54 protein-coding genes, 3 tRNA genes and 3 pseudogenes (1 of these 60 only partly in view) are annotated in these 56,277 nt (G+C 70.3%); 35 read left to right on the forward strand and 25 right to left on the reverse strand.

The features are described 5' to 3' along the window. Positions 1–212 precede the first annotated feature (212 nt). A tRNA-Ser gene (locus tag GFH49_RS34590) sits at positions 213–303 on the forward strand. Between the two features lie 170 nt (positions 304–473). Next, positions 474–546, forward strand: a tRNA-Arg gene (locus GFH49_RS34595). A gap of 151 nt (positions 547–697) precedes the next feature. On the opposite strand, the pseudogene GFH49_RS41315 reads toward GFH49_RS34595, so the two are convergent. After that, positions 698–835 (reverse strand): annotated as a pseudogene (locus GFH49_RS41315) (NUDIX hydrolase); the annotation flags it as partial. A 133-nt stretch (positions 836–968) separates the two neighbouring features. Here GFH49_RS41315 and GFH49_RS34605 point away from each other — a divergent pair. After that, positions 969–1,475, forward strand: coding sequence for an NUDIX hydrolase (locus GFH49_RS34605; protein ID WP_155060021.1), 507 nt, complete (start codon positions 969–971; stop codon positions 1,473–1,475). A gap of 166 nt (positions 1,476–1,641) precedes the next feature. Here GFH49_RS34605 and GFH49_RS41320 read toward each other — a convergent pair whose 3' ends face one another. Then, entirely contained in the window at positions 1,642–1,896 is a 255-nt protein-coding gene (locus GFH49_RS41320; protein ID WP_155060022.1) for a hypothetical protein, read from the reverse strand. A gap of 30 nt (positions 1,897–1,926) precedes the next feature. On the opposite strand from GFH49_RS41320, the gene GFH49_RS34615 reads away from it, so the two are divergent. From GFH49_RS34615 to GFH49_RS34645, 7 genes are all read left to right on the forward strand, one after another. Next, positions 1,927–2,808, forward strand: a complete 882-nt coding sequence (locus tag GFH49_RS34615) for a DUF2797 domain-containing protein (RefSeq protein ID WP_155060023.1) — start codon at positions 1,927–1,929, stop codon at positions 2,806–2,808. Between the two features lie 218 nt (positions 2,809–3,026). Further along, positions 3,027–3,767, forward strand: a complete 741-nt coding sequence (locus GFH49_RS34620) for a response regulator transcription factor (RefSeq protein WP_196218225.1) — start codon at positions 3,027–3,029, stop codon at positions 3,765–3,767. After that, positions 3,764–5,626: a sensor histidine kinase gene (locus tag GFH49_RS34625; protein WP_155060025.1), complete on the forward strand. Its 1,863-nt coding sequence runs from the start codon at positions 3,764–3,766 to the stop codon at positions 5,624–5,626. Before GFH49_RS34620 ends, GFH49_RS34625 begins: the two co-directional genes overlap by 4 nt. A 14-nt stretch (positions 5,627–5,640) precedes the next feature. After that, positions 5,641–7,167, forward strand: a complete 1,527-nt coding sequence (locus GFH49_RS34630) for a bifunctional glycosyltransferase family 2/GtrA family protein (RefSeq protein WP_155060026.1) — start codon at positions 5,641–5,643, stop codon at positions 7,165–7,167. Next, the gene (locus GFH49_RS34635; RefSeq protein WP_155060027.1) at positions 7,164–9,377 is read left to right on the forward strand and encodes an ArnT family glycosyltransferase; all 2,214 of its coding nucleotides are present in this window, start codon (positions 7,164–7,166) and stop codon (positions 9,375–9,377) included. The genes GFH49_RS34630 and GFH49_RS34635 overlap by 4 nt, the downstream gene beginning before the upstream one ends. Before the next feature lie 118 nt (positions 9,378–9,495). After that, positions 9,496–11,010, forward strand: a complete 1,515-nt coding sequence (locus GFH49_RS34640; protein ID WP_155060028.1) for an MFS transporter — start codon at positions 9,496–9,498, stop codon at positions 11,008–11,010. A gap of 96 nt (positions 11,011–11,106) precedes the next feature. Beyond that, positions 11,107–11,883, forward strand: coding sequence for a TetR/AcrR family transcriptional regulator (locus GFH49_RS34645; RefSeq protein WP_155060029.1), 777 nt, complete (start codon positions 11,107–11,109; stop codon positions 11,881–11,883). Between the two features lie 179 nt (positions 11,884–12,062). On the opposite strand, the gene GFH49_RS34650 is transcribed toward GFH49_RS34645, so the two are convergent. The 5 genes from GFH49_RS34650 to GFH49_RS34670 all read right to left on the reverse strand — a co-directional run bounded on the left by GFH49_RS34650 (position 12,063) and on the right by GFH49_RS34670 (position 17,254). After that, the gene (locus GFH49_RS34650; protein ID WP_155060030.1) at positions 12,063–12,533 is read right to left on the reverse strand and encodes a PPOX class F420-dependent oxidoreductase; all 471 of its coding nucleotides are present in this window, start codon (positions 12,531–12,533) and stop codon (positions 12,063–12,065) included. A 332-nt stretch (positions 12,534–12,865) separates the two neighbouring features. Continuing rightward, positions 12,866–13,144, reverse strand: coding sequence for a Scr1 family TA system antitoxin-like transcriptional regulator (locus GFH49_RS39585; protein WP_196218226.1), 279 nt, complete (start codon positions 13,142–13,144; stop codon positions 12,866–12,868). 28 nt (positions 13,145–13,172) lie between these two features. Beyond that, on the reverse strand, positions 13,173–13,994 hold the full coding sequence (locus GFH49_RS34660) for a YceI family protein (protein ID WP_155060031.1): 822 nt from the start codon (positions 13,992–13,994) through the stop codon (positions 13,173–13,175). A 107-nt stretch (positions 13,995–14,101) separates the two neighbouring features. Beyond that, the gene (locus tag GFH49_RS34665; protein ID WP_521970960.1) at positions 14,102–16,588 is read right to left on the reverse strand and encodes an MFS transporter; all 2,487 of its coding nucleotides are present in this window, start codon (positions 16,586–16,588) and stop codon (positions 14,102–14,104) included. A 108-nt stretch (positions 16,589–16,696) separates the two neighbouring features. Further along, a complete protein-coding gene (locus tag GFH49_RS34670) occupies positions 16,697–17,254 on the reverse strand; it encodes a MarR family winged helix-turn-helix transcriptional regulator (RefSeq protein WP_155060033.1) in 558 nt (185 codons plus the stop codon). 196 nt (positions 17,255–17,450) lie between these two features. On the opposite strand from GFH49_RS34670, the gene GFH49_RS34675 reads away from it, so the two are divergent. Continuing rightward, on the forward strand, positions 17,451–17,648 hold the full coding sequence (locus tag GFH49_RS34675) for a hypothetical protein (RefSeq protein ID WP_155060034.1): 198 nt from the start codon (positions 17,451–17,453) through the stop codon (positions 17,646–17,648). Positions 17,649–17,677: 29 nt separating this feature from the next. Here GFH49_RS34675 and GFH49_RS34680 read toward each other — a convergent pair whose 3' ends face one another. From GFH49_RS34680 to GFH49_RS34720, 9 genes are all read right to left on the reverse strand, one after another. Beyond that, positions 17,678–18,514: a hypothetical protein gene (locus tag GFH49_RS34680; RefSeq protein WP_155060035.1), complete on the reverse strand. Its 837-nt coding sequence runs from the start codon at positions 18,512–18,514 to the stop codon at positions 17,678–17,680. Between the two features lie 125 nt (positions 18,515–18,639). Continuing rightward, positions 18,640–19,545, reverse strand: coding sequence for an RNA polymerase sigma factor SigF (locus GFH49_RS34685; protein WP_155060036.1), 906 nt, complete (start codon positions 19,543–19,545; stop codon positions 18,640–18,642). 278 nt (positions 19,546–19,823) lie between these two features. Continuing rightward, complete coding sequence (locus GFH49_RS34690; protein WP_155060072.1) at positions 19,824–20,696, reverse strand: RNA polymerase sigma factor SigF; 873 nt, start codon at positions 20,694–20,696, stop codon at positions 19,824–19,826. A 206-nt stretch (positions 20,697–20,902) separates the two neighbouring features. Continuing rightward, on the reverse strand, positions 20,903–21,196 hold the full coding sequence (locus GFH49_RS34695; protein WP_155060037.1) for a Dabb family protein: 294 nt from the start codon (positions 21,194–21,196) through the stop codon (positions 20,903–20,905). Then, positions 21,193–21,372 (reverse strand): hypothetical protein, encoded by a 180-nt coding sequence (locus GFH49_RS34700; RefSeq protein ID WP_155060038.1) that lies wholly within the window; start codon positions 21,370–21,372, stop codon positions 21,193–21,195. Before GFH49_RS34700 ends, GFH49_RS34695 begins: the two co-directional genes overlap by 4 nt. 175 nt (positions 21,373–21,547) lie before the next feature. Further along, positions 21,548–21,632 (reverse strand) — tRNA-Ser (locus GFH49_RS34705). 72 nt (positions 21,633–21,704) lie between these two features. Beyond that, positions 21,705–22,217, reverse strand: a complete 513-nt coding sequence (locus GFH49_RS34710) for a nucleoside deaminase (protein ID WP_155060039.1) — start codon at positions 22,215–22,217, stop codon at positions 21,705–21,707. Positions 22,218–22,282: 65 nt separating this feature from the next. Then, on the reverse strand, positions 22,283–22,819 hold the full coding sequence (locus GFH49_RS34715; RefSeq protein ID WP_155060040.1) for a tRNA adenosine deaminase-associated protein: 537 nt from the start codon (positions 22,817–22,819) through the stop codon (positions 22,283–22,285). A gap of 239 nt (positions 22,820–23,058) precedes the next feature. Beyond that, a complete protein-coding gene (locus tag GFH49_RS34720) occupies positions 23,059–23,244 on the reverse strand; it encodes a hypothetical protein (protein ID WP_155060041.1) in 186 nt (61 codons plus the stop codon). A gap of 91 nt (positions 23,245–23,335) precedes the next feature. On the opposite strand from GFH49_RS34720, the gene upp reads away from it, so the two are divergent. Continuing rightward, complete coding sequence (gene upp, locus GFH49_RS34725; protein ID WP_155060042.1) at positions 23,336–23,971, forward strand: uracil phosphoribosyltransferase; 636 nt, start codon at positions 23,336–23,338, stop codon at positions 23,969–23,971. 123 nt (positions 23,972–24,094) lie between these two features. Here the strand turns inward: upp and GFH49_RS34730 are convergent, their stop codons facing one another. From GFH49_RS34730 to GFH49_RS34760, 7 genes and pseudogenes are all read right to left on the reverse strand, one after another. Then, positions 24,095–24,733 carry a LytR C-terminal domain-containing protein gene (locus GFH49_RS34730; protein ID WP_230396664.1) on the reverse strand — a complete coding sequence of 213 codons (639 nt, stop codon included), beginning with the start codon at positions 24,731–24,733 and terminating at the stop codon, positions 24,095–24,097. Between the two features lie 138 nt (positions 24,734–24,871). After that, positions 24,872–25,168, reverse strand: coding sequence for a type II toxin-antitoxin system VapB family antitoxin (locus GFH49_RS34735; protein ID WP_003999914.1), 297 nt, complete (start codon positions 25,166–25,168; stop codon positions 24,872–24,874). 316 nt (positions 25,169–25,484) lie between these two features. Next, positions 25,485–25,625, reverse strand: coding sequence for a hypothetical protein (locus GFH49_RS34740; RefSeq protein WP_155060043.1), 141 nt, complete (start codon positions 25,623–25,625; stop codon positions 25,485–25,487). Between the two features lie 56 nt (positions 25,626–25,681). Beyond that, positions 25,682–25,981, reverse strand: a complete 300-nt coding sequence (locus tag GFH49_RS34745) for a hypothetical protein (RefSeq protein ID WP_155060044.1) — start codon at positions 25,979–25,981, stop codon at positions 25,682–25,684. Beyond that, positions 25,978–26,643 carry an HdeD family acid-resistance protein gene (locus tag GFH49_RS34750; protein ID WP_155060045.1) on the reverse strand — a complete coding sequence of 222 codons (666 nt, stop codon included), beginning with the start codon at positions 26,641–26,643 and terminating at the stop codon, positions 25,978–25,980. The genes GFH49_RS34745 and GFH49_RS34750 overlap by 4 nt, the downstream gene beginning before the upstream one ends. A 69-nt stretch (positions 26,644–26,712) precedes the next feature. Continuing rightward, the gene (locus tag GFH49_RS34755) at positions 26,713–27,297 is read right to left on the reverse strand and encodes an HhH-GPD-type base excision DNA repair protein (RefSeq protein ID WP_155060046.1); all 585 of its coding nucleotides are present in this window, start codon (positions 27,295–27,297) and stop codon (positions 26,713–26,715) included. Positions 27,298–27,321: 24 nt separating this feature from the next. Beyond that, positions 27,322–28,054: pseudogene (locus GFH49_RS34760) on the reverse strand (siderophore-interacting protein). A 79-nt stretch (positions 28,055–28,133) separates the two neighbouring features. Between GFH49_RS34760 and GFH49_RS34765 the strand changes: the two are divergent. The 8 genes from GFH49_RS34765 to GFH49_RS34800 all read left to right on the forward strand — a co-directional run bounded on the left by GFH49_RS34765 (position 28,134) and on the right by GFH49_RS34800 (position 39,486). Beyond that, positions 28,134–30,236, forward strand: a complete 2,103-nt coding sequence (locus GFH49_RS34765) for a penicillin acylase family protein (protein WP_155060047.1) — start codon at positions 28,134–28,136, stop codon at positions 30,234–30,236. Beyond that, the gene (locus tag GFH49_RS34770) at positions 30,229–30,843 is read left to right on the forward strand and encodes a GNAT family N-acetyltransferase (RefSeq protein ID WP_155060048.1); all 615 of its coding nucleotides are present in this window, start codon (positions 30,229–30,231) and stop codon (positions 30,841–30,843) included. The genes GFH49_RS34765 and GFH49_RS34770 overlap by 8 nt, the downstream gene beginning before the upstream one ends. A 200-nt stretch (positions 30,844–31,043) precedes the next feature. After that, entirely contained in the window at positions 31,044–32,786 is a 1,743-nt protein-coding gene (locus GFH49_RS34775; protein WP_155060049.1) for a copper resistance CopC/CopD family protein, read from the forward strand. A 140-nt stretch (positions 32,787–32,926) separates the two neighbouring features. Then, the gene (locus GFH49_RS34780) at positions 32,927–34,024 is read left to right on the forward strand and encodes a magnesium and cobalt transport protein CorA (RefSeq protein WP_155060050.1); all 1,098 of its coding nucleotides are present in this window, start codon (positions 32,927–32,929) and stop codon (positions 34,022–34,024) included. Positions 34,025–34,285: 261 nt separating this feature from the next. After that, a complete protein-coding gene (locus GFH49_RS34785; protein ID WP_155060051.1) occupies positions 34,286–35,392 on the forward strand; it encodes an AraC family transcriptional regulator in 1,107 nt (368 codons plus the stop codon). A gap of 35 nt (positions 35,393–35,427) precedes the next feature. After that, positions 35,428–37,887, forward strand: coding sequence for a hypothetical protein (locus GFH49_RS34790; RefSeq protein ID WP_155060052.1), 2,460 nt, complete (start codon positions 35,428–35,430; stop codon positions 37,885–37,887). After that, positions 37,884–39,149, forward strand: a complete 1,266-nt coding sequence (locus GFH49_RS34795) for a CHAT domain-containing protein (RefSeq protein WP_155060053.1) — start codon at positions 37,884–37,886, stop codon at positions 39,147–39,149. Before GFH49_RS34790 ends, GFH49_RS34795 begins: the two co-directional genes overlap by 4 nt. Further along, positions 39,124–39,486, forward strand: a complete 363-nt coding sequence (locus GFH49_RS34800) for a Pepco domain-containing protein (RefSeq protein ID WP_155060054.1) — start codon at positions 39,124–39,126, stop codon at positions 39,484–39,486. Before GFH49_RS34795 ends, GFH49_RS34800 begins: the two co-directional genes overlap by 26 nt. Before the next feature lie 341 nt (positions 39,487–39,827). Here the strand turns inward: GFH49_RS34800 and GFH49_RS34805 are convergent, their stop codons facing one another. Next, complete coding sequence (locus GFH49_RS34805; RefSeq protein WP_155060055.1) at positions 39,828–40,049, reverse strand: CarD family transcriptional regulator; 222 nt, start codon at positions 40,047–40,049, stop codon at positions 39,828–39,830. Positions 40,050–40,115: 66 nt separating this feature from the next. Here GFH49_RS34805 and GFH49_RS34810 point away from each other — a divergent pair, with 66 nt between their 5' ends. The 6 genes and pseudogenes from GFH49_RS34810 to GFH49_RS34835 all read left to right on the forward strand — a co-directional run bounded on the left by GFH49_RS34810 (position 40,116) and on the right by GFH49_RS34835 (position 43,688). Continuing rightward, entirely contained in the window at positions 40,116–40,823 is a 708-nt protein-coding gene (locus GFH49_RS34810) for a hypothetical protein (RefSeq protein WP_155060056.1), read from the forward strand. A gap of 228 nt (positions 40,824–41,051) precedes the next feature. Next, positions 41,052–41,306 carry a hypothetical protein gene (locus GFH49_RS34815; RefSeq protein WP_155060057.1) on the forward strand — a complete coding sequence of 85 codons (255 nt, stop codon included), beginning with the start codon at positions 41,052–41,054 and terminating at the stop codon, positions 41,304–41,306. A gap of 62 nt (positions 41,307–41,368) precedes the next feature. After that, the gene (locus tag GFH49_RS34820) at positions 41,369–42,430 is read left to right on the forward strand and encodes a YihY/virulence factor BrkB family protein (protein ID WP_155060058.1); all 1,062 of its coding nucleotides are present in this window, start codon (positions 41,369–41,371) and stop codon (positions 42,428–42,430) included. A 176-nt stretch (positions 42,431–42,606) separates the two neighbouring features. Beyond that, a pseudogene (locus GFH49_RS34825) lies at positions 42,607–42,922 on the forward strand (phage holin family protein). Next, positions 42,919–43,425 (forward strand): DUF3618 domain-containing protein, encoded by a 507-nt coding sequence (locus tag GFH49_RS34830; RefSeq protein WP_155060059.1) that lies wholly within the window; start codon positions 42,919–42,921, stop codon positions 43,423–43,425. Before GFH49_RS34825 ends, GFH49_RS34830 begins: the two are co-directional and overlap by 4 nt. After that, entirely contained in the window at positions 43,422–43,688 is a 267-nt protein-coding gene (locus GFH49_RS34835; RefSeq protein ID WP_155060060.1) for a DUF4235 domain-containing protein, read from the forward strand. Before GFH49_RS34830 ends, GFH49_RS34835 begins: the two co-directional genes overlap by 4 nt. Positions 43,689–44,169: 481 nt before the next feature. Here the strand turns inward: GFH49_RS34835 and GFH49_RS34845 are convergent, their stop codons facing one another. Next, positions 44,170–44,871, reverse strand: a complete 702-nt coding sequence (locus GFH49_RS34845; RefSeq protein WP_155060062.1) for a siderophore-interacting protein — start codon at positions 44,869–44,871, stop codon at positions 44,170–44,172. Positions 44,872–45,081: 210 nt separating this feature from the next. On the opposite strand from GFH49_RS34845, the gene GFH49_RS34850 reads away from it, so the two are divergent. The 9 genes from GFH49_RS34850 to GFH49_RS34890 form a co-directional block, all read left to right on the forward strand. Next, positions 45,082–45,663: a TetR/AcrR family transcriptional regulator gene (locus GFH49_RS34850; protein WP_155060063.1), complete on the forward strand. Its 582-nt coding sequence runs from the start codon at positions 45,082–45,084 to the stop codon at positions 45,661–45,663. A gap of 136 nt (positions 45,664–45,799) precedes the next feature. Next, entirely contained in the window at positions 45,800–46,726 is a 927-nt protein-coding gene (locus tag GFH49_RS34855) for an SDR family NAD(P)-dependent oxidoreductase (RefSeq protein ID WP_196218227.1), read from the forward strand. A gap of 274 nt (positions 46,727–47,000) precedes the next feature. Then, positions 47,001–48,545, forward strand: a complete 1,545-nt coding sequence (locus tag GFH49_RS34860) for a fused MFS/spermidine synthase (protein WP_408055985.1) — start codon at positions 47,001–47,003, stop codon at positions 48,543–48,545. Positions 48,546–48,612: 67 nt separating this feature from the next. Next, complete coding sequence (locus tag GFH49_RS41690; RefSeq protein WP_230396666.1) at positions 48,613–48,828, forward strand: hypothetical protein; 216 nt, start codon at positions 48,613–48,615, stop codon at positions 48,826–48,828. A 575-nt stretch (positions 48,829–49,403) separates the two neighbouring features. Further along, positions 49,404–50,063, forward strand: a complete 660-nt coding sequence (locus tag GFH49_RS34870; protein WP_155060065.1) for a hypothetical protein — start codon at positions 49,404–49,406, stop codon at positions 50,061–50,063. Continuing rightward, positions 50,063–52,201 (forward strand): bifunctional serine/threonine-protein kinase/ABC transporter substrate-binding protein, encoded by a 2,139-nt coding sequence (locus GFH49_RS34875; protein WP_155060066.1) that lies wholly within the window; start codon positions 50,063–50,065, stop codon positions 52,199–52,201. The genes GFH49_RS34870 and GFH49_RS34875 overlap by 1 nt, the downstream gene beginning before the upstream one ends. A gap of 33 nt (positions 52,202–52,234) precedes the next feature. Then, a complete protein-coding gene (locus tag GFH49_RS34880; RefSeq protein ID WP_155060067.1) occupies positions 52,235–54,436 on the forward strand; it encodes a bifunctional serine/threonine-protein kinase/ABC transporter substrate-binding protein in 2,202 nt (733 codons plus the stop codon). A gap of 1,045 nt (positions 54,437–55,481) precedes the next feature. After that, positions 55,482–56,093: a Crp/Fnr family transcriptional regulator gene (locus GFH49_RS34885; protein ID WP_230396667.1), complete on the forward strand. Its 612-nt coding sequence runs from the start codon at positions 55,482–55,484 to the stop codon at positions 56,091–56,093. Between the two features lie 134 nt (positions 56,094–56,227). Continuing rightward, positions 56,228–56,277, forward strand: the start of a protein-coding gene (locus GFH49_RS34890; protein ID WP_155060068.1) for a hypothetical protein. The gene runs 892 nt beyond the window's last position; only the first 50 of its 942 coding nucleotides appear in the window; the start codon lies at positions 56,228–56,230; its stop codon lies off the right edge, out of view.

Raw genomic sequence — 56,277 nt, forward strand, 5'->3', positions numbered from 1 at the left:
CGGCGGTAAGGAGAATCCGGGTGACCCGGGTGACCTGCAACATGACCTGACTAACGCCGTACGGCCCCCGCGGTTGCGCCCCGCCCCGCCGCACCTCAACCCCTTTGCCCTGCGGCCTGCCTGCCTAGTACCGTGGGGGGCGATTGGTGACACCCCGCTCGACTGTGTCATCATCTGCACGCACCACTCGCGCTCACGCGAGCGGCTGTGCGGGAGGCGTCGCCTAGTCCGGTCTATGGCGCCGCACTGCTAATGCGGTTTGGGCCTTAAAGCCCATCGAGGGTTCAAATCCCTCCGCCTCCGCGCAAGATCACCGAAGCCCCGGTCCACTGACCGGGGCTTCGGTCGTTTTCGCAGGTCACAAGGGGTGCGGCAAACGGATTTCACATGGCGACGGCAGTCATGTAATGTTCTTCCTGTCGCCGCGAGCAGCCCAGAAGGGCCAGAACGGCGACAAAAACAAAAACACACAAGCACTCGTAGCTTAACGGATAGAGCATCTGACTACGGATCAGAAGGTTGCAGGTTCGAATCCTGCCGAGTGCACATAGGCCAGGGGCCCCGGAGTAATCCGGGGCCCCTGACGTTTTGGGCGCGCGCTCAATGGCCGCCCGCAGCCTTCACGTCGGCAAGCTGCTGGGCGAGCTGGGCACGCAGCGCCGTCACGTACTCGGACGGCCATCTGCGGGAGTCCTACGAGGAGTTGCCGGGCACAGGCAGGAGTCGTCCTCTTCTGGGTCTCGCCCTCTTCGACCAGGCCCATGGGCGACTCCATCAGGACCTCTTGGCGATCACGGATCACGGCGGCCACGGCCAGGTGCCCGAGACGCACGATCGCTTCGTGTCCGTCTGACGGGACGGTCTTACGGTGACGCCCTTCGAAAAGGCGCGAAGCCCCGGTGACGTAGAGCGAACGAAGATCAGGGCTCGGTGCGCTGTGCTGTCGTGCCCCTGCGATCGTGGGCGCCGTGAGCGAACTGGTGGAGCGGGTGGACGAGCAGGATCAGGTACTCGGCGTCGTGGAACGGGACGAAGCGATCGAGAACCATTGGCTGCACCGTGTCGCGACGACAGTCTGTCGTGATCCGGAGGGCCGCATCCTGGTGCATCGAAGACAGGAGGACGTGTCCCGATTCCCGGGGCAGTACAACTGGCTGATCGGCGGGGCCGCAGAGGTCGGGGAGACGTACGAGGAGGCGGCGGCCCGCGAGCTCACCGAGGAACTGGGCGTCCAGGCGCCGGTGCGGTTCGTCTTCAAGTTCTTGTGTGGAGGGGTGATCAGTCCCTATTGGCTCGGCGTGCATGAAGCCGTAGTGACGGAGATGATCGCCCCTGACTCGGCGGAGATCGCCTGGTACGGCTGGGTCACTGAGAGCGAGCTGCAGGAGGCGCTTCGACAGTGGACCTTTGTACCCGACGGGGTTGACGCCCTGAGGCGTTACCTGGCTCGGCCGAGCACATGGCCGGGCGGTTGATCGGCCGGCCGGAGGGACGGGACTGACGGCAACGAGACGATTCCGGTGGAGGGTGAGTATCGCGGTGGACGTCACCGCGTAGGGGCCGGGATCAGGGCGTTCGGCAGCGCCCAGGGCATGGGTGTTGCGATCAGCGGTACCGCCGCGGAAGTCGTGCTCGTGGGCGTCAGGGTGATTGCGTGTCGTGCAGGGCGTGGAGTTCCTCGATGGACGTCCGTGCCAGACCGGTCGTGGGGGTGAACCAGTCGTTCAGTACGGCGATTTCGGCGGTGGAGTAGTCGGCGAAGAGCGAAGAGGTTGTGGAGGCGGGCGGCGTACGGCCGAGGTCGCCACGCCTGTTGCGGTGGCCGGGGAGCCCGGGGCCGCCGCTGCTGCTGCCGAGTCCTTGGGCTGAGCGCGGGCGATCTTGGTGGAGCGGCATTGTCAGTGGCTGCCTCTACAGTCGTAGGCGATGGCACAAGCATGGAAGTGCTCGGGGCTGCGGTGGTCGGCGGCTGGTCCCGTGCTCGTGTGGGACGGTGGTCGGCGCAGTGCGCTGACCAGGGGGAAAAGGGTGGCCTTCGGGGTCACGGACGGGGGTGTTCGGGAGTGTGTGGGGGCACGGGGGAATGCGTGTCCGGTACGGGCGGGTGTGCCGGGGCGGAGTACGGGGGCGCGGTGCGAGACGTGCGCGCGGCTGGACCGGGCGCACTCCGTGGCCGCCGACACGATGGCCGACGATCCGCGGCCGTATCACGTATATCTGGCGTGGTTCGGGCCAGGGATGGTGAAGGTCGGCATCACCGCCGAAGAGCGGGGATCCGCGCGGCTGCTGGAGCAGGGAGCCGTGTGCTTCAGCTGGCTGGGGCTCGGCCCGCTGATGGCCGCGCGGCGCACCGAGGAACTGCTGCGGGCGGCACTCCGGGTGCCGGACCGGATTCCGTACGGCGACAAGCGGGCCGTGCGGTCCGGCCTGGCGGGGACGGCCGAGGAGCGGGCGGCCGAGCTCGGCGAGCTGCATGCGCGGGCCGTGGCCCTGGGCGGGTGGCCGGAGTCCCTGGCCCGTGAGCCGTATCGCCCCGTCGATCACGTCGAGGTGTTCGGGCTCGCCGGCCTTCCCAACCCTGTCGGTGAGGTGAGCGAGCTGGTCCCGGGCGGGGCCGTGAGCGGGCGGCTCGTGGCGGCCGCGGGGCCCGATCTGCATCTGGAGAACGGGGGCAGGGGCGTCGTGCTGGATACGCGGGTGATGACCGGGTGGCAGCTGGTGCCGGTGGCGAGTGATGAACTCACCGTGCCGGTTCGGGAGTTCAAGACGGTGACGGTGGAGGTGACGGTCCAGGACGGGTTGTTCTAGAGAGAGGGGCGGAGCGTGTGCCGGGCGGAGCGTGTGCGGGGCGGGGCGGGGCGTGTGCCGCGTGGGCGGGGGCAGAGTGGCTGCCCGTGGTGAAGCTCAGTCGTTGCCGGGGTTTCGTAGCGATTCCCAGGTGCTCCCTGAGAGGTACCTGTGCTTTCTCAGGAAAATCACAGGTTCCGGAAATGGTGTTCTCAGAGGGCCCCGACAAGGTGTCCGCTATGACCACGACCTCGCCCCAGGGGCGCACCGAACTGCTGAGGCCGGACGGGAGCCCCGTCCGAGTGCTTGTGGTGGACGACGAGTTGTCGATCACCGAGCTGTTGTCCATGGCTCTTCGCTATGAAGGCTGGCAGATCCGCAGCGCGGGGGACGGCCAGGGCGCCGTTCAGACCGCGCGGGAGTTCCGTCCGGACGCCGTCGTTCTCGACATGATGCTGCCCGACATGGACGGGCTCGCCGTGCTCGGGCGGCTGCGGCGGGAGCTGCCGGACGTTCCCGTTCTGTTCCTCACCGCCAAGGACGCGGTCGAGGACCGGATCGCCGGGCTCACCGCGGGCGGTGACGACTATGTCACCAAGCCGTTCAGCTTGGAGGAAGTCGTCGCCCGGCTGCGCGGTCTCATCCGCCGCTCCGGTGCCGCCGACCGTCGCTCCGACTCCGTGCTCGTCGTCGGTGACCTCACCCTCGACGAGGACAGCCACGAGGTGAGCCGGGCCGGCGACAGCATCCACCTCACGGCCACCGAGTTCGAGCTGCTCCGGTTCCTCATGCGGAATCCCCGGCGGGTGCTCAGCAAGGCGCAGATACTCGACCGTGTGTGGTCGTACGACTTCGGCGGGCAGGCCAACGTCGTCGAGCTGTACATCTCGTATCTGCGGCGGAAGATCGACGCGGGGCGGGAGCCGATGATCCACACCCGGCGCGGTGCCGGTTACCTGATCAAGCCCGCGTCCTCGTGAGCGGACGACGACGGCCGCGTCCGCAGAAGCGACGTGGGGGTCCCCCCGCTCAAGCGAAGTCGAGAGTGGGGGAGGGACGACCTCGCACCCTGCGGACGAGGCTTGTCGTCGCGTCGGTGGTGTTGATCGCCGTGGTGTGTGCGGTGATCGGGACCGTGACGACGCTGGCTCTGCGTTCGCATCTGTACCAGGAGCTGGACGGACAGGTCGACGACGCGGGGAAGCGGATTTCGGCGCCCGCGAGGCCCGGCGGGGAGCCGGGCGCGGACGATCAGGGGACGAACACTTCCTCGAACACTGCCTCGACGACGGACCGGCTTGAGGAATTCGTCACCATGGGGCCGACGCAGGCGAAGACCGTGGCCGCCCAGGTCGGCACCAACGGCAAGGTCACCCGAGCGGTCGTCGCCGAGCAGGACTCCGGCGACGACGGCGACTACCTCAGGGACATGTCGGCCGTCGACCTGAGCGACGCCCAGATGACCGTGCTCAACGGGGTTTCCCAGGACGGCAAGCCGCACACCGTGTCCCTTCCCGGCCTCGGTGACTACCGCGTGCAGTACGTCAAGAGTGTCGACAGCGCCGCCGCCTACTACGTCGCCCTGCCGACCGACACGGTCACCAGCACCGTCAACACGCTCATCCTCGTCGAGGTGAGCGTCACCGGTGCCGGCCTGATAGCCGCCGGTATCGCGAGTTCGGTTCTCGTCGGTGTGGCCACCCGCCCGCTCCGCAAGGTCGCCGCCACCGCCACCCGTGTCTCCGAACTCCCCCTGCACACCGGCGAGGTCAACCTCAGCGAGCGTGTCCCCGAGTCGGAGACCGATCCGCATACCGAGGTCGGTCAGGTCGGTGCGGCGCTCAACAGAATGCTGGACCACGTGCACGGGGCGCTGCACTCACGGCAGCAGAGTGAGACGCGGGTGCGGCAGTTCGTCGCGGACGCCAGTCATGAGCTGCGTACGCCACTCGCCTCGATCCGCGGGTATGCCGAGCTGACCAGACGCGGCAGAGAGCAGGTCGGGCCCGACACCCGGCACGCGCTCGGCCGGATCGAGTCCGAGGCGGGCCGGATGACGCTGCTCGTGGAAGACCTGTTGCTGCTGGCTCGGCTCGACGCCGGACGGCCCTTGCAGTTCGAGCAGACCGACGTCATTCCGCTGGTCGTCGACACCATCAGCGACGCCCGCGCGGCGGGCATGGATCACAACTGGCGCCTCGACCTGCCCGACGAACCCGCCCTGGTCTCGGGGGACGCGGCCCGGCTCCAGCAGGTGCTCATCAACCTGCTCGGCAACGCGCGCAAGCACACTCCGCCGGGTACGACCGTCACCGCGCGGATTCAGCGGCGCGGGCCCTGGATGTGTGTGGACGTCGAGGACGACGGCGAGGGCATCCCGCCCGATCTGCTGCCGCATGTCTTCGAACGGTTTGCGCGCGGTGACTCCTCACGGTCCCGTGCCTCCGGCTCGACCGGCCTCGGGCTCGCCATCGTGCAGGCCGTCGCGACCGCGCACGGCGGTGCGGTGACCGTGGACAGTGTCCCGGGACGCACGGTCTTCACCGTGCATCTGCCTGCTCTCGACCCGCAGACGCCCGGCCCGCACACGCCCGACCCCTGGACGTCCGACCCGCGGACGCTCGACCCGCGGACGTCCGACCCCTGCACGTCCGACCCGCGGACGCCCGACCCCTGCGCGTCCGACCCGCGGACGCCCGACCCCTGCGCGTCCGACCCGCGGACGCTCGACCCGCGGACGTCCGACCTGCAGACGCTCGGCCCGGCGCCCGAAACATATCGGCAACCGCACTCACAGGCACAGCACAGTTCCACCACACCGGTGCAACAGGCGACTTGAGAAGAGTCGGTTCCATGCGAACCGACTCTTCTCCCGGCTCCCTGCCGGCGCGGGAGCACCTCCCGGCCGGGGACGCCGGTACGCCTGTCCTGGACGTAGTGATCCCCGTCTACAACGAGGAGAAGGACCTCCAGCCGTGTGTGCTGAGACTCCATCAGCACCTCAAGCGCACCTTCCCGTACGCCTTCCGCATCACGATCGCGGACAACGCGTCGACCGACACCACCCCGCAGGTGGCGTCCCGGCTGGCGGCGGAGCTGGCGGAGGTGCGGTCGGTCCGGCTGGAGCAGAAGGGCCGCGGCCGGGCCCTGCGCACCGTGTGGTCCGCCTCGGACGCGCCGGTCCTCGCCTACATGGACGTCGACCTGTCCACCGACCTCAACGCGCTGCTTCCGCTGGTGGCGCCGCTGATCTCGGGTCACTCGGACCTCGCGATCGGCTCCCGGCTCAGCCGGAGTTCCCGCGTGGTACGGGGTGCCAAGCGTGAGTTCATCAGCCGGACGTACAACCTGATCCTGCGCGGCTCGCTCCAGGCCCGTTTCTCCGACGCCCAGTGCGGCTTCAAGGCGATCCGCCGGGATGTGGCCCAGGTTCTGCTGCCCCTCGTCGAGGACACCGGCTGGTTCTTCGACACCGAGATGCTGGTGCTCGCCGAGCGCGCGGGCCTCCGTATCCACGAAGTGCCCGTCGACTGGGTCGACGACCCCGACTCCACCGTCCACATCGTGAAGACGGCGACCGACGACCTCAAGGGTGTCTGGCGGGTGGGCAAGGCCCTGGCCACCGGTTCGCTGTCGCTGGACCGGCTCGTCCGGCCGTTCGGCGACGACCCGCGGGACCGCGAGATCCAGGACGTACCCAAGGGGCTGGCCCGCCAGCTGGTCGGATTCTGTGTCGTGGGCGGCCTGTCCACCCTCTTCTACCTCCTCCTCTACACCGCGTTCCGGCAGTTCTCCGGCTCGCAGATCGCCAACGCGCTCGCCCTGCTGGTCTCCGCGATCGCCAACACGGCGGCCAACCGGCGGCTGACGTTCGGGGTGCGCGGCCGTGGCGGTGCCATCAAGCACCAGGCGCAGGGCCTGGTCGTCTTCGGCATCGGCCTGATTCTGACCAGCGGTTCGCTCGCCGCGCTGAACGCGGCGTCCAGCGACCCCGGGCACACCACCGAGCTGGCGGTCCTCGTCGCCGCCAACCTCGCGGCGACGGTGCTGCGCTTCCTGCTGTTCCGCGCGTGGGTGTTCCCGGACCAGCGGGACGAGGACCGGCCGTCGACCGTGGTCGCCTTGCCCACGACGCCCCTGCCCGCGACGCCCGCGCCCACTCCGCCCGTGCCCACCCCGCCCACTCCCCACCGCACGGCCCCGCTGCCCCAGCGCCCGAGGCCGCCGCACCAGAACTCCCCGTACGGCACCCCGTACGGCACCCCGTACGACTCCACCCCGGTCCGCGCCGGTGAAGCCGCGGACCGCTCCTGGAAGGACGCGACGTTGCGGCTGCAGCCCGTGCGTCCCGCCGACACTGATCCGAGGGACCGACGATGACCACGTACTACACAGCCGGTACGGCCGTCACGGAGCCCATCGCTCCGCCGGCGCCGGCGGCCGGAGAGCCGAAGCAGCCGTTCGTACGGAGACTGTGGCGCGGCCGGCCCGAGGACCCCCGCTGGGTGCGCCCGGCGTTCTGGGGCCTGCTGCTCGCCACCGCGGCGCTCTACTTCTACAACCTGAGCGCATCCGGCTACGCCAACTCCTTCTACTCCGCCGCCGTCCAGGCCGGCAGCCAGTCCTGGAAGGCCTTCTTCTTCGGCTCGCTCGACGCGGCCAACGCCATCACCGTCGACAAGCCCCCGGCCGCACTGTGGCCGATGGCCCTGTCGGTGCGCCTCTTCGGCCTCAGCTCCATGGCGATCCTGGCCCCTGAGGTCCTGATGGGCGTCGGCACGGTCGCCGTCGTCTACGCCTCCGTACGCCGCCGGTTCAGCCCCGCGGCCGGTCTGATCGCGGGCGTCGTGCTCGCGCTCACCCCCGTCGCGGCGCTGATGTTCCGGTTCAACAACCCGGACGCGATGCTGGCGCTGCTGATGGCGGTCGCCTGCTACTTCGTCGTGCGGGCGCTGGAGGACGGCCGTACGAAGTGGCTGGTGTGGGCCGGAGTCGCGATCGGCTTCGCCTTCCTGGCCAAGACGTTGCAGGCCTTCCTGATCCTGCCGCCGCTGGCGATCGTGTACGCGGTGTGCGCGCCGGTGACGGTGCGGAAGCGGTTTGTGCAGCTGGCGCTGGCGACGGTCGCGATCGTCGTCTCCGGCGGCTGGTGGGTCGCGATCGTCGAACTGTGGCCCGCGTCCTCGCGCCCCTACATCGGCGGCTCCCAGAACAACAGCTTCCTGGAGCTGACCTTCGGCTACAACGGCCTCGGCCGGCTGAACGGCGAGGAGACCGGCAGCGTCGGCGGAGGCGGTGGCGGCGGGAACACCGGCCAGTGGGGGGAGACCGGCTGGGACCGGATGTTCAACTCCGAGATCGGCGGCCAGATCTCCTGGCTGCTTCCGGCGGCCCTGATCCTGCTGATCGCGGGCCTGGTGGCCACGCGCAAGCTCAAGCGGACGTCCGTGACCCGTGGTTCGTTCCTGGTGTGGGGCGGCTCGCTGCTGATCACCATGGTCGTCTTCAGCTATATGGCCGGCATCTTCCACCAGTACTACACGGTGGCCCTCGCCCCCTACATGGCGGCCGTGATCGGCATGGGCGCCACGACGCTGTGGGAGAAGCGGCGTGAGATGTGGGCCTCGCTCGCCCTCGCCGCCGCGGTCGTGGCGAGTGCGGTCTGGGGTTACGTCCTGCTCAACCGCACCCCGGACTACCTCCCCTGGCTGAAGTGGCTGGTCCTGGTCGGCGGTCTGGCCGGCGCCCTCGGCCTGATCTTCGTCGCCAGGCTGGGCCGTCAACTGGCCCTCGCGGCAGCCGGGTTGAGCTTCGTCGCGGCCGTCGCCGGTCCGACGGCGTACACCATCAGCACGCTTCAGGAGGGCCACACCGGCTCCATCGTCACGGCCGGCCCGGCCGGGGCGAGCATGATGGGCGGCGGTCCTGGTGGCGGTGGCGGCGGCACGGGCGGCGGGATGCCGGGCCAGAACGGCAACGGGAACGGCAACGGCAACACACAGGGGCAGGGTCAGGGCCAGCAGGGCGGCGGCATGGGCCAGCCCCCGACCGGCGGCACCGGCGGGATACCGGGTGGCGGCATGCCGGGCCAGAACGGCAACAGCAACAGCAACAGTCAGAGCCAGAGCCAGGGCCAGAACCAGCAGGGCGGCATGCCCGGCGGGCAGACGGGCGAGGGCGGCGGCATGGGCGGTGGCGGCGTCGGCGGCCTGCTCAACGGCGCCACCGTCTCCGACGAGGCCAAGAAGCTGCTGGAGGCGAACGCCGGGGACTACACCTGGGCCGCCGCGGCCATCGGCGCCCAGAACGCGGCGAGCTACCAGCTCTCCACCGGCGAACCCGTCATGGCGATCGGCGGCTTCAACGGCACCGACCCGTCCCCGACGCTGGCCCAGTTCAAGCAGTACGTGGCCGACGGCAAGATCCACTACTTCATCTCCAGCGGCTCCGGCGGCGGCGGCATGGGCGGCAGCAGCAGCGGTACGTCCTCGCAGATCACGGAGTGGGTCGAGGCCAACTTCACGAAGGTGACGGTCGGTTCGTCGACGTTCTACGACCTGACGCAGGAGGCGAGCAGCAGCAGTAACTGACAGTGCTCCGGTGAGCGAGGGAGGGGCGGTGGCGATGGCGCCACCGCCCCTCCCCCTTCTCCCTCCTCACCCACATCTCTGCTGTACGCCGTATAGGAAGTGTTCTACGCTGTACAGCATGACCACGTCCCCCCAGGGCCATCCCCAGCGCTGGCTGATCCTCGGCGTCATCTGTCTCGCCCAGCTCACCGTGCTGATCGACAACACCGTGCTGAACGTGGCGATCCCCTCGCTCACCACCGAGCTGGGCGCCGCCACCTCCGACATCCAATGGATGATCAACGCGTACTCACTGGTGCAGTCGGGCCTGCTGCTGACCGCGGGCAGCGCCGCCGACCGCTACGGCCGTAAGAAGATGCTGATCGCGGGCCTGGCCCTGTTCGGCATCGGCTCGCTGGCCGCCGGACTCGCCGATTCCACCGGGCAGTTGATCGCGGCGCGGGCGGGTATGGGGGTGGGCGGTGCGCTGCTGCTGACCACGACGCTCGCCGTGGCCATGCAGATATTCGCGCCGGAGGAGCACCCCAAAGCCATCGGCATCTGGAGCGCCGTCAACGCGCTCGGCTTCGCCGCGGGGCCGCTGCTGGGCGGGTTCATGCTGAACCACTTCTGGTGGGGCGCGATCTTCCTGATCAACCTGCCGGTCGCCGCGCTGGGCCTCGTCGCCGTGATCGCCCTGGTCCCCGAGTCCAAGGCTGTATTTTCCCGGGGGACAACCCCCGGACCCCCGGAGCGCGGCGACCGCCCCGACCTGCTCGGTGCGCTGCTGTCCACGATCGGCATGTCCTCGCTGGTGTTCGCGATCATCTCCGGGCCCGAGCACGGGTGGACGTCCGGGCGGGTGCTGGGCACGGGTGCGCTGGCCGTGGTCGTGCTCGGGATGTTCGCGTACTGGGAGAGCCGGATTCCGTATCCGATGCTCGACATGCAGTTCTTCCGGGACCAGCGGTTCACCGGTGCGGTGGCGGGGGCGGTGCTGATCACCTTCGGGATGGGCGGGGCGCTGTTCCTGCTGACGCAGCATCTGCAGTTCGTGCTGGGTTACGACGCGCTGGAGGCGGGGCTGCGTACGGCGCCGCTCGCGCTGTCCGTGGTGGCGCTGAACTTCTCGGGGCTGTCGGCGAAGTGGACGGCGAAGCTGGGGACACCGGTGTCCATCCTGCTGGGCATGGTGCTGATGTCGGCGGGACTGGTGTCCATCGCCACGCTGGCCTCCGGCGGTTATGCCGGGACGCTGCTCGGGTTGCTGCTGATCGGAGTGGGATGCGCTGTGGCCAACCCGGCGATGGCGCACGCCATCATGAGTGCGATTCCCCGGGAGAAGGCGGGAGTCGGTGCCGGCGTCAACGGCACGCTCGCGGAGTTCGGGAACGGGCTCGGGGTGGCCGTGCTCGGGGCCGTGCTCAACTCGCGGTTTGCCGCGTTGATTCCGGTGGCGGCGGCGTCTTTGCCTGCGGCGTTGGCTTCGGCGGGGTCTGCGGAGGAGAAGGAGCGTATAACGGATGCGTTTTCTTCTGGGCTTCAGACCAGTCAGCTGGTGGGGGCGTTGGCGGTGTTGCTGGGTGGGGTGGTCGCGGCGGCGTTGCTGCGACGTGCGGAAAGGGCAGACTCGGGGGTGTTGGTCGCCCACTAGTTCGGGTGGTGCGGTCGTCTCGCGAGTGCGGTTTGTATGTGGTCGGTCGCGCAGTTCCCCGCGCGACCGGCATCAGGAGACTCAGGAAGGTGCGCCATGAGCAAGTCAGCCCAGCGGGCGGCGCGTACCAGCGTCTGGCTGGAGGGGAAGGCACGGCGTGGCGGGCGTGGCGGCGGGCAGCCCTCCGGGCTCGATCGTGACCGGATCACCGAGGTCACCGTCCGGCTGCTGGATGCCGAGGGGCTGGGCAGGTTCTCCATGCGGCGGCTGGCCGGGGAGCTGAACGTCACGGCGATGTCCGTGTACTGGTACGTCGACACCAAGGACGACCTGCTCGAACTCGCCCTGGACGCGGCCTTCGGCGAACTGCGGTTGCCTGACCCGGACACGGAGGGCGAGGACTGGCGCGATCAGCTGCGCACGCTGGCCCGGGAGTACCGGGGCCTGCTGGTGCGGCACCCGTGGCTGTCACCGCTCGCCGGGACGTTTCTGAACATCGGCCCGAACTCGCTGTCGTTCTCCCGGGTCGTCCAGCGCGTCATCCGCCGGACCGGCCTGCCCGCGCGGGGACTCACCGGCGCCATCTCGGCCGTCTTCCAGTTCGTGTACGGATACGGCACGATCGAGGGCCACTTCATCGCCCGCTGCGCGGACGCCGGCATGACCCAGGACGACTACTTCCGGCACGCGATGAGCGCGGTCACCCGGTCCCCGGACGCCGCCGAGGTCATCCAGGAGTCCGCCGACCTCATGGCGGCCCGCGGCGGTGACACCGTGGAGGAGATGCGAGAGCGGGACTTCGAGTTCGCGCTGGAGCTGCTGATCGCGGGGATCGAGGCGATGGTGAGGGCTGCTGGGGCGGAGCGGCCGTAAGCAGGCGGGTGCTGTCGGGGGCGGCCGGAATCGACCTGCGGGAAGGCGCCCGCCACTCTCGGCACCGGGTGACATCTCCCAGCCCGTCCGGCGTTTGAGGACGAGGCCGTTCAGGTCGACGGGGGTCTGGGGCGGAGCCCGCAGCGGGCGCGCTGGAGCCGCGGTTCCAGCGCGCCCGCCTAGCCCTGCGGAGCCAGCCGTGCCGGGAACCCGCCCGTCGCCACCGGCCCCCACCGCTCGGGCGTGACCCGGATGATCGACTTGCCCTGCTTCACCATCGCCTCCCGGTACTCGTGCCAGTCCGGGTGCTCCCCGGCGATGTTGCGGTAGTACTCGACGAGCGGCTCCACGGAATCCGGCGAGTCGATGACCTCGGCGGTCCCGTCGATCTGGACCCACGGCCCGTTCCAGTCGTCGCTCAGCACGAGGAGGCTGACCCGCTCGTCCCGCTTGGCGTTGCGTGTCTTCGCGCGCTCGGGGTAGGTGGAGACCACGATTCGCCCCGAGTCGTCGACCCCGCAGGTGAGCGGCGACGCCTGCGGGCTCCCGTCGCCCCGCCGGGTCAACAGGATCGCGCGATGCCGGGTCCGTACGAAGTCCAGCAACCCGTCCAGGGAGACGCGGGTATTGGTCGCGATGTTCGGTGCCATGCCGTCAGCCTAGGGGCACGGGCACGGGCACGGGCACGGGCACGGGCACGGCTCGGCCTGCCCCTGCTGAGCTGAGCCTAGGTTGGGGGCTGTGGTCATGGCAGGCCGAGCGTACGGACGTCACCGACGCCCGGCCGGACAGGCCAGGTCGGGCTTCGAATGGTTCGGAGAACAGGTCACCAGTGCCGAGGAAAGGTACGAGGGGCGTTCAAGGGAGAAGCCGTACGACACGTCTCTGCCGGATTCCAGCCGCTCGGCCGCGGATCCGACCAGCGTGATCTGCCGGGTGGTGTCACGTTCCCACACGGAGGCGAACCGGTGCGTGTACTGGGTCAGTTCCGGCGGTGGATGAGGTCGCGCGAGGCCCCGGGCTCCAGGGCGGCTTTCTGCATGCGGTCGAGAATGAGTCGGTACTTGGCCAACTGTGCGACGGAGTGGATGAGTTCGCTGCCGTGGGGCCGCGTCGAGCTGTGCTGTGTCGAGGGCGGGTACGGGCCCGTACGTATGGTCCAGCCGACTGCTGGGGCGGCCGGTCCCTCGGGGGCGGCCTGCTGGATCGCGGTGCCGGGAAGCTGCTGTGGTTCGAGGTGGGCGGATGAGGTCTGAGTCATCACCAGCCACGTCATGCCTGAGGCAGCGTCATGCCTGCGGCAGCGACTCGCCCTGTACCGCTTCGATGTCCAGCTCCACCTTCAGCGTCGTACCGACCGCCGCGATGCCCGCCTGGACCACCTCGTTGTAGTACATGGCGAAGTCCTCGCGCTGCAGTCGGGTCGTGGCACGGAAGGCGGCCCGGGTGCCGCCCCAGGGGTCCGCGCCGGTGCCGAGGTAGGCGAGGTCGAGGTCGACGGGTCGTACGACGCCGTGCAGGCCCAGCTCGCCGTGGACCGTCCAGCGGTCCGGACCTGCCGGCGTCAGGCCCGTCGAACGGTAGGTGATCTCGGGGTATGTCGCCACGTCCAGGAAGTCCGCGGACGTCAGATGCCCGTCCCGCATCGCGTTCCCCGTGTCGACGGACGCGGCCCGGATCACCGCCTCCACCCGGGACTTGGCGACGTCGTCGGGCGCGACCTCGATCAGGCCCGCGAACTCGGTGAACCGGCCGTGCACGCTGGAGATCCCCAGATGCTGGGCGACGGCGCTGACGCGGGAGTGCGCCGGGTCGATGGTCCAGGGCCCGGGCGGCGGCAGCTCGGCGCCGCCCTGCCGGGCCAGCGTCACCGTGCCCACGTCGGCCCGGCCGCTCGCGGTGACGATCGCGCTGGCGGCGGCGGGCGCGTAGCCGACAGCCGTGACGATGACCGTGTACGCCCCGGGAGTCAGCGCGGTCGCATCCCGCACGGCCCCCTCCTCGTCGGCCTCCGCCCGCACCACCTGCGCACCGGTCATGTCGGTCACCGTGACCACCGCGTGCGACACGGCCCATCCGTCCCGCGTCCGGATCTTCGCGGTCAGTCCCATCCGTCAACTCCCTGCGAAACCTTGCAAATTGGCCATAGAGCGGACCGGCCCGTGCCGAACGCGCACCTCCACCCAGGGCGCGCGCCCGGCACGGGCCGGGGTTCCGGCTACTCGCCCGGGTGGGCGAGTTCGATGTCGTGGGCGTCGGCTCCACGACCGGAGACGGTCAGCGCCGTCGCGACCGGCGGGTAGCCCGTCGCGATGACGGTGTACTCCCCGCCGTCGAGGTCGGTGAAGGCGTACGCCCCGTCCGTGCCGGTGGTGGCGGTGCCGACCACGTTGCCCGCCGCGTCGAGCAGCGTCACACGGGCGTCGGCCAGCGGACCGTGCGGGGCCCGTACGACACCCTGGACCTGCGCGCCCGCGTCGAGGTCGACCTCGATCCGGGTGACCCCGGTGCCGCTCACCTCGGCGGGCAGGGCACGCGGCCGGAACCCGGCGGCGTTCACCGCGACGGTCACGGCACCCGGCACCAGCTCGGTGAAAGCGAACTCGCCCTGCTCACCGGTGACCTGGGTGGCCAGCAGATCCCCGCGCACATCGGTGACGATCACCATCGCGTCCTTGACCGGAAGGGCGGTCGCCACCGCCCGCACGACACCGTTCAGCCCGCTGGTGCCGCTGAGCAGGATGTCGTACGACAACGGCTCGCCGTTGACCACGATCGTGGACGCCTGCGGCTGGAACCCGTCGGCGGAGGCGATCAGGACGTACGAGCCCGCGCCCGGCGCGTCCACCGCGTAGGAGCCGTCGCCCTGCGCGACCGAGCGGCCCAGCTGGCGCCCGGCGAGGGAGATCAGCGTGACGGCGGCCTGCGGGACGGGCGCGCTCTCGGCGCCGCGGACATGGCCGCGGACCGGTATGCCGCCGGAATGCTCCCGCGGCGGAGCCACCGTGGCGACGGCGGCGAGCTTCTGCGTGCCCTCCGGACCGGCCTCGGGACCGGCACCGGGACCGGCCTCGGCGTTTGCGGCGACGGCCCAGCTCGGAACCTTGCTCGGAACATTGCTCGGAACCTTCTCGCCGACCGGAGCTTCAGCGGTCGCCTCGGCCGGGGTCTTCTCGGACTCGGACCCGGGGTTCTGCGCCATCGCGCCCTTCGTCTTCAGCGGAACCTCCTTGATGAACAGCACGAACAGCAGGGCGAGCAGTGCGCCCGGCGCGGCGTAGAGGAACACGTCCGCTATGCCGTGGCCGTAGGCGCTCTCCATGAGCGTGCGGACCGGGCCGGGCAGGGCGTCCAGGTCCGGGATGCTGCCGGTGGAGGAGGAACCGGTGACCGCGGCGGCGGACTGCGGGTCGAGGGTGGCGGCGCCCTGCTCGACGTAGTGCGTGATCCGGTGGCTGAGGACCGTGCCGAGTGCGGAGACGCCCACCGCACCGCCGAGGGAGCGGAAGAAGGTCACCACCGAGCTGGCCACGCCCAGATCGCTCGGGTCCACCTGGTTCTGCGTGGCCAGCACCAGGTTCTGCATCATCATGCCGACGCCGAGCCCCAGCATGGTCATGAAGATCGCCACGTGCCAGTACTCGGTGTCGTACCGGATCGTGCCGAGCAGGCCCAGGCCCGCCGTCAGCAGCACGGCACCGACCAGCAGCCACGCCTTCCAGCGCCCGGTGCGGGTGATGATCCGGCCGGAGACGGCGGAGGCGACGAACAGGCCGGTGATCATCGGGATGGTCATGACGCCGGACATGGTCGGCGACTTGTCCCGGGCCAGCTGGAAGTACTGGCTGAAGAAGATCGTGCCGGAGAACATCGCGACACCGACGAACAGCGAGGCGAGCGAGGTCAGCGTGATGGTGCGGTTGCGGAACATCCGCAGCGGGATGATCGGCTCGCTCGCCTTCGCCTCGACCAGCACGAAGATCGCGAGGAGCGCGACCGTACCGCCGACCATCGCGTACGTCTGCCAGGACACCCAGTCGTACTTGTCACCGGCGAAGGTGACCCAGACCAGCAGCAGGCAGACCCCGGCCGTGATGAAGAAGGCGCCGGCCCAGTCGACCTTGGCCCGCCGCTTGACCACCGGCAGGTGCAGGGTCCGCTGCAGCACGATCAGGGCTATCACGGCGAAAGGCACGCCGACGTAGAAGCACCAGCGCCAGCCCAGCCAGTCGGTGTCGGTGATGACACCGCCGATCAGCGGGCCGCCGACCATCGCGGTAGCGAACGTGGCGCCGAGGTAGCCGTTGTAGCGCCCGCGCTCACGCGGGGCGACCATCGCCGCCAGGATGATCTGGGCCAGCGACGACAGACCGCCCATGCCGATGCCCTGGACGGCGCGGAAGGAGATCAGCATCGCCGGGTTCTGCGACAGACCGGCCGCCGCCGAGCCCACCACGAAGATCACCAGCGCCAGCTGGATCAGCAGCTTCTTGGAGAACAGGTCGGCGAGCTTGCCCCACAGCGGGGTGGACGCGGTCATCGCCAGCAGCGTCGCGGTCACGACCCAGGTGTAGGCGCTCTGCCCGCCGCCGAGGTCCTGGATGATGTCGGGCAGGGCGTTGGAGACGATCGTGGACGACAGGATCGCGACGAACATGCCGAGCAGCAGGCCCGTCAGGGCCTCCATGATCTGCCGGTGCGTCATCGGAGCGCCGTCGGCGGAGCCTTGGGAGCCTCCCCCGTGCTTGGCGTGAGCCCGCACACCGGCTGGTGTGGTCGTTGCCATGGGCTTCCTTCTCTTACGTGCTCGCTCTTATGTGCTCGCGGGTGTACGGGTGGTCTCGTCGAACGCGGGAGGGCCGGGCGGGGCCTGCGGCCGGGGCGGGGCCTGCGGCCGGGGCGGGGCCTGCGGCGGGGGCGGGCCCTGCGGCCGGGACGCGGTCCGGCAGTCGCCGAAGCTGTCCCTGAGCCGGGCCATCAGCAGGGTGAGCCGGCCGACCTCGTCGTCGGACCAGTCGTGCAGGCGGTGGGCGAGCAGCTCGGTGGTCCGCCGGGTCAGCTCGTCGACCATCGCCCGGCCGACGGGGGTGAGGCGCAGGATGCGGGAGCGCTTGTCCGCCGGGTCCGGGGAGCGCTCGATCCAGCCGCGTTCGGCGACGTGCGCGACATGGCGGCTGGTCACCGACATGTCCACGGCGAGCAGCTCCGCGAGCCTGCTCATGCGCATGTCGCCGTCGTGTCCGAGCAGCATCAGTACGGCGGCGGAGCCGCTGGGGCATTCGGACGGCAGAATCCGTCCCATCTCCCGCCTCACGGCCGCGAAGGCGCTGAGCTGGCGGGCCAGTTCCTCGTACTGCGTCTGCTCGGCCATCACACCTCCCGCTTTCGTTGCTTAGGGCAACCATAAGGGGGGTGGTTGCCATGGGCAAACAAACGGGCGTAAGTTCGGCATAAAAACTTGGCAAAGGCAAGTATTGCGGCTGTAAACGCGCCGGTGGCGAAGGTTCTGTGCGAGGAACGGATCCCCCGCTTGGGCGGCCACCCTCGATTCGCTAGGGTCTCGGGGCATGGCTAACACCCAGGGCCCCCAGGGCAACCACGACCCCGCAGGCAGCACTCAGATGTTCCGCGCGTTCGTCGACGAGGCCCCGCGGGGCCGGCAGCAGGCGGCGGCGGCCTCCTCGGGCCCCCGGATCGGCCTGATCATCGGTGCCGTCGTCGCGGTGGCCGTCGTGGCCGCCGTCGCGTGGCTCGCGCTGATGTAGTCAGGCCGCCGAACCTACGCGGACCCGCCTCACTTCCACTGGACGGACACGTCCCGCGTCTCGATGTGCATGCCCAACGGCACCCGCCACTCGTCGACGCACACCGTCCAGCTCTGTTCCTTCCGTGCCCCGGCCCTGACCGGCACCGGAAGCTCCTCGGTCGACTCGACGGTCCCCCAGTCGATGCCGAGCAGGCCGATGATGTGCGTCTCGAAGGTCACCGTGCCCGAACGCACCGCGGTTCCGCCCGAGTTGTGGAAGTCGACGGTCACCTTCTCGCACCAGCGCTCGTCCGTGGGCTCCCGCTCCGGCTCGGACCAGGTGAGCGCGGCGGGCGCGGGGGATGCCGTAGGACTGCTGCCGCCGCTTGATGGTGGCGGCGATGTCGCGGGGGTACGGGGGGACTCGGCGCCCTCGGCCCCGGTACCGGCCGCCGTCTCGACCCCGGTCCCGGCCGCCGTCTCGACCCCGGTCCCGGCCTCCGTCTCGGCACCGGTCTCGGCACCGGTCGCGGCTTCCGTCCCGGTGGACGGGGCGGGGTCCGGGCTGTCCGCCCCGGAGGGCCCTTCCCGGACCGAAGGGCCGCTCGAGCTTCCGCCCGCGCCCGGCGAATCGGCCGGCCCTTCCGAGAGCGGTGCCTGTGTCTCGGGATCGAGCGGCACCAGGCTCACATCGCCGGTCGGCCGCACGGCCTCCCCGGACGCCTGAGGTGCCGAACCGGTCGCCACATACCCGTCGCCGCCGCCCTGGGCCCCGCATGCGGCCAGCATCCCGCCCAGGCAGACGACGGCCGCCGACGCGCCGATCGCGGCGCCCCGGCGGCCATGTGTCCACGCCGTCCACGTCCTCCACGTCGATCGAAGCATCGCGCCATGGTGGCTGACGCTTCGTCAAATAGGAAGCCCCGGGCGGCCTTTGGTGCGGCCTTTGGCGCGGCTTTTGGTGTGGCCTTTGGTGCGGCCCTGCTGGTGATCCGGCCTTTCCTGCGGCCTCAGTCGGAGATGAGGCCTTCCCGCAGCTGTGCCAGCGTCCTGGTCAGCAGCCGGGAGACGTGCATCTGGGAGATGCCGACCTCCTCGCCGATCTGCGACTGGGTCATGTTGGCGAAGAAGCGCAGCATGATGATCCGGCGCTCGCGGGGCGGCAGCTTGGCGAGCAGGGGCTTGAGGGATTCGCGGTACTCGACGCCCTCCAGGGCGCTGTCCTCGTAGCCGAGGCGGTCCGCGAGAGAGCCCTCGCCGCCGTCGTCCTCGGGGGCCGGGGAGTCGAGCGATGAGGCCGTGTAGGCGTTGCCGACCGCGAGGCCGTCGACGACGTCCTCCTCGGACACGCCCAGGACCGTGGCCAGTTCGGTGACCGTCGGGGAGCGGTCCAGCTTCTGCGACAGCTCGTCGCTGGCCTTGGTGAGGGCGAGCCGCAGCTCCTGCAGCCGCCTGGGCACCCGGACCGACCAGGACGTGTCACGGAAGAACCGCTTGATCTCGCCGACGACCGTCGGCATCGCGAACGTCGGGAACTCCACGCCCCGTTCGCAGTCGAAGCGGTCGATCGCCTTGATCAGGCCGATGGTGCCGACCTGGACGATGTCCTCCATGGGCTCGTTGCGCGAGCGGAAGCGGGCCGCCGCGTACCGCACGAGCGGGAGGTTGAGCTCGATCAGCGTGTCCCGGACGTATGCGCGCTCAGGGCTGTTCTCGTCCAGTGCGGCGAGCCGCAGGAAAAGGGAGCGGGACAGGGTGCGGGTGTCGATGGTCTCCGGGGCGGGGATCTCCGGGGCCGGTGCGGCTTCCAGGACGACCTCAACCTCGTCGATGGGGCCGAGCGCGGCGTGCGCCTCGGGCGCTGCCTCGCTCTTTGTGAGCGTGAGCACCTTCGAGCTGCCCTTGTCTGCGGACATGCCACCCCCTTTGGGTCGCGGGACGGTCGCGGCGAGCGCTCCGTCGAGGAACGCCAGCCTTCACCTGAATACCGGAGCCGCAGCTCCGGCAAACGCACTTCCCGCAGAATGTCACATGTCGGCAACACGCTGTAGTGACATGTCGACATGTGAGACTCGAATCCGCCCTGGATAAAGGGGGTCTGACGGTTTTTCGGCACAGAACTGTCGGGATCAGACCTGGTGAGCGATTCGCTCTCGACGGTGATGGATCGATCCTCTATGCGGTTAAGTGCCGCCTAAGCATCGATTCTGTTCGCCGAGCGAAGCCGCTGGAAGCTACGCGCCAGTAGCCGCGAGACATGCATCTGGGAGACGCCGAGTTCCGCACTGATTTGCGACTGCGTGAGATTGCTGTAGTAGCGCAACAGCAGGATGCGCTGTTCCCGTTCGGGGAGCTGGACCAGCAGATGCCGGACGAGGTCGCGGTGTTCCACGCCGTCCAGCGCCGGGTCCTCGTAGCCGAGCCGGTCGAGGAGTCCGGGCAGGCCGTCGCCCTCCTGGGCCGCCTCCAGGGAGGTGGCGTGGTACGACCGCCCCGCCTCGATGCAGGACAGCACCTCCTCCTCCGTGATGCGCAGCCGCTCGGCGATCTCGGCGGTGCTCGGCGTGCGTCCGAAGGCGGTCGTCAGGTCCTCGGTGGCGCTGTTGACCTGCACCCACAGTTCGTGCAGCCGGCGCGGTACGTGGACGGTGCGGACGTTGTCGCGGAAGTACCGCTTGATCTCGCCGACGACCGTCGGCATCGCGAACGTCGGGAACTGCACGCCCCGGTCCGGGTCGAAGCGGTCGATGGCGTTGATGAGCCCGATGGTGCCGACCTGGACGACGTCCTCCATGGGCTCGTTGCGGGAGCGGAAGCGGGCGGCCGCGTAGCGCACCAGCGGAAGGTTGGCCTCGATGAGCGCCCCGCGCACCCGGTCGTGCTCCGGCGAGCCCGGCTCCAGTTCCTTCAGCTCGCCGAAGAGCACCTGAGTGAGCGCCCGGGTGTCGGCGCCGCGGCGCTTCTCGGGGGCGGGGGGCTGGTCCTGGGTCTCGGGGGCGGGAGCCGGCGTCTCGGCCTGAGCGGGAGCCTCGTCCTGGGGCGGCGCGGTACTGGCCGACACGGTCAACGCCACCTCTTTCTCGGTCAACTCATCCGTCTCATCCGTCAAAAGCTGTCATAGCATCACAAGACATGTGCATTGCGTGCAAGCACCGTGTAACTACGTGTTGACGGCAAATTGGTGCATAAGGCGCAGAAAAGCCCTCCGCCGTTCCGGCGGAGGGCTTCACAGGCCGTGGTTCGGAAACGAACCGGTGGCTCAGAGTCGGTGGCTCAGAACTCGTAGTCGGCGATCACCCACGTGGAGAACTCGCTCCACAGGGCGACGCCCGCCTGATGCTCAGGGTGCACGGCGTACGTCCGCAGGGCCGCACGGTCCTCGAACGCCGAGTTGATCGCGAAGTCGTACGCGATGGGCCGGTCGCTGAGGTTCCAGCCCATCTCCCAGGAGTGGATCTCGGGAATCTTGCCCTTGAGCGCGCGGAAGAGCTCCACGCCCTTCACCACGCGCGGGTCGTCGCGCTCGACGCCCTCGTTGAGCTTGAAGAGGACCAGATGACGGATCATGAATCTCCTCCGTTGGCGACCCAGGTCGCGAAGTCGCCGAGGGCGTTCGCGGCGTCCGATATGCCTTCGAAGCCTATCTGGACATAGTCGGCGGCCTTCGCCGGGTCCGTGATGATCACGTAGAGCACGAAGACCACGAGCACGTAGACGGCGATCTTCCTCGAATTCACCGCCACCGCGGCCTCCTCTGTGCGTGCTGCGCCCTGAGGGCCCCTGTCGACGGCGGCGAGTGTAACCTTCACACCCCTGTTACGGACCACAACGGCCCGCAGGTGAGGGGCTTTTGCCGAGGCCGTCGAGAGTCCGCCGGACGCAAGAAGGGCCCCATCTTGCGACGGGACCCTTCTTCAGCGGTAGCGGAGGGATTTGAACCCTCGGTGACTTGCGCCACACTCGCTTTCGAGGCGAGCTCCTTCGGCCGCTCGGACACGCTACCGAGGGAGACCTTACAGCACGGCGGGGCATGGTTTGAAATCGGTATTCGCCGGTCCGGGCGGGGGATACGGCCTCAGCGGTCGCGGAAGAAGTCGGTGAGCATACGGGCGCACTCCTCGGCGAGCACGCCCTCGATCACCTCGGGCCGGTGGTTGAGCCGTCGGTCGCGTATGACGTCCCAGAGGGAGCCGGCCGCGCCCGCCTTGTCGTCCCGGGCGCCGTAGACGACCCGGTCCACGCGGGACTGGACGATCGCGCCCGCGCACATCGTGCAGGGTTCGAGGGTCACGACGAGCGTGCAGCCCGTGAGGCGCCACGCTCCCGCCCGCCGCCCGCTGACACCCTTGCCGGAGGCTTCCTCAGAGCTGGACGCCTGAGGGGAACCCCATCGCGCCGCACCTCCCCATTTCGCCGCGGCCCGCCGGATGGCGAGCACCTCGGCGTGGGCCGTCGGATCGCCGGTGGCCTCGCGTTCGTTGTGGCCGGTCGCGAGCACGGTCGTACCGTCCGGGGCCAGCACCAGGGCGCCGACGGGGACGTCCCCGCCCCGGACGGCGTGTGCCGCCTCGTCCAGGGCGAGCCGCATCGCGGCCCGCCAGCGGTCCCGTACCGGGTCCGGCGGACCTGGGGCGGACTGCCCGGCCCGGCCGGTCAGCGGACAGCCTCCAGGAGGTCCGAGGCGCCCAGCGCGTCGGCGATCTCGGTGAGCGCGTCGTCCGTCAGGATCAGCAGCTCCTTCTCGCTGACGCCCAGGTCGTCGAGGATCCTGGCGTCACCGACCGGGCCGTGCGGCACGGCCTCGGCGGAGGGGCTGTCGTCCTCGCCGTCGGCGTCGTCCTCGGCCGAGCCGTCCTCGGTGCCGTCGAGGTCGAGGGAGTCCAGGTCGGCGACGTCGTCGTCACCCGGGTCCCGGCCGAGCAGTTCGTCGGTGAGCAGGATCTCGCCGTAGCTGCTGCGGGCAGCGGCGGCGGCGTCCGAGACGTAGATACGAGGGTCGTCCTCGCCGTCGACGCGGACGACGCCGAACCAGGCGTCCTCCTGCTCGATGAGTACGAGCACCGTGTTCTCGTCGGTGGAGGATTCCCGCGCCAGGTCGGCCAGATCCGACAGGGTCTCCACATCGTCGAGCTCTGTGTCGCTCGCTTCCCACCCGTCTTCGGTGCGCGCGAGCAGTGCGGCGAAGTACACCGTGACTCTCCCACTGGTAGGCGTGCCGGTTGGGGGTCCCCCCGGCGGAGGTTGCGGGCGGGGAATGTGGAACTCCGAGCCCCGCCCACTCGGAATCGTGGCAGAAACCAGGCGTTCAGGGGACGTCTTCGACTCCCTGTGTCCGCTCGTTTTGATCGTCCACCAGCGGGATCGTACGCGGCTCGGGGACCGCCGGCGTACGGGGGCGGCTCTCAGGACGTCCTCTCAGGCGGGTCGGCCTACCAGCGGAAGGTGCGCATTCGCATCGCGTGCCGCAGTCGTGCCGCCTTGGCGCGGCGGGGCTGGACGCGGTCGCGCAGCTCGCGGGCCTCGGCGAGTTCGCGCAGGAAGACCGCGCGGCGCCGCCTGCGATCGGCGTCGGTCTCCTGCGGCGACGGGTCCGTTCCGGACTCATGATCGGACATCGGCACACCCCCGTACATCCTTCCCACTTTCCCTCTGATGGGCGGTTTGATGCCATCACAAGGGTTACGGCGGCCCGGTTACTGTTAGGCCATGCGTCTCCAAGTCGTCGACCACCCCCTGGTCGCCCACAAGCTCACCACGCTGCGCGACCAGCGCACCGACTCCGCGACCTTCCGGCGACTCGCCGACGAGCTGGTCACCCTGCTCGCCTACGAGGCCACGCGCGACGTGCGCACGGAGCAGGTCGACATCACCACGCCGGTCGCCCCGACCACCGGCGTCAAGCTGTCCCACCCGCGCCCGCTGGTGGTGCCGATCCTGCGGGCCGGCCTCGGCATGCTGGACGGCATGGTCCGGCTGCTGCCGACCGCCGAGGTGGGGTTCCTGGGCATGATCCGCAACGAGGAGACGCTCCAGGCCTCCACCTACGCCACCCGTATGCCGGAGGACCTTTCCGGGCGTCAGGTGTACGTCCTGGACCCGATGCTCGCCACCGGCGGCACCCTGGTCGCCGCGATCCAGGAGCTGATCAAGCGCGGCGCGGACGACGTGACCGCCGTGGTGCTGCTCGCCGCCCCGGAGGGCGTCGAGGTCATGGAGCGCGAGTTGGCGGGTACGCCGGTGACGGTCGTGACGGCGTCGGTCGACGAGCGCCTCAACGAGCACGGCTACATCGTGCCGGGTCTGGGGGACGCGGGGGACCGGCTGTATGGAGCGGCTGAGTAGCTGCTCCGCCGCTCCGGCTCCGCTGGGTAGCACGCCTGTTTCAGCGGTCTTCGTCAGAAATGCTTCGTCAGAAATGCTTCGTCAGAACGTCTTCGTCAGAACGTCTTCTTCAGCAGGTCTTCTTCAGCAGGTCTTCGACGAAGAGGGCGCCGGCTGAGGCCCGGTCAGTGCGGCCAGTGCCTTGTCGGCGTCCTGCTTCGTCGCCAGCGCCTTGAAGCCGTTGCCGAGGATCAGGTCGACGGCCGGGCCCTTGCGGGCGGCGTCCGTGCGGCGCTCGGCGGTGCTGAGCTGGGTGGCGAGCACCGGCAGCGAGGTGTTCAGGGAGGAGGCGGGGCCGAGCAGTATCCCGGTGCCCTTGACCTTCTTGTCGAACTCCGCGGTCGCGTTGCCCACGTCGCCGATCCGGAAGCCACGTTTCTTCAGTTCGTCCGCCGTCTGCTTGGCCAGCCCGCTGCGGGTCGTGGCGTTGAGCACGTTGACGGTGACCTTGCCGGGCGCGGGAACGGCGGCGGTGGTGCTCGGTGAGGGGCTCGCCTTGGACGAGCAGTCCGACCTGGGGCCGACCGCGGAGGCGGAATCGCCGCCGCCCGAGAAGAGGTCGATGAGTTGCAGCGTGCCCCAGCCGGCCAGCCCGAGCGCGGCGGCCGAGGCCACGGCCCCGGCCGCGAGCCTGCCTCGCCGTCGGGGTCGGCGCATCCGGGGGTACTTGTCCCCCTTGATCCGGTACTGGCCGCCCATGCCGGGGGGAGTCAGCATGCTCATGGGCGCAGCGTAGTGCGCGCGGGCGACGATTCCTACTAGATGATCATTGCCAGCGCACAGTTCAACCCGTTAGGGGCACCGGCCGTGGTGGTCCGGCCTGGTGCTCCGGGTGCGGACCGCGGAGCAGCGGGCCGGCTGTCAGTCCAGTTCGAGGACGCGTGCGTGCAGCACTTGGCGCTGCTGGAGGGCCGCGCGGACCGCGCGGTGCAGGCCGTCCTCCAGGTACAGGTCGCCCTGCCACTTGACGACGTGGGCGAACAGGTCGCCGTAGAAGGTCGAGTCCTCGGCCAGGAGTGTCTCCAGGTCGAGTTGGCCCTTCGTCGTCACGAGCTGATCGAGGCGGACCGGGCGCGGCGCGACATCCGCCCACTGCCGGGTGCTTTCCCGGCCGTGGTCGGGGTACGGCCGGCCGTTTCCGATGCGCTTGAAGATCACACGGAAAGCCTACCGGTCAAGACCTTCCGGGCGCAGCCATGAGAGGGAGTGTGACGCTGGAAAAGATGCCGTAAACCTGGGTGAACCGGAAGCATGAGACTGACTATGCCGGAAGCAAGGGGCCGGATATGGAGGCCGGGGGCCTGATGTGAGCGACAGTGAGACCGTGCCCGCGGCGATCCCGGCGTCATGCACAGGCTGTGGATGGGGAGTCGGTGCACGAGAGGTTCGGCTGCGGGCCGGTGGGGGCTGTTCGGGCAGTTCGCCGCGCCCCTTGAGGGCGTGATGCGTACCCGCCCCCACCGGTTCCGCTCGCTTAGGGCTGCCTGCCGGGGGCGGGCTGCTTCTGGGGCTGTTGCTGGGGTTGTTGCTGGGGTTGTTGCTGGGGACGGGGTGTGCTGCGAAGGGCCTCGGCGCGCAGGAGGGCGCGCAGGACGGCGTAGGGGTCGTTGGGCATGGGGGTGTGGTCCTTGCGTTGTGGTGACAGGGGGCGGGGTGGGGGCATGGCCCCTGTCAGCAGCGGAGGACCACCGTGCGGAGGTTGTTCAGGGCGGGTTCGGTGCGGGCCGGCTCCGGCGGCGGTGGGATGGCCGGCGAGGGCGCGGGCCGCTGGCGGGGTGCGGGACGCAGGGGGGCGGCGGTGCGCCGGCCGGGGCGGGCCGCCGCCGACCGCAGGACGGTGTCGTCGCACTCGGCGGCGACCGCGCTGCTGGTCTCGGCCGTGATCACCGCCGCGTGTGCCGTGTGCTCGCCCGGCACGAGCAGGGCGAGCAGCAGGACGAGGACCCGCGACCAGGTGCGTACGGCGTTCACAGTTCGCGTGGCACCCGACTCGCGCGGTTGCGGATCCGCAGCGCCGTGATGATCTCGACGACGCCGACCACGACCAGCCACCAGCCGCCGACCAGGGTGAGCACGGCGACCGACTCGAAAGGGGAGACGATCAGGACGATGCCGGCGATGAAGGTGACGACGCCGAGGAGGATCTGCCAGCCGCGCGCGGGCATCGACGCGTCGTGCACGGCGGCCAGGGTCTGGGTGATGCCGCGGATCAGCCAGCCGATGCCGATCCACAGGGCCAGCAGCAGGATCGACTGCATGGCGCCGCGGAAGCAGAACAGGCCGAGCAGGATCGACAGGGCGCCGCTGACGAAGGCCAGCACGCGCAGCGAGGCCGTCCGGTGCGTGCCGAAGGCGGACGCGAGCTGGAGTACGCCACTGACCAGGAGGTAGAGGCCGAACAGGACTCCGGCCGCCCACAGGGACGCCCCCGGCCAGACCAGGACCAGGATGCCGAGGACCAGGGAGGCTGCCCCGGTCAGGAGTACGGCCTGCCAGGCGCTGCGGGCGAGGACGTGCAGGGGGCCTTCGAGCGGCGGTTCGGCGCCGCCCGGGCGGGGCTCGCGCACGGCGGCATGCACCCGGCGGTCGTCGTACTCCGGACCCCAGGGGGGACCGCTCGGTGCCTCGGTCATGCTTCATGCTTTGACCGGATTGGACCCGATTGCCACCCGGTATGGGCTGATTGGCGTAATTTCTGGGCGCTACCTCTTCGCCGCCTTCGCCGCCGCCTTCATCTCCTGCTTGTGGGCGCGGACCTTGGCCAGTGACTCCGGGCCGGTGATGTCGGCGACGGAGCGGAAGGACTCCGCCTCGCCGTAGGCTCCGGCGGCCTCCCGCCATCCGGTCGGCTGTACGCCGAGCTGCTTGCCCAGCAGGGCGAGGAAGATCTGGGCCTTCTGCTTGCCGAACCCGGGCAGGTCCTGGAGCCGCCCCCGGAGTTCGGTGCCGCTGTCGACGCCCTTCCAGACGGCTTCGGCGTCACCGTCGTAGTGCTCGACCAGGTACTGGCACAGCTGCTGGATGCGCCCCGCCATCGACCCCGGGTAGCGGTGCACCGCCGGCTTCTCGGAGAGCAGCGCGGCGAAGGCCTCGGGGTCGCGCGCGGCGATGTCGTGTGCGTCGAGGTCGTCGGCGCCCATGCGCTGGGCGATCGTCGCCGGGCCCTTGAACGCCCACTCCATCGGGATCTGCTGGTCCAGCAGCATGCCGGTGAGCGCGGCGAGCGGGCTGCGCCCGAGCAGCGCGTCGGCCTCGGGGTCCTGGGCGAGGTGCAGGGTGGCGTCCATGGGTCGATGATGCCGCCTGCGGGCTCAGGACGCGCGCCAGTACCCCAGTGCGTGCATCCGCTCCTTGGGTACGCCGAGTTCCTTGCGGACGTATGCGCTGAGCCTGCGCGTCGTCGCCGTGTCGCAGGCGATCCAGACGTACGGGTCCGCAGTGCCCTTGAGCAGTTCGGGAAGGTCCGCCTTCACCCGCTCGACGAGATGGGCGCCGGAGTCCAGCCGCAGCACCTGGCGCAACTCGTGGCGGGACGGGTCGGTGCGGCAGGGCAGGGCAGGGCAGGTCGTCGTCGCCGCCCTCGAACCAGACGGTGGCCGGGGCGGAACCCAGCGCGTCGAGGAGGGAGTTGATGGCGGGCAGCGAGGCCGGGTCGCCGATCGCGAACACATGGGTGGGGGCGGGGCTCGGCTGCTCGAACCCGGTGCCGTGCACGGTCGCCTCGATGGTGTCGCCGGGTCGCGCCGCCCGTGCCCAGTCGCTGGCGGTGCCCTCGTGCAGGGCGAACTCCAGGCTGAAGGTGCCGGCGGCGGGGTCCGGGGCGACGAGGGTGTATGCCCGCTGGTGCGGCTTGCCCCCGTTGTCGAACCACAGGCGCACCCACATCGTGGGGTGGACGCCGGTCGTCGCGAGCATGCCGCCGTCGCCGAGGTGGAGCCGCCGGTAGTGGGCGGTGACGTCCTCGGCGCCGGTCACCGTGAACACGAAGTCCTTCGCGCGCAGCAGTTTGAGGACCGCACCCTCCCAGCCGTGCCCCTGCCCCATCGCTTCTTCACCCCTCGCGTACGATTTCGCCACGAACCTACTTAGGCAAGGCTAACCTAAAGCATAGAAGGGCCATAGTGTGAGCGCCGAGATCTACCGCGACGCCTGGGGAATCCCGCATCTGCGAGCGGACGGCGTGGCCGGCCTCGCCCGTGTCCAGGGCCGCGTCACCGCACTCGACCGGGCCTGGCAGCTGGAGGTCGAACGGCACCGCGCGCAGGGCACCTCGGCCTCCTTCCTCGGCGCCGCCGCCCTCCCCTGGGACCTGCTCGCGAGACGGGCCCGCCTCGACGACACCGCGAGACGGTGCTTCGACGCGCTGGACCCCGATACGGCGGACTGGGTACGGGCGTACGTCGACGGCGTCAACGAGGGCCTGGCGGAAGGAGCCCGCCGTACCCCCGAGTTCGCTCGCGTGGGTCTCACGCCCGGCCGCTGGGAGCCCTGGGCCCCGCTCGGTGTCTGGCTCGGCATCCACATCCTGTTCGCCGGGTTCCCGGCCAAGCTCTGGCGTGAGCAGGTCGTCCGGCATCTCGGTGAGGACGCGGTCGGCCTGTTCGCCGCCGACGGGCCCGGCACCTCCGGCAGCAACGGCTGGCTGGTGGGCGGCGAGCGGACCACGACCGGTGCCGCCGTCATCGCCGGCGACCCGCACCGGTTCATCGAGGACCCCGGCATCTACCAGCAGATCCACCTCTCCTGCCCCGAGTTCGACGTCGTCGGCCTCGCCGTCCCCGGCGTCCCCGGCATCGCCCACTTCGGCCACACCGGCACGGTCGCCTGGGCCATCACCAACGCCATGGCCGACTACCAGGACCTGTACCGGGAGCGGCTGCGGCGGACGGGCGCGGGCGTCGAGGCGCTCGGCCCGGACGGCGACTGGGTGCGGGCTCCCCGGCACTCGGAGGTCATCGAGGTCGCGGGCGAGGAGCCGGTGCCGGTCGAGGTGATCGAGACCGAGCGCGGACCGGTGATCATCGGCGGCCTCGAAGGACTCGACGACGGGACGCCCGAAGCCGTCAGCCTCCGCTACCCGCCCCGCGTCACCGGCGACCTCGGCTTCGCCGCCCTCCTCCCCCTGCTGCGCGCCCGCCGGGTCGCCGACGTGGACCGGGCCTTCGACCGCTGGGCCGAGCCCGTGAACGTCGTCCTGGCCGCCGACACCGAGGGCGGCCTGCTGCACCGCGTGGCGGGCAGGGTGCCGTTGCGCAGCGCCGCCGCCCGCAGCCGCCTCGTGCCCGCCTGGGAGCCCGGTCACGAGTGGCGGGGCTGGCACGAGACGCCGTACGGCGAACTCACCGACGGCACGGCGGTGATGGCGAACCAGCGCGGCCCCTCCACGCCCCTCGGCGTCGAGTTCGCCGCGCCGCACCGCGCCGACCGCATCACCGCCCTCCTGAAGGAGAAGGAGAAGTGGACCGCGGGGGACATGGCCGCGATCCACATCGACACCCGTCTCGGCTCCGCCGCGGCCCTGTTGGACCACCTCGCCACCCTCGACGGCCTCACCGCCGAGGCCACCGCCCTGCAAGGCCGCCTCCTCGCCTGGGACCGGTGCATGGACGCGGACAGCACGGAGGCTGCCGCCTACGCGGCGGTGCGCGCAGCCGTCGTACGGCGTCTCGCCGAGCACCCCGCGTTCGCCGCGCTCGCCGTCCCGCCCGCGTACCCCGAGGCCTTCCTGCCCTGGCTCGCCCTCGGCCCGCGCATCGGTTTCGCCCTCGAACACCTGCTGCGCGCCGATGAGTTGTACGGCATCGACCGCCCCGCTGCCGTCCGCGCGGCCGTCGAGGAAGTCGCCGGCCGGCCGCCGGGCACCTGGGGGGAGTCCCACCGCCTGACCCCGTGGCGGGCGCTGCCCGGCACGTCGTACGACGAACCGGGCCTGTCCGGCGATCACGACTGCGTGCTGTGCACCTCGTCCGTGCCCGGCACCACCGATCTGGCCGCGCGCGGTCCGGCCGCCCGCTACGTGTGGGACCTGGCCCGCCGTGAGGACAGCCGCTGGGTGGTGCCGTTCGGCGCCTCCGGGATCGCCGGCTCGGCCCACCACCGTGATCAACTCCCCCTGTGGACGAGGGGAGACCTGGTCCCGGTCAGCACCGACTTCGACGCACTCACCAAGGAATCCCACGCGCTCACCAAGGAATTCGACGCGCTCACCAAGGAAACCGATGTCTGACACCTTCGCCCCCGCCGCCCGCCGGGCCGTCCACGAACAGGCCGTCGACGGCCTGGGCACCATCCGCGTGCTGCCCCTCGACGCCCGGGCCGACGCCGAGGTGGTGCACGGCTGGGTGAGTGAGGAGCGGGCCTCCTTCTGGGGCATGAACGGCCTCAGCCGCGACCAAGTGGCTGACATCTACGCCCACATGGACACGCTCGACACCCACCACGCCTACCTGGTGGCGCGGGAGACGGAACCGGTCGCGGTGCTCCAGACGTACGAGCCGGACGCCGACCGGGTCAGCGAATGCTACCGGGTCGAGCCCGGCGACATCGGCGTGCATCTGCTGCTCGCGCCCGCCGGAGCAGAGGGAGCGCGGCCCGGCTGGACCGCGGCGCTGGCCGGGGCCCTCTTCACCTACGTGCTGCTCGGCCTGGACCGGCGCCGCATCGTGGTCGATCCCGACGTGCGCAACGAGAAGGCGGTCACCCGCTTCCTGAACCTGGGCTTCACCGCCGGACCCGCGGTCGTCCTGCCGGAGATCGACCTCCCCGACGTGTATCTGCCCGAGAAACACGCCCAACTGGCCTTCCTCACCCGGGAGGCCGCCTTCCCCGGGTGATCCGGACCACCCGGACCACCCGGACGACCTGATCGCCCTGCGTGTTCCCCGCCTGCGTGGTGAGCGCCGTATGCAGTGAGCATCTGGCCCGCTTCGTACGTACGTACCGGAGTGGCCGAGACGTCAGAAGACTCAGCAGACTCAGCAGACTCAGCAGACGGAGATGCGAATTGGTCCGCAGGCGCGGAGTTCAAGGGCTGGTGCTGCTATGCGCCGTGCTGGTCCTGCTCGTCCTCGGTGGCGCGGGAACGGCGTCGGCGCATGCCGCGCTCCGGTCCACCGACCCATCCGACGGAAGCGTCCTCAAGTCAGCCCCCGGTGAACTCACCCTGACCTTCACGGAGTCGGTCGGTCTGATCGACGACTCCGTGCGCATCCTGTCCCCCAGCGGCCACCGGCTGCGCCTCGGCGAGGCGGAGCAGGTGCCGGGCCGTTCGGACGCGGTGCGGGTGAGCCTCCCGGCGAAGGCGGCCACCGGGACGTTCACGGTGGCGTGGCGGGTGGTGTCGGCGGACAGCCACCCGGTGTCGGGCGCCTTCACCTACTCCGTCGGCAAGCCCTCCGCGACGGCGGCGACGGTGGACACCGGCCCGGTCGAGGACCCGGTGACCGGCGGCCTCTGGGACGTCGCCCGCTATCTCGCCTATCTCGCCGGCGCCCTGCTCATCGGCGTGGCCGCGTTCGTCCTGGTCTGCCGCCCGCCGGACCCCGGGCGCCTGAACAAGCCCGTGTGGGCCGCCTGGTGGACGCTGTTCGGCACCACCCTCGCCCTGCTGGTGCTGCGCGCCCCGTACGAGGCGGGCACGGGACCGGCGACCGCCTTCGACGCCTCCGCGCTGAGCGGCACCATGACCGATCGGCCGGGTGCGCTGCTGCTGGCTCGGCTGGGGTTGCTGGCGGTCGTGGCGTTCATGCTGCGGAAGGGACTTACGGGACTTGCCGCGCTGCCACAGCGGCGCCTCTCGCTGGTGCCCGGTGCCGCTCTCGCCGTCGGACTCGCCGTGACCTGGGCGGCGGCGGACCATGCGTCCGCCGGGATCCAGGTGCCGGTGGCGATCACCTCGTCCGCGCTGCATCTGCTGGCGACGGGGGTGTGGCTGGGCGGGCTGGTCGCCCTGCTCATCACCCTCCGCCGGGGCTCGTCCTCCGCCGCGACGGTCGCCCGCTTCTCCGGGATCGCGTTCGCCTCCGTGATCGTCCTGGTCGTCACCGGCGTCTACCAGTCCTGGCGGGGGCTGGGCTCCTTCAGCGCCCTCACCGACACGTCGTACGGGCGGACCCTGGTCCTCAAGCTGGTCGCGGTGGCGCTGCTGCTGGCGGCGGCGCAGTACTCGCGACGGTGGACGGCGCAGGCGATCACGCTGGAGGCGGAGACGGCCGTACGGGATCGGGTACCGGAGCCGGTCGGCGGCCCGTCCCTGCCCGACGCGCCGGATTCCGACGCGCCGGCCGCCCCGGACCACCGTCTGCTGCGCCGGTCCGTGCTGGCCGAAGTCGGTGTCGCCGCCGTGGTGCTGCTGATCACGACCGTGCTCACCGGAACGCTGCCGGGCCGGGCGGAGGCCGAGGCGGCGCAGGCGGCACCGGCCGGCGTGCTGCCCGGCGCGTCCGTCACGACCGTCCCCTTCGACGTCGGCACCCCGGGCGGCCGGGGCAAGGTGCAGATCACCCTCGACCCGGGCCGCACCGGCGACAACTCCGTCGAGGCTCTCGTCTACGGTCCCGACGGCGGCATCGCCAGCGTCCCCGAACTCCGTGTCTCCTTCACCCTCCCCGCCCGGGACATCGGCCCGCTCGACGCCGAACTGACGGACCGGGGCGGCTACTGGGGGAACGGTTCGTTCACTCTGCCGGTGGCCGGGGAGTGGGAGATGAAGGTGACGGTGCGGGTGTCCGAGATCGATCAGGTGAGTGAGTCGAGGCCGGTGCGGATCGATTCGTAGGAGTCACTGGCGGGCGCTGGGCCGCTGGGGACGGGGGTGCGCCCCTGTTGTCACGCCCCGCTGCCCCGCGGCCGGCCTCACGGCGCTCTTACCACCGCCTGGCACACTGTCCGGACCCACTGAGGACCCGGAGTGTGTCGATGTCCATGGCCGACAGCCTGCGCAAAGTCGCCCGTCTCGCGCGGCGCGGGCGACGCGTGGACCTGAGCCACCCGGCACGCTCCCCGCTCGGCTCCGCCGTGGTCAACTGCGTCGTCTACCGCGACGGCGTCCGCGAGAAGTCCGCCGACACGGTCGAGGAATCCGTCGCCCGGGTCCGCAAGCACGGCCACCGCGGCTTCGTCTGGCTCGGTCTGCACGAGCCCACCGAGACCGAGTTCGCGCGGATCGCCGGACTCTTCGGCCTGCACCCGCTCGCCGTCGAGGACGCCGTCCTCGCCCATCAGCGGCCCAAGGTCGAGCAGTACGGCGACGTCCTGTTCGCCGTCTTCAAGACGGTGACGTACGTCGAGCACGCCGAACTCACCGCGACCAGCGAGATCGTCGACACCGGCGAGATCATGGTGTTCGCGGGCCCCGACTTCGTCGTCACCGTACGCCACGGCCGCCATGGCTCCCTCGGTCTGCTGCGCGAGGACCTGGAATCCGACCCGCGCCAGCTCGCCCAGGGCCCGGCGGCCGTGCTGCACGCCATCGCCGACCATGTCGTCGACGACTACCTGACCGTCACCGACGCCCTCCAGAACGACATCGACCAGGTCGAGAGCGATGTCTTCACCCCGCAGGACGGCCGCGGCGGCGACGCCGGCCGGATCTACCAGCTCAAGCGCGAACTGCTCGAATTCAAGCGGGCGGTGGTCCCGCTGGACCGCCCCATGGACCGGCTCGCGACCGACCCGACCTGCTCGGTCGCCCCCGGCATACGGGCCTACTTCCGGGACGTGTCCGACCATCTCACCCGCGTCACCGAGCAGATACACGCCTTCGACGGCCTGCTCGACTCCATCCTCCAGGCCCATCTCGCGCAGGTGACCGTCGCCCAGAACGAGGACATGCGCAAGATCACGGCCTGGGCCGCGATCGTCGCCGTACCGACGATGGTGTGCGGCGTCTACGGCATGAACTTCCAGCACATGCCCGAACTGCACTGGACCTTCGGCTATCCGCTCGTGATGGCGGTCATCGCGGTGGCCTGCTTTCTCACCCACCGCGGGTTCAAGCGCAAGGGCTGGCTGTAGCGCCGTGAGAGGGACCCCGCGCGCGGTGTACTACGTGTCCTCACGCGCACTCACGCGACGGGGTCCTCCCCGATGAACCGCCCTGAACGTCCCCCGTGGTTCAGGGCGGTGTCCGCACGGCGCGGCTGTCCCGAAACCGTCGTACGGAATCGGTGGCGCCTTGACTACGGACAGGAACGACGTTACTAACGGAGCGTTTATCCGGCTACTCGCCAAACGCGGTCCCCGGCCGGAAAACGCGGAGAGAGGGAGAATGTTCTGATGGCACCGCTCAGCGCCGTATCCGGCGTACTGAGCAGGCTGACCACCCTCGTGCGCAGCGGCGACCTCGATGAGATCCGGGAGATCATCAGCCGGGCGTACAGCCCGTACGAGCTTCAGTGCCTGGGCGACGCACGGGAGTTCTCGGCGTGGTACGCGGAGAGCGACTTCCCCGGGATCACCGTCTCCGGACTGTCGTACGGCTCCCCGGACCTCAACGCGGAGACCCTGATCCGGCCCCAGCCGCTCGGCACCTACCTGCTGGTGTGCGAGGTCACCCGCGGCTGGGTGAAGGTGAGTTCGCCCGGACGGGAGGAGTGCTGCGTCGGCCCCGGCGAGACCTACGTGCTGGATCCGTACCGCAGTTTCCGGGTGCACTGGTCGCCCGGCGCGCAGATGATCACCGTACGGGTCGCGAAGGAGACCGTGGAGCGGGCCGCGGCCGACGCGCTGGGCGTGGACGCCCCGGTACGGGCCCGGTTCGCACTCGGCGGGCCCGTCTCACCGCAGGCGGGCCGCACCTGGGCCGGCATCTCCGGCGTGATCCGCCGCGAGGTGCTCGGCGACGGGATCGCGCGCACCAACCCGCTCGTCGCCGCTCAACTGACGCAGACCGCGGCGGGGTTGCTGGTCGCCACCCAGCGGCTGATCACCCCGGGAGCCGACGCGCGCCGCACCGGCACCGTCTCGCACGCCGCCGTACGCCGCGCGATGACCCTGGTCGAGGAGCGCCCCGACCGCCCGCACACCCTCGCCGACCTGGCGACCTCAGCCCGCGTCAGCCCCCGCGCCCTCCAGGAGGCCTTCCGCCGGCACCTCGACACGACCCCTCTCGGATACCTCCGCGAGGTCCGCCTCGAACGCGCCCACCAGGACCTCCTCACCGCCGCCCACGACGGCTCAGCCACCGTCTCCGAAATCGCCCACCGCTGGGGCTTCGGCAACCTGGGCCGGTTCGCGGCACAGTATCGCCGGCGGTACGGGCATCCGCCGTCGCGGACGCTGGGGGTCGAGTCGAAGCGGTCACCGGCCTCACCGCCCCAAACGGCCGCGACAGAGTGGGGAAGCCACGCGGATGGCATTCCAACTGGTCATACTGGGCAGTGAGTTGCGCGACACACCACAGCCGACGGGGATACGCGATGGCGGCAGGTTCGGGCAGGACGAGGGGCGGCGCTGCGTTCGGCAGGGCCGCCGTGCTCGCGGTCCTGGCCGGTGGCGCCGGTGCTGTGCTTGTTCCTGTGCACGGCGCCCCGGTGGGTGGTCTGTGGCTGCTCGTCGGCTGGGTGGTGCTCGCCGCAGCAGCCGGGTGGTGCGCCGAGACAGCCATCGCCCGCTCCAGACCGAACCGCTGGGCCACCGATCAGAGTGAGTCCAGGACGCTGCATCTGGACACGATCGGAATCCTGGCGATCGTTCTGGTGGCCGAACTGACCCTGATCATCGCACGATTGGCTCGCGGCCACGAGTATCCGACAGCCTGGGCGGCCGGCGGCCTACTCCTGGCGCTGTTCGTCGCCGCCTCCTGGCGCAACCACGTCATCAGCGGCGACTACTCCTCTGCCTGGGGCCACACTCCGTCCGAGAACCCCATCGCCACCACCGGCTTCGTGCTGACCGAGGCGAGCGGCGGATGGCTCACCGCCCGCTTCGCCGTCGAGGGGCCGGTGTGGGCGACATGGGCCGTGGGGTGCGTGATGGTGGCGTTGGCCGGGGGCTTCTTGCTCTCCGATTCGCAGTCGCCGTCGGCCGAGGACACGAACCTGACGGTGTTCCGTTCCGCCGCCGCGCTGGGTGCGGCCGGTGTGATCGCGGATTTCGCGGTCCGGGGCGAGTATGCGGCCGCGTGGTGGGCGGGGGGTGGTCTGCTGCTCCTGGCCGCCGTTGTCTTCCTTGGCCCTGTCCTGAGGCAGCCGAGGGTCGGCGGCGGTCGTGGGTTGGGCGCCGGTGAGGGTCCTGGGTCCTGGGTCGGTGGGGGTCGTGGATCGTGGGTCGGTGGCGGTCGCGGCAGAATGGCTTCGCCGGGGGCCCAGTTCGCCGGAATCCTCGTGCCCCTGGCCAGTCTGGCGTGGGCCGTGTGGGACCAGGCGCGATGGAGCGGGCAGGGCGCTGACGGCCGGCTGCCGGAGGCTGGCTGGCTGGCGGTGGCGGCCGCCGTGCTGCTGGTGGTGCAGAACGGCGTACTGATCTGGGCGGGCACCGTGCCTTCCGAACGCTGGGTGGACGAACTCGTCTACCAGACGCGGCGCTTGGCCTACGAAGCGGCGAACCGTCCATCCCGCCCCTACCCGGCGCATGATCCGCATGACCCGTACGAGCGCGCACAGCGGAGGGAGTGGGAGCCCGAACTCACCTTCCTCCAGCGCCTCGCTCGTCCCCTGCTGTCCTCCGCCGCGACTGCCGTCCACCGCCGCACGGTCCTCGACACCGGTCTCGCCATCGACGAGATCTGGCCCAGGATCGAACTTGTCACCCCTGATCAGGTCAGACGGCAGCTGGAGCGCGGAGAGCGGGGCGTGCTCGGCTGGCGGATCACCATCGCGAGCGCCGTATGCACGGCGGGCGCCTGGCTGTTCGTCGCGCTCACCGGGCTCGGGGGCTTCCGCCTGTCGGACGCGTCGATCGCCCCGCTCGTCGTGGGGCCGCTGCTTGTGGCCGCAGTCGCGCTGATGCAGGGGCGCAAGCTCCTCGTCCAGGTGTCCAAGGCCAAGGCGGACGCGGTCGAGATCTACCGGTACGACCTGGCGAAGCGCCTGCACCTCTCAGTGGATCGGGATCGCTCGGACCCGGCCATGATCCTGCTGGCCGCGGAGTTGAGCGGCCGGCCCCTGCACCCGTCCGAGCGGCGCCCGCCGACCGAGTCGCCGACCGAGTCGCCGACCGGACTTCTCAGGCGCTCCGAACTCGAAACGCTCACCGCCGACGTGGCGGAGCGAGTGCGTCGGGACGTACGGACCGAAGTGCGCCAGGCCCTGCGGGAGGAGGAGTACAGGTCCCTCGCCGAGCCCATCAGCACCCGCCTCAAGGACCATCTCACCGACCTCCAGCGGACGTTCCACCAGGAGATACGAGCCGCGATCCGCTCGACGCTGGAGGATTCCATGACGGGTCCGCCTCTGACGAACTTCGCCGGCTACCTCGCGATCGAAGTGGACCGGAGCGAACAGGACGGGGAACTGCCTTCCGTACGGACCGAGGGCGGGACGATCAAGGCATCGGCGGGTCGACGTGTGGAGTTGTCCGTCGTCGTCGTGCGCGGTGAGCGGTCTCCAGTGGTCGCGAGTCCACCCGGCGGGGATTTCTTCGTCTCCGAGCCAGTACGGGTGGAAGGAGGCAGGGACGCCCCCGTCGTGTCGTTCGACGCGCTGGTCGACAGTTCGACGCTCACACCGCTGCCCCAGCGCAGGAACCTCCTCGTCGAGGATGAGCAGCGGACTTCCTTCGCGTTCCGGCTTCCGGAGGAGGACAGCAGCCACGAGGTGTGGATCCAGCTGTACCAGGCGGGCCACCTCGTCCAGGTCGTCGCCCTGAAGATCGAGGCTGCGGCCGTACTCCCGGGCGGGACGTCGGATGAGGCGGCAGGGGCGACGGACGACGTATGAACGAGGCACGACCACCGGACGTGTCCGTGCGCGTCCTGATCACCGCTGAGGCGACTCGGTTGGAGTTCACCGCCGCCCGCCGAGGGGTCGCGCCAGTGCACGCCACCCTGGTCGGCAGCGACGCGCTGCTCAGGGTGCGCGAGGAACTGGACAGGGGGCTGGCCCGCCTCAAGGACGAGATCGGCGGGTTCGGCGTCGAGGACCAGGACCTCGACAGGGTTTTTCAGAGCCTGCACGGGCTCGGCCGTACCCTGCTGTTCATCCTGTTCGGCGGGCAGCAGACCGTCCTCAAGGACCTCCAAGCGTTCTGGAACCAGGCCCTGCCGCACGGAATGAACCCCGAACTCCCGCCCCCGCTCATCGAATGCGTCGGAGTCCGGGACGGCTTCCTGCCTCTGGAGTTCCTGCCGCTGTTCCGGATGTTTCCGGGCCCGCCCGTCGAGACCGTGGACGACTTCACCAGGGCCTGCCGGACCCTCGTCGGCTTCTCGTGTGTGGTGCGCCGTGCCATGCTGCCCGCCCCGGTCAACGGCCGGCTTGGGCTGCACACCGAGCCTCAGGGCCGCGTCCCCGCCCGCTTTCTGTACTACGAGAACCTCAAGGGAGCTGTCGAGGAACTGGCGTGGTTCGCCGACGCAGGCGCGTACATCGACATCGAGGGTCCCTACCCGGACGGTGCGGCGTCGGCACCGGCCCTGGCCGAGCAGATCTTCGACCCCCGGCTCCTCCTCGACCGCACCCGCCGCGAACTTCCCGACCAGCTTCAGCATTTCGCCTGCCACTGCTACACCCGCTCCGACGACGCACTCGCCGCCGAGATCGAGCTCAGCGGCGCCGGCCATCACTTCCGGACCACGCTCGGCGCCCTCGGTGCAGACCTCGTCGCCCTCGGGGCGAGCCAGGACCTGCGCACCTTCGACCTGCCGCTGGTGATGATGAACGCCTGCGGGTCGGGCCGGATGCGAGCTGTGGGGGCGCCGTCGTTCCCGTACCTCTTCCTGATGAACGGCAACCGTGGCTTCATCGGCACCGAGACCGAGATCCCCGACGACATCGCCGCCGCCTTCTCCAAGGCGCTGTACGAACGCTTCCTCATCCGCCGGATCCCGCTGGGCAGAGCCCTCCTGGAGTCCCGGCTGCACCTCCTGCACACCCTGCGCAATCCACTCGGCCTCACCTATGCCGCGTACGCCGATCCGGGCCTGCACGTCCGTCCGACACCCGAGGAGAGACCCCATGTCCCAGCTCCAGCCGACCCCTGACACCGCGAGGACGATCAGTGTCCTCGGCCTGGAGGACACCGACGGGGGCCGTACCGACCGGCTGAGCTTGCGGCGCCTGGAGGAGTGGCGGGCGGCCCGTACGGAGATTCCCGCCGAGGAACTCCGTTCCCGGCTGGACGATTTCGTGACGACGATGCAGGGCGTGATCGCCTCGCTGCCGCAACGGGCCGGTGAGTTCCAGCTGAACGAGGTGACGTTCAGCGCTGAGGTGAGCGCCAAGGGAACGGTGTCGCTCCTCGGCTCCGGCGGCGAACTGGCCGGTCAGGCAGGGATCACTTTCACGTTCACGCGGGGTGAGGCGGGAAATCCAGCCTGACCGTCCGGCTCAGTTGTCGGCCGGCCGAGCAGAGTTCTCGCAGCGCCGACCGCGCACGAACCGACGCCGAGGGCCGGCTACGCGTTGAAGCCTATTGACGCCGGTCGGCCGCGTGCGCTGTTTGCTCTGAGTCGAGCGGGAGAGGTTCGCTCTCCCCGAAGTCCGGAACCTGGAAGGGATCGGTCGCCGGAGGGGGTGATGCGGCAACCGCACAGTGCGGCGCCGCCCCGTCCGGAGCGGAGAACAGCGAGGTCAGGTCGATGAGAGATCTTCCAATCGATACAGGCGCAGAGGCGTTTCTGGCATCCCGGAACCGGGCACGGCAGCGTGCTGGCCGCCGGCTACAGCTTGGTCATCTTGGCGTAGGGACTCATGATCCGCATTTGCGCCGAACCGAAGTCCACAAGTGCCGCGATCCCTTCCTCGATGCCGACCACTCGGCCGAGGCCGTACATGTCGTGTGTGACCCTGTCGCCCACCGCGAACTCCTTGGGAGCCGAGGTGGCCGGGGCCTTGAATGGGCTGGTGGGCAGATAGCGCTTCGGTGCAGCTGGCTTTGTCATTGCCGTCAGTATGCGCCAGCGCGGCGCTGTTCGGTCCTCGGATGGTGGTGCCAGGACGGTCACGGGTTGGTTGACGTCGAGGAAGGTGACCGTCAAGTCGGCGGCTTGCCGTCAGTGCCGCCCCGTGTGCCACGGGTGTCGCCCGGCATGCGGAACTGCTTGGTGTGGCTGTCGTCGCCGATCCACAGAGTCCATGGTGAGCGTGCCGTCGATGCGCAGCGCCACGAACTGATCAAGACTGTTGATGTGGCGTTCCCGAGCCGCCTTGTTCGCGGCAGCGTCACGGGGCGGCGCTTATCCTTCGAGCTGACGCGGCAGAACGCCGTAACTCATGTCGCCGAGGACAACTCGGGTGCCTGCGGGCCTGGTCGGCGCCGGCGTGCGGCTGTGATCATCAGCGAAGTAACGAGTCTAGGTGCGGGGGCCGCGCGCCGTCTGGCAGAGACGGGCTTGTATGAGTTTGAGCCGGGGCTGTCAGACGCCGAGTTCGCGGGGATCGAGCGTGAGTATTGCTTCGATTTCGCGGACGATCACCGGGCGTTTGTGTTGAGCGCAACGGGTTCTGGTACGCGCTCTGGGGTGATCCATCTGGCGGAGGTGCCGGTACTGGTGCTGCCGCCAGATACGGCCAGTGCCTCACCGGGCATGGTGTCCAAGAACTCACCGGTCGCGCTCGCGCCCCCGCACCCGGGCCGGGAGTCACGGCAGGTCCTGCCAGAAGGGCGCCGCTGCCTTCGGATTCCAGTTTTCGTCGACCTAGCGTCGAGCGCCTGACGCCGCCGCTGCCGGCTGGCCACTTCGGAGGGGTGCATTTCCTTTCCCCGTTCCGTGATGGCCCGTGATGGCCCATGGAGCCCGCGGAGACCGTGGAACCTTGTGGGGACCGTGGAGCCTTGTGGAGAGGGCGACCGGCGAAAAGCCCACCTCGACGCGACCTGCTGCGCCGGGCACGGCCCGCACCGACCGCCTTGCGCGAACACGCCATGCGGCTATCGCGACCGTATGCGCCGCCCGAACGGGGCCGACCGCCTCATCCGCGACGGCGAACCCGCCCGGGACGCGGGCGAGCAGGAACGACTTCGCTCCATCGACATCGAGCTGCAGTCCCTGCTGCCCGAGCCCTCGCCGCAGCCCGCCCGCCCTGGCGAGCACGGTGCGGGCCACCTGAGGCTGCGCGTAGGAGGGGTGGCGTCATGCCTGTTCAGGCGAGGTGTGGAGGATGCGAGCGGTGCGATGGGATCGATGAGCCTTAGGTGAGCCTTATTCGGATATGCCGGTAATGGTGTTACGCGCGGGGCCCGGGCGGATACTCGTGCGGAATGGTACGGACGTCGAAACGGCATGGAAGGCACGGCGGGCACGCCGTGGCCGACCGAAAGGCCGGGACCGCGCCGGCGCCTGAGGCCGGGCCGGATGAGCAGGTGGAGCGGCGGGCGCCGGACAGCCCGACGGACCTGCCCAAGCGTTCCTGGAAGGCGGTGCTGAAAGGCACCCTGAAGGAGTTCAAGAAGGACGAGCTGACCGACCGGGCGGCGGCGCTGACCTATTACGGGATCCTGGCGCTGTTCCCGGCGCTGCTGGCGCTCATCTCGCTGCTCGGGGTCGTCGGGCGGTCGGCGGCGCAGGAGGTGCTGGACAACATCCAGAACCTGGCTCCGGGCGCTGCGCGGGACGTGCTGAGCAACGCGGTGCAGCAGATGCAGGGCAACGCCGGGCTCGGTTCCGTCATGGCGATCGTGGGTCTGCTGCTGGCGGTGTGGTCGGCCTCCGGCTATGTCGCCGCGTTCATCAGGAGCGCCAACGTGGTCTACGACGTCCCGGAGGGCCGCCCGGTGTGGAAGGTGCTGCCGGTCCGCGTCGGCGTGACCGTGGTGCTGATGATCCTGGCGGTGGTCAGCGCGGTGATCGTCGTGTTCACCGGTGGCCTGGCCCGGGAGGTCGGCGCCGCGCTGGGTGTCGGCGACACGGCGCTGACGGTCTGGTCGATCGTGAAGTGGCCGGTGCTGGTGGTCCTGGTCACGATCATGATCGCGATCCTGTACTGGGCGGCACCGAACGCGCGGGTCCGCGGCTTCCGCTGGATCACACCGGGCAGTTTCCTGGCGCTGGTGATCTGGCTGATCGCCTCCGCCGGGTTCGCGCTGTATGTGGCGAACTTCGCCTCGTACAACAAGACCTACGGCACTTTCGCCGGCGTGATCATCTTCCTGGTGTGGCTGTGGATCACCAATCTGGCGATCCTGCTGGGCCTGGAGTGCGACGCGGAACTCGCCCGCCAGCGCGCCGCCGCGGGCGGTCACCCGCCCGGGGACGAGCCGTACGTCGAGCCACGGGACACCCGGAAGTGGGACGAGGAGGACCGCCGCCGTCTTGAACACTGAGGGTGTGGGTCTACTGAACGTGCGGTGAGGCGGTGAGGCGGTGAGGCGGGGGTACCCGGACAGCCGATCGGACCGGACCAACGCACGGGCCAGGGGCGTGCGAGCACGAACGAGCGCCGAGCGGGCCTGCCGTAATCGCCGACGAAGGAGAGGTGAGCACCCATGACGGTGACGAGATGCGCCCGGCGCAGGCGGAGATGACCGAGAAGGGCAGGCGGTTCGGCAAGGGGGGGCGGCCTGTTCGGCGGCGCCGGCCTGGTGGGTGTGCTGGTGCCGGCTCTGATCGCCACCGGCGTCCTGGTCGCCGTCACCGCGCTGATGGCGGCTCTCGGGAAGCAGCAGATCGGCAAGCAGATCGGCAAGCAGATCGGCAAGCAGATCGGCAAGCAGATCGGCAAGCAGATCGGCAAGGCGTCCCCGCCGACGCCCGAACAGACCATGACCAGCGTCAAGGCCGATGTGGCCGAGATCAAGGAGAAGGCACAGCGATGACCCCGGACAAGCCGCACTCGGGCGATGAGGCAGCGGCACCTTCCCCGGAGGAACTGCGCGAGAAGGCCGAGGCGACCCGTGAGGAACTCGGCGAGACCGTCGAGGCGCTCGCCGCGAAGACCGACGTCAGGACCCGCGCACGGGAGAAGACGACGGCCGTCAAGCATCAGGTCGCCGAGCAGGCCACACAGGCCAGGACCCAGCTGAAGGACAGGGCCACGCATGCGGCCCACGCGGTGCAGGACAGGGCCACGCATGCGGCCCACGCGGTGCAGGACAGGACCCCTGAGCCGGTGCGCGCCAAGGCCGCCGCGGCCACCGAACAGGTCCGCGACAGGGCCGTGCACGTCGCAGAGCTGGCCCGGGACAAGGCACCGGAACCGGTCCGTGAGAAGGCCGACCAGGGCATGCAGGCGGCGCGAGCCAAGCGCGCCCCGCTGCTCGCCGCCGTCGGCGCGCTCGTCGCGCTGCTGATCATCCGCCGCTCGCGGAGGCACCGATGAAAGCATCGAAGATCGCTTACAAGCCGGTCGGCATGGCCATGGGTGCCCTCAGCGGTGCCCTGGCCGGCGCGGTGTTCAAGCAGGTCTGGAAGAAACTCGGGCATGAGGAGGACGCTCCCGATGCCACCGACGAGCACCGCCCCTGGCGTGAGGTCCTGTCGGCAGCTGTCCTGCAGGGCGCGATCTTCGCCGGCGTCAAAGCCGCCGTAGACCGCGGCGGCGCCACCGCCACCCGCCGCGTGACGGGCACTTGGCCCGGCTGACGGGCACTTGGCCCGGCTGACCGGCACTTGGCCCGGCTGACGGGCACTTGGCCCGGCTGACCGGCACTTGGCCCGGCTGACCGGCACTTGGCCCGGCTGACGGGCACTTGGCCCGGCTGACCGGTACCCGACCCGGCTGACCGGTGCCTGGTCCGGCCGAGCAGACCGGGTTGCCCGGCGAGTCGCGGAGGAAATCCCGGGCGTCCGCTTAGGGCCGCCGCCACTCGGCACGGACCAGGGGGAGCCCTCTCACAGACCAGGGGGAGCCCTCTCACAGACCAAGGGGAGCCGCCCTCGCAGACCGGGGGAGTCCTCACAGAGCAGCGGAAGCCCTCCCGCGATCAGCGTGGCGTCGAACGCGACCGCCGGTGACAGGCGGGGCATCTCGCCGATGTCGGCCGGATTCAGCGCCGCGTCGTGAACCGGATTCAGCGCCGCGTCAGGAAGAAGAAGCCGTCGGGGGACCACCGCCCTGTGGGAGTCAGTCCATTCCGCGGCGCCCCGGGGTCCAGAAAGGTTTGACCACGATGTCGCGGCGCGGCCAGCCCCGGTCCTGCAGCAGGTGGCGCTTGACGGCTTGGCAGGTCTTCGCCTCACCGGCGATGTAGGCCACGGTTCCTGGTACCAGCCCCTCCTGAGACGCGACGGCCTCCACCAGCCGTTCCGAGGCGAAGGCGGAGGCCGCGCCGCGGTCGACCCACTCCACGTCGCCTTCGATCGGAAGCCGGTCGGCGGGATCGCCGGCCTCCACCACGGCCCGGCCCCGCCCGTCCAGGGCACGCATCATCGCGCCGAACGCCACCGACGCCGTCTCCTCGCCGACGAACAGGTGGCCTGCCGCCCCCTCCCGTATGGTGAACCTGCCTTCAGGCGCCTTGAACATCACCGGGGCGCCCGGCTCGACTTCCCTGGCCCACCGCGCGCCCGGGCCCTCACCGTGCTCGAACACCCGGAGTTCCAGCGCGTCGCCCTCGTAGTCCCACACCGTGTACGTACGCAGCAGGTCGCGGGGCGCCCGCAAGGACAGCTCCCCCACCTGCACCCGCACGTGATGGCCCGGCTGCCAGTCGAGCCCGCCGGGCCCTTCCAGCCGGACGCGCCGCCATCGGCCGCCGACGCTCTCGACGGCGGTGGCGGTTCCCCGCACCAGCAGCCGCTCCAGTACCCAATCGCTGCGTCCCATCACAAACCCTTCTCGACGTATCGGCATATCGGTGGACAACGTCACGCGACCTTGCGGGCGCGCTGCCGGTGGGGTGCGTCCTGTCCCGGCGGGTGCGGACCCACAGAGCTCAGCCCGCGCCGCCGGCACGTTCTCAAGCACCCTCGAATTGCACTATCAAGCATAGCGTGCAACTTGCACTGTCGACCATAGCGTGCAACAGTTGCACTCATGACGGAAAGTGCAATCTCTCTGAACCGGAAGCGGACCGCTGCCCGGATCACGCGATGTGCGCAGACCCTCACCGAGGAGCGCGGCATCGACGGGTTCACGATGGATGACGTCGCCGAGTGCGCCGGCGTCTCGCGGCGGACCTTGTTCAACTACGTGGAGGGGAAGCTGGACGCTGTCCTCGGAGCCCCGCCGGCCCCTGACCCGTCGAGGCTGACCGAGTTCCGGGCCGGCGGGCCCACCGGCCGGCTTTCCGACGACGTCAAGGCGGTTATCGCGGCACTGCTGGACAGCAAGGGCGCCTCGGCCGAGGACGCGGAACGGGTCCGGCGGCTGATCGCGTCGGACGCCCGGCTCCACAAAGCGATGCAGGAGAAGTTCTCCACCTTCGCCACGTTCATCGCCGACGCGCTACTGGAGCGCGAAGGCCCGGACTTCGACCCGCTCAGAGCGCGGGCCGCCGCCACGGTGATGCTGTCGCTCTTCGACGTCGCACTGGAGGCGTACGTCGCCGACCCGAGCATCACCCTCGTCGGCCACTACCTGGCGGCCTTCGACGGCGCAGCCGCCCTCTTCGGCTGACCTCTGCGGCCGACCTCTGCGGCCGACCTCTGCGGCCGACCTCTTCGGCTGACCTCTTCGGCTGACCTCTCGGACACGCCTCGCACCGGCCGCTGCGCGCGACCGGCAAACGACAACTACAGACGAAAGGCGTGACATGTCCCACAACTCCTCGTCCAACAGCCCTCGCGTGGTCGTCATGACCGGCGCCACCTCCGGCATCGGCGCCGCCGCGCTTGAGCAGATCGCCCGTGAGCCCGACACGCAGGTCCTCGTGGGAGCCCGCGGCTCCGGACGCGCCGTACCCGCCGGCGTCGAAACCCTCCCGCTGGACCTCAACTCCCTCGCCAGCGTCCGGGAGTTCGCCGATGCCGTGACACGACGGCTCGAAGGGAGGGCGATCGACGCGTTGGTCCTCAACGCCGGCACCCAGTCCAGGAACCTGGACGGTCGGACGGCCGACGGATTCGAGACCACCTTCGGCGTCAACCACCTCGCCCACTACCTGCTGGCACGCCTGCTCGCGCCCCATCTCGCCGACAAGGCGCGGCTGATCCTCACCACCAGCGACACCCACGATCCGGCGATCACACCCCTGGGGCCCAAGAGCCTCGACCCGCAGGCTCTCGCCGACCCACCCAAGTCCGGACTCGGGGCCGGCATGCGCGCCTACGCCGCCTCGAAGCTCTGCAACCTGCTCACCGCCCGCTCTCTCGCCGACACGCCTGAGCTGAATCAGCGCGGGATCACGGTGCTGGGGTACAACCCGGGCTTCACCGGCGGCACCAACCTCGGCGATGCGAGCCCGGGGGCCCGGCGGGTCATGGGCGCCGTGGTCTTCCCGGTCTTCTCCGTGGTCGGCCGGTTCAAGCCCGCCTACGCCATGGGCAGGCCCGAGCGTGCGGGCCAGGTACTCGCCGAACTCGCCACCGGAGCCGTCACGCCCCCGGCGGGCCGTACCTACGTCTCCTTGGTCAAGGGCGACATCACCTACCCCGACCCCTCGGAACTCGCCCTGAACGACGACGTCCGCGACGGCCTCTGGGAGCAGAGCGCCGAGATGGTCGGCCTCTCGCGCACCTGAACGCTCCGCGGGAACCACCACGACAGGACGACGTAGGGGAAGACCCCAAGACCCCCCTCCTGCCACGTCACGGGGCTCGCGAGCGCCGAACTGACGGCGGGTAAACGCCAGAGGGCCGGACCACTTTCCTGGTCCGGCCCTCTGAGCCGCAAGCAGAGGCCGTAGTGGCGCTCTGGAGACCGGCAGCGTCCAGGCCGCCTCCTGCTCTCAACTACCGTCCTCTCAACTACTGTCTGTGGATGAACTCCTGTCTGCGGATGAGTCGCATGCAAGGATGTGGCCTGTGACCGGAACGTCTTCCTCGCCGGTCGCCGAGGACACGCCTCGCACCTACGGCCTGGGTCCCCGTGCGGCTGCCGCGCTTGTATTCGGCTCCTCGGCTGCGGTCCTGGTGGTCGAGATCGTCGCTTTGCGGCTGCTGGCGCCCTACCTCGGCCTCACCCTTGAGACCAGCACGATGGTGATCGGCATCGCCCTCACCGCGATCGCCCTCGGCTCCTGGATGGGTGGGCGCATCGCCGACCAGGTCAATCCCCGTCGGCTCCTGGGCCCCTCGCTCGGGGTGTCGGGAGCGGTCGTGGCACTCACCCCTGCCGTGCTGCGCACCACCGGGGAGTGGGCGTCGGGGTTGCTCTTGTTGATCGCGTCGCTGACCATCCTCGTCCCGGGCGCGCTGCTCTCGGCGGTGACGCCGATCGTGACCAAGTTGCGCCTCACCAGCCTCGCCGAGACCGGAACGGTTGTCGGCCGACTGTCCGGCGTGGGCACCGTGGGCGCCATCTTCGGCACCGTCCTCACCGGCTTCTTCCTCATATCGCGGTTGCCGGTCAGCGGCATCCTGATCGGCCTCGGAACACTGCTGGTGGTCGGCTCGGCACTGGTTGAGTGGCGCACACGCGGGTGGAGCGGCACACCTGCCCTCACCCTCGTGGTCGTTGCCGGCGGCCTCGCCACCACGGTCGCGCCCGGTGGCTGCGACACGGAGACCCAGTACCACTGCGTACGCGTCGTCGCAGACCCCGACCGAAGCAGCGGCCGCACACTCGTCCTGGACGGCTTGCGGCACTCCTACGTCGACCTCGACGACCCGACCTACCTGAAGTTCGGGTATGTGCGCGCCATCGCGTCGGTCGTCGATGCCGCCTTTCCCGAAGATGAGCCACTTGCCGCCCAGCACCTCGGCGGCGGCGGGCTCACCTTTCCCCGGTACCTCGCGGCCACGCGGCCCGGGACGCGCAGCCTTGTCTCCGAGATCGACAGCGGGGTCGTACGCGTCAACCGCGACCAACTCGGTCTGAGACCGGGAAACGGTATCGACGTACGCGTCGAGGACGGCAGGCTCGGCCTGCGGCGACTGGACACCGACAGCCGTGACCTCGTCGTGGGCGACGCCTTCGGGGGCGTCAGCGTGCCGTGGCACCTGACCACGGCGGAAGCGATGACTGATGTACGGCGGGTGCTCAACGAGGACGGCGTCTACGTCGCCAACCTCATCGATCACGGTTCCATGGCCTTCGCACGTGCCGAAGTAGCCACCCTGCGCGAGACCTTCGAGCATGTCGCCCTCGTCGGCGAACCCGCCGATATCGGCCTCGACCCCACCGCCGCCTCCGAGGGCGGCAACGTCGTGGTCCTCGCCTCCGACCGACCAGTCGACCTACGCGCGACCCAGGAATCGCTGGACACCCGAAAAACCGATTGGAAGATCGCCAGCGGCGACGACCTCACCTCCTGGATCGGCGACGCCCAAGTGCTCACCGACGATTACGCACCCGTCGACCAGCTCCTCCAGCCCTACAGCCAACCGACCGCCCAGTGACAGCACATGCCCTCCCGCGCTGCTCGGCCCCGTACCCCCATCGCCGTTGCCCGGCACGGCGAAGAGCGTGCCCGGGGCAGTGGCCCGCCGCAGACTGAGCCACGCAGGCACCCTCGTTCTCGACTGCGAGGGCCCGTCGAAGTTCGTCAGTGATCACGACCCCGTCGTCGCCCTGATCGCCGAAGCCCGCAAGCGGGGACCCTTGGCGGAGCCGCTATGCCAGCCGGAGTCTCGTTCGGTGCGCCGCCATCGGCGCACCGATCTGCTGTGGGTGACCGCCTGAGCCCGGTCCAGCCAGCCTTCCATCTTTGCCCGGGAGCTTTAACGTGCTTGTAAATGGCGGGAGTTGAGAAGTCCGGAGGTAGTATCCGGCCGACTGGGAGAGCTGTCGGCGGCGTGAGCGCCGGATGCGGACACGCGGAACCGCCTGGCGTGCCAGTTGCATCGGTACAGGCATGCGTCAGCCGTCAGCGCTGTGTCCGTCGGCTCCGTAGCGCAAGACGCGGCAAGGGAAGGGAAAGAACTCAGGAGAGATCAGGGGACAGGGACAGGGGCAGGGGCAGGGGCAGGGGCAGGAGCAGAGGGGGGAAGGGGGAAATCGTGGTGTGTGCGAGAGCACTGCGCGTCTGCGGGGTCCTCGCGGTATGCGGGATCTCACTGCTCGGGTGCACCGGCGGCGCTGACGGCGGAGGCGGTGGCACAGACACGACCGGGGCGGCGAGGCCGAAGGCCGGCCGGAGCGCCGATACGGACGCGGGGGCAGAGGGCGGGGCCGGAGCGGCCGGAGGGACGGGTGCACGGTCGACACCGAGCTTCGATGCGGGGAAGCAGCCGAAGACCGAGGAGCAGGCGCGGGAGTTGATCCGGACGGTGATTGCCGGTCCGGAGCTGTTCGGGCCGAGGGTGGTACGGGCGACGCCGTACGAGGGCGACCCCGGCCGCTGGGCGGTGCTGGGCGAAAACTGCGCGTGGCAGCAGCAGGAGCTGCCGAAGGACGTACTGGCCTCCCTGACCCGGTACTTCGAGTTGCCCGCGGCGGGCGGCAAGGGGGCGATACGGCTGTCGGCCACGGTCACCGTGCACCGGACGCCCCTGGACGCGGCCTGGGAGCAGGCCCGGATGCTGGAGGAGGCCCTCAGCTGCAAGGAGCAGTTGCTGCGGCCGGGCGAGCGCCTGACGGAGCTGAATTCGTGGGGAAGCGTCTTCGGCGAGGGCAACAACCACGACTACGACGACGCGGTGGGCGAGACCGGCAGCTGCCGAAGTGACACGCGGGGTGGCCCGTATCCGTACTACTGGCATCAGGTGATGCTCGGGCCGGTGGTGGTCTCCGTGTCCGGGTGCGGGGGACGGGGGCACACCGATGCGGACGTGTCCCAACCGGTCGGCGAGGCGCATGCCAAGGTGACGACGCGGGTGGAGAGGGAGATCGGGTGGGATGACGGGACGTTCTCCGGCTCACCGGAGGCGAAGGTCTCGCCGAGCACGTCCGTGCCGGGCACAAAGGGTGGTGCGTGATGGAGCGGCTGGTTCCGTCCGATCCGTCGCGGCTGGGCGGGCACCGGCTGCTGGGGCGGCTGGGCGCGGGCGGCATGGGCGTGGTCTACCTGGCCCGCACCGGGGCCGGGGAACTGGCGGCGGTGAAGGTGATCCAGCCCGAGTTCGCCGAACAGCCCGAGTTCCGGGCCCGGTTCCGCCGTGAGGCGGCCAGCGCCGGCCGGGTCGACAGTTCCTGGGTGGTGCCGGTGCTGGGCGCCGACGCGGAGGCCGAGGCGCCGTGGCTGGCGACGGCGTTCGTGCCGGGGCCGTCGCTGGCCGAGGCGGTCGCGGCATGCGGGCCGCTGCCGGTACGCGCGGTGCGGGTGCTGGGCAAGATGCTGGCTCAGGCCCTGTCCGCGGTGCACGACGCGGGCCTGGTGCACCGCGACGTCAAGCCCGGCAACATCCTGCTCGCCCTCGACGGGCCCCGGCTGATCGACTTCGGCATCGCGCGGCCCACGGCCGCCGAGGCGACGGAGCTGACCACGGACAACATGGTGGTGGGCACGCCCGGGTTCCTCTCCCCCGAGCAGGCGCGGGCCCGGCGGGTGAGCCCGGAAAGCGATCTGTTCTCCCTGGGCTGCGTCCTGGCGTACGCCGCCACCGGACGGCCGCCGTTCGGCACCGGCGCCGTGGACGCGCTGCTGTACCGCACGGTCCACGACGCACCGGAACTGGACGGTGTCGAGGACGACGGACTGCGGGCGCTGCTGGAGCGCTGCCTGGACAAGGAGCCCGAACGCCGGCCCACGGCAGCGGAGATGGACGCGGAGCTGGTGGAGGACGCCCCGGAGAGTTCCCTCGACTGGCTGCCGGACGCCGTGGTGCGGATGGTCGCGGACCGGTCGGCCGAGCTCCTCGCCCTGCCCGGTATCGAGCCCACCGAGGTCCCGGGCGAGGCCCCGCCCCGGGTACCGGGCCGCCGGCGGATCCTGGCCCTGGCCGCGGGCGGTGCGGCCGTGTTCGCGGCGGGCGGCGGCGCGGCGCTGTGGGCGGCGCTGCGGGACGTCGAGGAGACTCCGGCGGCACAATCCACGGGTCCCCGCCGAGTCATCGGCCTCCAGGCGGATCTGAGCGGCCCGCAGAAGGAGGCGGGACGGGCACAGGAACGGGCCGCCCGGCTGGCCGTGGAACGGTTCAACGCCCGCAAGGACAAGCCGTTCACGCTGACGCTCAAGGTGGTGGACGACCGGGGCGAGACCGCACGGGCGCAGCAGGCGGCCCGGAGCCTGACGCGTGACAAGGAGGTACTCGCCGTCCTCGGCCCCACCGGATACACGTCCGTCCTGGCCTCCTTGGAGATCTACGAGCGCCTCGGGATGCCGCTGCTGACCGTCTCCGAAATCTCACCGTACGCGGAGCTGGAGGTCCTGCTGAACTACTCACGGGTCTACTTCCATGCCACGCCGACAACGGACTACACCGCCGGCCGCACGGTCACCACGCTCGCTGAGTCGGGTTCCCGCCACCCAGGTCTGCTGGCCGACCGCGCGGGCGGGGGCGTCGCTCTGGAGTCCGCCTCCCTCGTCCCCCGCGCGGCGGAGAGGCAGCGGATGGACCTGTACACACGGGTCGTCCCGGCCATCGCGTCCGACCTGTCTCCCGTGGTCGCCGACATGCTCGGCCACGGCATCGACGGCCTGTACTACATGGGCACCCCGGAGCGCGCCGCGGCTGTCGCCCGGGCCCTGGCCGGGCGCGGCTTCGACGGTCCGCGGTTCCTCGAACCCACCCTGGCCACGGCGTCGTTCCTCTCCGCGGCGGGCAGCGCGGCCGAGGGCTGGCAGGTCATGGCCTCGCACATCGCTCCGGAGGCGGAACCCGTGCGGGACTTCGCGGCCGCCCACAGCAAGCGGTACGGCGGCGCTCCGGCCTTCTGGGGGGCCGAGGCGTACGACGTCGCACGCCTGCTCATCGACCGGCTCACCGCACTCGCCGAGCAGAGCAGCCGACGCCCCAGTCGTGCGCAGGTCACCGAGGCCATCAAGAAGAGCGAGTTCAAGGGGCTGGTCGCCACCTACGCGTTCAACGAGAACATACGGCTCACAACGCCGCGGTTCCACCAGTACCGAGTGGACGGCGGCCGGTTCGCCTACGTCCGCTCCATGGACTTCTGAGAGCTTCCGAGGACGAAGACGAAGGGGACGGGCGTGAGGTCGCTGCGGGCGGAGGACCCCGAGGCCCTGGGCGGGCACCGGCTGCTGGCCCGGCTGGGCGCGGGCGGCATGGGCGTGGTCTACCTGGCCCGTACGGAGGCCGGGGCCCTGGTGGCACTGAAGATGATTCGCGCCGAGCATGCCGCCGATCCCGCCTTCCGGGCCCGGTTCCGGCGCGAGGTACGGCTGGCGACCGGGCTCACCGGCCGCTGGGTGGTGCCGGTGACGGCCGCGGACGCCGAGGCGCGCGAGCCGTGGCTGGCGAGCACCTTCGTGCCCGGCCCGTCGCTGGCCGAGGCGGTGGACGGCCACGGGCCGCTGCCCGCGCACACCGTCACCACACTCGGCCGCCTGCTGGCGCGGGCACTGGCGGAGGTGCATGCGGCGGGGCTGGTGCACCGGGACATCAAGCCCGGCAACATCCTGCTCGCCCTCGACGGGCCCCGGCTGATCGACTTCGGTATCGCGCAGGACGGCGGCGCGACGGCGCTGACCGCCACCGACGCGGTCATCGGCACGCCCGGCTTCCTCTCCCCGGAGCAGGCCCGGACGGGCGGGGGCGAGGTGGGCCCGGCGAGCGACGTGTTCTCGCTCGGCTGTGTGCTGGCCTACGCGGCCACCGGACGACGTCCGTTCGGTACCGGCGATGCCGCCGCCGTTCTCTACCGCACCGTCCATGAGGAACCCGACCTCGCCGGCCTCGACCGGCTCCTGCCGCCGCCGGTGTGCGCGGCGGTCACCGACTGCCTGGCCAAGGACCCCGGGCACAGACCCACGGCGGCCGGCCTCCGCCAACGGCTGGAGGCGGCCTCCGACGCACCTGCCGACCCCACCGGCCGGGGCGACTGGCTGCCACCCGGGGTGCTGCGCATGGTGGCCGAGCGGTCCGCCCGCGCACTCGACCCGCCGCCCCGCCCGGCCGCCACCACACCGCCGGAACGATCCGGCACGGACACGGCACACCCGCCCTCACGCCGCCGCCTCCTCGCCGTCGTCGGTTCGGCCGCCGCGGTACTCGCCACCTCCGGCACCGCCGCCGCCGTCCTGCTCACTCGCGAGGACAGCACGGCCGGCAGCCCACCGCGCACCCTGCCGACCCACACCATCGGCCTCCAACTCGACCTGACAGGACCGCAGAAAACCCTGGGGACAGCGCAGGAGCGCGGGGCCCGGCTCGCCGTCACCGCCCACAACGCCCGTGCCGACGCGACGTTCAAGCTCGTCCTGAAGACCTTCGACTACGGGGGCGAGACAGCCAGGGCGCAGGAAACGGCCCGCCGCATCACCGCGAACCCGGCGGTCCTGGCGGCGATCGGCCCCACGACCGCGACAGCCGCGCGCGCCGCGGCACCCCTGTATACGGACGCGTCGATGCCGCTCGTACTCGTGTCGTTGGCGCCCGAGACCGTGGGACTGCCCGACTCCGATCTGCCGACGGTCTGCTCGACCGTGGTCTCCGAGACATCCCAGAAAATGCCGGTACTCGACTATCTGTCCCGAGTACGCCCCGCACGCCGGACCGCCGTCATCGAGGACCGCGCGGCCGGAGACACGTCCTGGAAACTCGCCAGTGACCTGAGCGAGCTCCCGCCCGACGAGGGAACCACCACCGTCCACTCCGTGGCGGCGGACGAGAACGACTTCCGCCCCGCCGTCGACGCCGCTCTGGCCGCACGGGCGCAGGCGGTCGTCTACACGGGCACCTCACCGAGCCGGGCCGCGCTCTGCGCCCGCGCGCTGACCGCGGCGGGCTTCACGGGGCCGTGCATGGGATTCGAGCCCGTGATGCGCCCGGCCTTTCTGAAGGAGGCGGGCGATGCAGCCGAGGGCTGGTTGTTCGAAGCCCCGTACACCGATCCCGCCTCGGCCGACACCAAGGCCGCCAAGGCGTTCACCGACGCCCACCGCAAACGCTACGGCGAGCCCCCCGGCCGCTGGGCCGCCGAGGCGTACGACGCCGTCGGTCTGCTCGCACGCACCGTGGAGGCGCTTGGCGCGGGGGCTGGGATCGAACCCGGCGAGGTCGCCGAACGCATCTTCCGCACCACCCATGACGGGGCGGCCAAGCGGATCCGGTTCGTCGACGGCGCCACCCACTTCCTGGAAATGGTGAACATGAACTTCCTGTACCAGGTCACCGACGGCGCCTTCCGTTTCCTGGGGCGGCACGACCAGGTGCCCGCGAGTAAGAGCTGACAGGCCGAACTCCTCGTGGCTGCCGGCGGATGCCCTGATGACATGGGCAGGCTCCATCAGCAGCCCGGCCAGGACGCCGCGCGCGATCGGCACGGCCGACACGAGTGGGTTGCCCGTCTCTCCGCGCTTTCAGGCGGGGCCGGTGAAGGAATGCGCTTCACGGGGACAACTGACATCCGGCATGCCGACCGGAGTCGGACGGCCCGCGAGCACGAATGCGTCGGCCCGGGTTCCCCATGGACGCCTGAATTCCGGCCTTGACCAGGCGCGTTGTGAGCCTGATGGGCATGTATCGGCAGCCGTGATCGGCGTGGTGGACGAGCCGGGCGGGGGCGACCTCGCGGCTGCTGATACCGGCGAGGCCGGTTTCGCGCATGAGCCGCTCGACCCGTTTGCGGCACGCCCTCGCGTTTCCGTACGTCCCGTTGAAGACGGTTCACACCTGTTCTCCGGCGGCAAAGCCACCTTGCGCTCACGGCGCATCCTCTCCACCGCCGCCTCGCCGCCATCCAGCCTGCGGCGCAGCGACTCCGGCACATCACGCGCCCGACCCGGATCATGCAGATCGACCAGACCAGCGGCCGGGACTCCGGCCGGGGCCGGGGCGCACTCGATGCATAACCGCTGATCACCGACCGAGGGCGCGTTCGCCACATGCCTGAAATGCATTGAACGTTGGAAATGAATGAGACCAAAACTGAGGCCAGGGCACACCAGAGCTCGAACTCGTGAGGGGTTGCCCCCAACATGCTTTCCAACTGTTCGTCTGGGGGTCCGGGGATGCACGGGAGCGTCCTGACCTGCGGTGGAGCGGCGGCCGGGAAGGCTTCTGAACGGTGCTGTGCGCGGGTGAATGCAACCAGAACTGCAACCATCCGGCGCCTCGCCAATGGCATGCCAGGGGCGGATGGATCGGCCCCGTACCTTCTGGGCAGATGGAGCCGCTCTCTTCTAGGGTCATCGCATGAGTGATCGCGTAGGGGGAGCGCCGGATCCATCAGGTCGGACGTTGCGTAGCCTTGTGGGTGACGCTGTCTGGACAGACATGCTGGAGCAGTCATTCGAGCGTCGACACCCAGTCGGTGCCACATTGCTGCGGCAGGGTGAGCCCGGCACTCATGTGCTCGCGCTACGCAGCGGGGTGACCAAGGTGATCCGGCGAGAGCGGAGCGGAGACCTCACGCTGCTGGCGTTTCGCGGTCCCGGCGAACTGCTGGGCGAGGTCGCGGTGTTGGACGACGAAGTACGTTCGGCAAGCGTCCAGGCGATCTCCCACTGCTCAGTCAACGTGCTGAGCAAGACGGAATTCCTGCGGTTCGTCACGGACCATGACCTGTTTCCCGTGCTGGTGCGTTACGCCCTCGGCAGGCTGAGGGAGTCGGACCGCGCCCGCGGCGGCGGTGATGCCGTCGTGCGCCTGGCGGCATCCTTGGTGAACCTGGCCGATATCTCAGGGCATTCCGCGATCCGGCCGGGGCGGCGTCTGGAGCTTGCCCTGACTCGGGACGAACTTGCGCAACACCTACGGGTGTCGCGTAACACGGTCACCGCATGCCTCTCTGAACTTGAGCCCCTCCACGTTCATACCGGACGGAAGCGCATCTTCATCGACGACCTGCCCGCTCTGCGGCAAGCGACTGCGGGGCTCTACAGCTGAGGCCCACCCCCCGACGGCGACCCCACGCACCGTGACGCCCGTCACTGCTCCTCTGCACTGAGCGAGCACACCGCGACACGTATCCCCGCGAAGCTCGGATACCCAAAGCCCTAAGGGAAAGCCAAGGAGTCCCGATGCCCCAGTTCCGCCAGCCCCTGCCCGAAGCCAGTGCCATGCCCTACAC

Origin of the sequence: Streptomyces blattellae, from assembly GCF_009709555.1 — a bacterium.
In the GTDB taxonomy this organism is placed as follows: Bacteria; Actinomycetota; Actinomycetes; order Streptomycetales; family Streptomycetaceae; genus Streptomyces; species Streptomyces blattellae.

Coding starts and splice junctions, on each gene's coding strand:
- GFH49_RS34885 (WP_230396667.1), top strand. CDS start 55,482: ATGCTGGAGCAGTCATTCGAGCGTCGACACCCAGTCGGTGCCACATTG.
- GFH49_RS34750 (WP_155060045.1), bottom strand. CDS start 26,643: ATGACCGAGGCACCGAGCGGTCCCCCCTGGGGTCCGGAGTACGACGAC.
- GFH49_RS34845 (WP_155060062.1), bottom strand. CDS start 44,871: ATGGGACGCAGCGATTGGGTACTGGAGCGGCTGCTGGTGCGGGGAACC.
- GFH49_RS34685 (WP_155060036.1), bottom strand. CDS start 19,545: ATGTCCGCAGACAAGGGCAGCTCGAAGGTGCTCACGCTCACAAAGAGC.
- GFH49_RS34740 (WP_155060043.1), bottom strand. CDS start 25,625: ATGCCCAACGACCCCTACGCCGTCCTGCGCGCCCTCCTGCGCGCCGAG.
- GFH49_RS34795 (WP_155060053.1), top strand. CDS start 37,884: ATGAACGAGGCACGACCACCGGACGTGTCCGTGCGCGTCCTGATCACC.
- GFH49_RS34620 (WP_196218225.1), top strand. CDS start 3,027: ATGACCACGACCTCGCCCCAGGGGCGCACCGAACTGCTGAGGCCGGAC.
- GFH49_RS34780 (WP_155060050.1), top strand. CDS start 32,927: ATGTCCATGGCCGACAGCCTGCGCAAAGTCGCCCGTCTCGCGCGGCGC.
- GFH49_RS34660 (WP_155060031.1), bottom strand. CDS start 13,994: ATGGGACTGACCGCGAAGATCCGGACGCGGGACGGATGGGCCGTGTCG.
- GFH49_RS34800 (WP_155060054.1), top strand. CDS start 39,124: ATGTCCCAGCTCCAGCCGACCCCTGACACCGCGAGGACGATCAGTGTC.
- GFH49_RS34665 (WP_521970960.1), bottom strand. CDS start 16,588: ATGACGCACCGGCAGATCATGGAGGCCCTGACGGGCCTGCTGCTCGGC.
- GFH49_RS34835 (WP_155060060.1), top strand. CDS start 43,422: ATGAAAGCATCGAAGATCGCTTACAAGCCGGTCGGCATGGCCATGGGT.
- upp (WP_155060042.1), top strand. CDS start 23,336: ATGCGTCTCCAAGTCGTCGACCACCCCCTGGTCGCCCACAAGCTCACC.
- GFH49_RS34755 (WP_155060046.1), bottom strand. CDS start 27,297: ATGGACGCCACCCTGCACCTCGCCCAGGACCCCGAGGCCGACGCGCTG.
- GFH49_RS34680 (WP_155060035.1), bottom strand. CDS start 18,514: ATGCTTCGATCGACGTGGAGGACGTGGACGGCGTGGACACATGGCCGC.
- GFH49_RS41320 (WP_155060022.1), bottom strand. CDS start 1,896: ATGCCGCTCCACCAAGATCGCCCGCGCTCAGCCCAAGGACTCGGCAGC.
- GFH49_RS34875 (WP_155060066.1), top strand. CDS start 50,063: ATGGAGCGGCTGGTTCCGTCCGATCCGTCGCGGCTGGGCGGGCACCGG.
- GFH49_RS34650 (WP_155060030.1), bottom strand. CDS start 12,533: ATGGCACCGAACATCGCGACCAATACCCGCGTCTCCCTGGACGGGTTG.
- GFH49_RS34820 (WP_155060058.1), top strand. CDS start 41,369: ATGGTACGGACGTCGAAACGGCATGGAAGGCACGGCGGGCACGCCGTG.
- GFH49_RS34830 (WP_155060059.1), top strand. CDS start 42,919: ATGACCCCGGACAAGCCGCACTCGGGCGATGAGGCAGCGGCACCTTCC.
- GFH49_RS34710 (WP_155060039.1), bottom strand. CDS start 22,217: ATGCGGCTCGCCCTGGACGAGGCGGCACACGCCGTCCGGGGCGGGGAC.
- GFH49_RS34615 (WP_155060023.1), top strand. CDS start 1,927: ATGGCACAAGCATGGAAGTGCTCGGGGCTGCGGTGGTCGGCGGCTGGT.
- GFH49_RS34720 (WP_155060041.1), bottom strand. CDS start 23,244: ATGTCCGATCATGAGTCCGGAACGGACCCGTCGCCGCAGGAGACCGAC.
- GFH49_RS34695 (WP_155060037.1), bottom strand. CDS start 21,196: ATGATCCGTCATCTGGTCCTCTTCAAGCTCAACGAGGGCGTCGAGCGC.
- GFH49_RS34645 (WP_155060029.1), top strand. CDS start 11,107: ATGAGCAAGTCAGCCCAGCGGGCGGCGCGTACCAGCGTCTGGCTGGAG.
- GFH49_RS34770 (WP_155060048.1), top strand. CDS start 30,229: ATGTCTGACACCTTCGCCCCCGCCGCCCGCCGGGCCGTCCACGAACAG.
- GFH49_RS34635 (WP_155060027.1), top strand. CDS start 7,164: ATGACCACGTACTACACAGCCGGTACGGCCGTCACGGAGCCCATCGCT.
- GFH49_RS34785 (WP_155060051.1), top strand. CDS start 34,286: ATGGCACCGCTCAGCGCCGTATCCGGCGTACTGAGCAGGCTGACCACC.
- GFH49_RS34855 (WP_196218227.1), top strand. CDS start 45,800: ATGTCCCACAACTCCTCGTCCAACAGCCCTCGCGTGGTCGTCATGACC.
- GFH49_RS34670 (WP_155060033.1), bottom strand. CDS start 17,254: ATGGCCGAGCAGACGCAGTACGAGGAACTGGCCCGCCAGCTCAGCGCC.
- GFH49_RS34730 (WP_230396664.1), bottom strand. CDS start 24,733: ATGAGCATGCTGACTCCCCCCGGCATGGGCGGCCAGTACCGGATCAAG.
- GFH49_RS34675 (WP_155060034.1), top strand. CDS start 17,451: ATGGCTAACACCCAGGGCCCCCAGGGCAACCACGACCCCGCAGGCAGC.
- GFH49_RS34850 (WP_155060063.1), top strand. CDS start 45,082: ATGACGGAAAGTGCAATCTCTCTGAACCGGAAGCGGACCGCTGCCCGG.
- GFH49_RS34815 (WP_155060057.1), top strand. CDS start 41,052: ATGCGCCGCCCGAACGGGGCCGACCGCCTCATCCGCGACGGCGAACCC.
- GFH49_RS34790 (WP_155060052.1), top strand. CDS start 35,428: ATGGCGGCAGGTTCGGGCAGGACGAGGGGCGGCGCTGCGTTCGGCAGG.
- GFH49_RS34640 (WP_155060028.1), top strand. CDS start 9,496: ATGACCACGTCCCCCCAGGGCCATCCCCAGCGCTGGCTGATCCTCGGC.
- GFH49_RS39585 (WP_196218226.1), bottom strand. CDS start 13,144: ATGACTCAGACCTCATCCGCCCACCTCGAACCACAGCAGCTTCCCGGC.
- GFH49_RS34630 (WP_155060026.1), top strand. CDS start 5,641: ATGCGAACCGACTCTTCTCCCGGCTCCCTGCCGGCGCGGGAGCACCTC.
- GFH49_RS34860 (WP_408055985.1), top strand. CDS start 47,001: ATGTGGCCTGTGACCGGAACGTCTTCCTCGCCGGTCGCCGAGGACACG.
- GFH49_RS34805 (WP_155060055.1), bottom strand. CDS start 40,049: ATGACAAAGCCAGCTGCACCGAAGCGCTATCTGCCCACCAGCCCATTC.